The sequence below is a fragment of the Roseivirga spongicola genome, assembly GCF_001592965.1.
Taxonomy (GTDB): Bacteria; Bacteroidota; Bacteroidia; order Cytophagales; family Cyclobacteriaceae; genus Roseivirga; species Roseivirga spongicola.
This window is the reverse complement of the sequence record NZ_LRPC01000001.1, coordinates 922,743-980,413: the sequence shown is the minus strand read 5'-3', so window position 1 is coordinate 980,413 and position 57,671 is coordinate 922,743. Positions and strand designations below refer to the sequence as shown.

The following is a 57,671-nucleotide window of genomic DNA, read 5'->3' as shown; positions in this document are numbered from 1 at the left end:
GTATCAGACATCTCAGGTAAGTTTGTAAAGCAGCTAAAAACCCGCGCTGAAGAAAGAGTGGTTGAAGTAAAGTGGCTAAAGGATAACAAGACCTTACTTTATACTCAAACTGTAGGTGGCTACACTAACCTTTTTACCATAGATGCAGCTACAGGAACAGGAGAAAAGCAGCTGACTCAAGACAAAGGCTTCGACCGAAATATCGAGCTCAACCCAGAACTTACCCATGCCGCTTATTACAGTGGAAGAAGTGAAGTTCGCTTGCTAAACTTGGAAACTTTTAAGAGTGAAACGGTAACAAAAGAAGAACTTTGGGGACTTTACAATCCGCAGCCTCGTTTCTCGCCCGATGGCAAATACCTCACCTTCACCGTACGCAACGATTTTGAGGAAGACATTTACATTTATGACATTGAGGCCAAATCTGTTCACAATTATACCAAAACGGGTGTACCCGAAACCAGTCCATTTTGGGGGCCAGAAGGTAAGTATATGTACTTTGTGAGTAACAGAACTCAGCCAAGTTATCCGTTTGGCTTGCAGAATGCCAACATTTACAGAATACCTCTTACTCGACAAGAGGGTGAATTTAAATCCGATAAACTCGCCAAGGTTTTTGAAGCTGAGAAAAAAGACAATGAAGAAGAGGGAGATAAGACAGATGAAGGCCCTACAACTAAAATAGACTTTGAGGCAGATGTTTTGAGGGCTATGGAAAGCATCGGTCCAAGCTTCGGCAGCCAAAGCAATCCGTTTGTGATTAAATCGGGAGATAAAACCCAGATTATTTACTCTTCTAATCACGATGAGGCTCAGCGTTCTCTTTGGATTACTACACTAGAGCCTTTTGAAAGAACAAAGACCGAAAAAGTAGATGGTTCAGGAAGAGCTGGAGGTATTATTCAGGTGAAGAAAAACCTTTATGTGAACAACGGGGGGCAAATCAGCAAGCTGAATACAAGTAGCCGAAAACTTTCAAATATAGAAATCGACTACAAATTCAGAAGGTCTCTACAAAGCGAGTTTGAGCAGATTTACTATGAAACTTGGGCAGGTATTGAACAGAACTTCTACAATGAAACCTTCCATGGAGAAGATTGGCAAAAGCTAAAAACGCAATACGCAAAGTTTCTCCCGCAAATAAGTTCGAGAAGAGAATTGAGAACACTACTGAACGATTTACTTGGTGAACTCAACTCATCACACATGGGCTTCAATACTTATGGGCGTGATGAAAGAACCTATTTCGGCAGTACCAGCTTAAACCTGGGGCTTATGTTCTCGAATGATAATCCTTATGAAGTTACGAGCATAGTCAGTGAGGGTCCTGCAGACTTCCCAGATAAAAACATTCAGGTAGGCGATATAATCACGGCCATCAACGGAGAGCCAGTAGACCAATACGTTAATAGAGAATACTATTTGTCGAAGCCTTCAATCGATGAAGAAGTTAGCCTTACCCTTAAACGCGGTGATGCATCGGTTGAAGTAAAAATTCATCCGAAAAGCACCGGCAGTTTACGCACCAACCTTTATGACGAGTGGATTGCACACAATCAGAAAGTAGTTGATACGAAAACGGATAAGAAGGTAGCCTATGTTCATATGAAAAACATGGGTGGCGGATCACTTCAAGATTTCCTCATTGAAATGACTTCTGAAGCCTACAACCGAGACGCTCTAATCCTTGATTTGCGCTATAACACTGGAGGAAACGTTCACGATGAAGTACTCAAGTTCCTTTCACAAAAACCTTATTTACAATGGAAGTTTAGAGAAGGTAAATTAACTCCTCAAGGCAATTTTGGGGCTGGTGCCAAACCAACCGTTTTGCTTATCAACGAGCAGAGTTTAAGTGATGCAGAAATGACGGCTACTGGCTTTAAAGAGCTAGGCCTAGGAACCATTATTGGTACTGAAACTTACCGTTGGATTATCTTTACTAGCAGTGCTGGGTTGGTCGATGGATCGTCTTATAGATTACCAAGCTGGGGAACTTATACTTTGGATGGTCAGAATATAGAAAAAGTGGGTGTTAAGCCAGATATCTACATTAGAACTACTTTTGAAGACAGAGTGAAAGGCAGAGATCCTCAGTTGGACAAGGCTATTGAAGAGGTTTTGAAGCAACTGAAGAAATAAGTTTTATCTACTGCTAATCTTAAAAGAAGCTGTTTCAAAAGCCTAGGTTTTAGAATTTACCTGCTAGGAACCTCAATAGTTTGACGAGATTCCTCATCGGAGTCAGGAATAACACCGTGTTTTTGGTGCAGCTTCACTTTACCTTTAAGGTACTCAACAGATACGCTAACAGCAATTATTGAGGAGTTGGTCACTTTTGAGCTTTATTAAGTACTTTTTCATTTCAATACAATTATATATTTTTCCACTTCGTGGCGAACGCATCTTACATTCTGACACCAACTGAGCCTAAAGCTCGGCATGCTTCTATCGATATTCTACGTGGGGTTGCCGTATTAGGCATGGTCTTTATGACCATTCAAAGCTTTGCCATGCCCATGGCTGCCTACCTTAATCCTACAGTTTATGAAAGTTTGAGTGGCAACGACTTATATGTCTGGATCTTCAGCCATGTGTTTGTGGACAAGAAGTTCGAAGCCATTTTCGTAATGCTCTTTGGTGCCAGCATGGTAATGATTTCTCAAAAGGCCAGAAGAGAGCACCTTAGATCTAGCGACTTGCAGAACAGAAGGTTTGTTTATTTAGGAATTATCGGCATTCTGCACGCTTATCTGCTTTGGTATGGCGATGTTCTCCTAGCCCTAGCCATTACTGGTTTACTCATGTTCGTTTTCAGAAGAAAGAAATCGTCCACTCAAATAAGAGCTGGCATCATCTTCTTAATCATTGGTTCGGCCATTAGTCTTATAATTGGGTACACCGTACCGGTATGGGAACCTGGCGAATATGAAACCAATAGAACAGAAATTTGGCAGCCTACCAGTGCCGATGTAGCCGAAGAAATTGATTTTTATACCGGCCCCTACGAAAGGCAAATACTGTATAGGGCACCACAGGCTTTCAATAGACAAACCTCTCAGTTTGTTTTTCAAAGTTTCTGGAAATACGCAGGAATGATGCTTATCGGAATGGCCTTATACAGGCGCAAGGCATTTAAGGCTAAACAATCTTCGCGTTTTTACCTGAAAATGATTGGCTATGGAATAGGTCTCGGCCTTCCGTTAGTTGCAGTAGGAACAATGCTGCACTTCAACTACGAATGGGACTTTAGAATGAGCTATTTCTTCTTTTCCCAACTCAATTATTGGGGTAGCATTTTAATGGCCATTGGCTACATTGGAGTGGTTATGCTTTTCTGCAAATCTTCTACTCGAAGTTTTTTAGCCAGAAGACTTTCTGATGTTGGCAGAATGGCATTGAGCAACTACTTACTCATTTCACTCGTTTGCTCCTTCATTTTTTATGGTCAAGGACTAGCACTTTTCGGAGATGTAGACCGATCACTCCAAGCGGTTTTCGTATTAGGCATTTGTGTTTTGGTTATTGCACTCTCTGCCGTATGGCTTGCTTATTTTAAATTCGGCCCATTTGAGTGGCTATGGCGAACACTCACCTATGGCAAGTTGCAAAAGATGGGGAAAGACTGACCTCCCCGCTCTTAGAGTATTCACCATGAGCAGAGGTGTAAAATATATCCACAAGTAAGAGAATTTCAAATCCTCCGGCCTTCGGCCACCTCCTTTAAAAAAGGAGGATTAGTTCGCATAAGGTTTAAGGACAACGAGGTCCAATTCCCCTCCTGTTTTAGGAGGGGTTAGGGGTGGTCAACCACTATAATTTCCTGCATCAATCAGCTCATCCTGATCTTCAGAACGAACAGCAAAGTTGAAACCTTTGTGGATGGAATAGGCACCATACTCACCTTGCTTGTTCAGCGCAAGGAAGCCAACTTGAAGGTTTTTGTAATTGTCAGGGTACTTTTTTACTATTCTGTTTACAGCTTGTTCGCAAGCCTCTTGAGGAGAAAAGCCTTGACGCATCAGCTCGACAATCATGTGCGAGCCACAAATTTTGATCACAAACTCACCAAGCCCAGTCGCTGTTGCAGCACCAATTTCATTATCAACAAAAAGGCCAGCACCAATAATTGGTGAGTCCCCTACCCTTCCATGCATTTTCCATGCAGCTCCACTGGTAGTACAAGCTCCGGAAAGGTTACCATTTTCGTCTAAGGCCACCATACCAATAGTATCGTGGTTTTCAATATTGATTTCTGGCTCATAGTCCTGATTTTTCAACCAGTTTTTCCAAGCCTTTTCAGAGCTTTCAGTCAGTAAGTTTTCCTCTTTAAACCCTTTAGAAAGCGCAAACTTCTTAGCTCCCTCTCCTACCAACATCACATGCGGAGTATCGTCCATTACTTTTCTGGCCACAGAAATTGGGTTCTTGAAGTTTTGTAAAAACGCTACAGAACCAGCATTGTCATTTTCATCCATAATGCAGGCATCTAACGTAACGTTACCATCACGATCAGGGAAACCACCAATTCCGACAGTCGCATTATTAGGGTCGTTTTCAGTTACCATTACCCCTTTTTCTACAGCATCTACCGCTTTTCCGTTTTTACTCAAAACCTCCCAAGCGGCAGCGTTGGCTTCTTTTCCGTGGTTCCAAGTAGAAATGACTATCGGTTTTTTAGGCTCCTTTGGAGTTGAGCAAGAGAGGCTGCTTAAAGAAGCTGTGCTCACGGCTAAGCCACTGAAAATGGTCGATTTTAAAAATTTGCGTCTGTCTGCCATAATTCAAAATTTGTCCAAGATATCAAAATCGACTCTTTAGAACCTAGCAAATACCAAAGCATTTCATATTTGTCAACATGTGGTTAACTTCCGCCATGAAGAACCTTTTTGCCATAGTGTTGCTGCTCACTCTATTTTTTAGCTGCACCACAAAACCAGCCAAAGTAATTAAACCTCAAATTGTTCCTGAGCCCCAAAGCATGACCGTTGAAATGAATAAGCATTATGCTTTGAATGGTCAGCCTGCACTACATAGTAATGCTGAATCTGCTGAAAAATCGATGACTTTTCTGAACGATTACCTTAATGCCTCTGGCTGGAAATCTCACATAGCAGAAAAAGGAAGTGCTGAAATTAAGTTCGAAGTAAAAAAGGGTTTGGCCGAAGAGGCTTACGAATTGAGTATCAACTCAACTGGTATACATCTTCGCGCTAGCCATGAAAAAGGCTTTTTCTATGCGGTTCAATCGTTGATTCAGATGCTTCCTCCACAAAAGCACATGGCTAATTTGCCTTATATGGAGATTCAAGATGAACCTCGCTTTGCTTGGAGAGGGCTTCACCTAGATGTTGGTCGACACTTCTTCCCAAAAGAGTTCATCATGAAGTACATAGACCTGATGGCTTTCTATAAGTTCAACACCTTCCACTGGCACCTCACAGAAGACCAAGGGTGGAGAATTGAAATCAAGAAATACCCGAAGTTAACCGAGGTAGGAAGCCAAAGAAAGGAAACTATTCTGGAGAAAAACTTCAACCCTTACGTGGGTGATGGACAGCCTTATGGTGGTTTCTATACGCAAGAAGAAATTAAAGAGGTTGTAGCCTATGCGCAAGAAAGACAGGTAACCATTGTTCCTGAAATTGAAATGCCTGGCCATTCATTGGCTGCATTGGCTGCTTACCCAGAGTTGGGCTGTGCACCTGGCCCTTATGAAGTGGGCACACAGTGGGGCGTTTATGACGATATCTACTGTCCAAGTGAAAAGACTTTCGAGTTTTTGGAAGATGTGCTTACCGAGGTAATGGAATTATTTCCTAGCGAATACATTCATGTTGGAGGAGATGAAGCCCCAAAAACAGCTTGGAAAAAGAGTGCTCTCGCTCAACAGGTAATTAAAAGAGAGGGGTTGAAAGATGAGTTCGAATTACAGAGCTACTTCATTCAGAGAATGGAGAAATTTCTAAATGCCAATGGAAGACAACTCATTGGCTGGGATGAAATTCTAGAAGGCGGGCTTGCGCCTGGTGCAGCAGTAATGTCTTGGCGAGGAGAGTCTGGAGGCATTGAAGCAGCCGAGGCCAAACACAATGTAGTAATGACGCCTAACGGAAGTATGTACTTCGACCATTATCAGGCCGACCCAGATAATGAGCCTTTGGCCATTGGCGGATTCACCACCATAGAAAAAGTTTATCATTACGAACCTATTCCGGCAGCCTTAGAAGATGAGTTCCATCAGTATGTTTTAGGGGCACAAGCCAATGTGTGGACCGAATATATGAAGACCTCAGATCATGTGGAGTACATGGTTTATCCTCGTGCCATAGCGCTGGCCGAAACGGTTTGGACGCAGCCAGAGCATAAAAATTGGGATAGGTTTCAGGAAAAGTTGACGTATCAATACCAATTGCTAGACGCAAGAGATGTCAACTACCATGTGGCAGCACCAGCTGGTCTTAAACAAGGCTTAACGCTCTCCGATGAAGTTGAGATTGAACTTTCTACCCCGTATGAAGGCGCTAAGATATTTTACACAACCGATGGAACAGAACCTTCGACATCTTCTACTGAATATACTTCTCCAATAACACTGAACATTGCTAACGACCCAGTAGAAGTAAAAGCTGTAACTATCACCTCATCAGGGAAAGCTAGCCCTGTAGTGAGCGGTTCATATAAAAAATCATCGTTGACTACTTCCGTGAACCCACTTAAGATAGATGCTGGCCTTGCCGTCAGACTATTTGAAGGCAACTTCAATACTGTTCGGAAGCTTGGCGGAAGACCAAACTCAAATTACGTAACGACTAAAGTTGAACTGCCAGAAAATCAACCAGATCAATTTGGGCTGGTAATGCAAGGTTTTATCAACATTCCGGCAGATGGTATTTATACCTTTTACACTTCTTCAGACGATGGCAGTTCGCTTTCAATCGGTAATGAGTTGGTAGTGAATAATGATGGCCTACATGGTGCACAAGAAAGGTCTGGCGAAATAGCCCTAAAGGCTGGCTATCACCCTATTCTGATCAGGTATTTTGAAGCTGGTGGTGGAGAAAGTCTAAAGGCATTTATTTCAGGCACTAATATGGATAAGCAAGAAATCCCAGCTGAAATGTTTGGCCATTGATAGGTCAAAACATGTTAAAATTCCAGAGCGTAATTCGGAGTATACTATTTTAGGAGCCTCAACATTAAGATCATGAAAATACTAGCCAAAAACGGTTTCCTCTTGGGCGCTCTAGCTGCCTTTGTTTTTCTCTCTTGCGATAGAAGATCGGACGAAGAAAAGTGGGAAGGGCAGATTCGAGCTTTCTTTTATGAATATAAAGATGACAGCCAGTCTTACGTTCCGTTGAGATACCAGAAGATTGACTTGGCCTTTTTGGCAGACCAAGCCCCCATACAGAAGGCGCTGCTTGTGTTACAAGATACCACCAGACAAAGGGTAAAACAGCTACACCTAGCCAACCTTTCAGACAAAGTGGAAAGTATTTCAACCTTTGCTCAGCCTTTCCCAATAGATCAGGTTGATGACTATCTGAAATTGAGAGCTGCTGCCGAAGGAGAATTGAGTCGAAAAAATAACAGACCTTCTGAGGCGTATCAGCTAGCCTTGGCAGAAGAAGAATCAGCACTTAAAGATCTTGAGCACCTGCTCAGCCAGTTCAACCTTTCTATCTACAGTATAGACTTTAATAACCGACCAGTTATCTACTTCCATGAATATCGAATGAATGGAGATGACAAGTCTGCTGTTTTTGAACTGGATAGGGAGAATAACAGTGTCATCTCGTTTAGAGAGCTTATATAATCAGCAGAAATTAATACTCGCAGATTTCCGATTAACGGATAACCCTTAACTTACCAGTGTCAAAAACAACAGGTCAACATGAGGTTATTTGCTAATATTATCTGGATCGTCTTCGGTGGCTGGATGATCGCACTGGAATATATTTTAGGTGGAATCGCACTATGCGTTACCGTAGTCGGTATTCCATGGGGAATTCAATGTTTTAAACTGGCCATTCTGGGCTTTGCCCCTTTCGGTCAGGAAGTAAAGCCCGGCACAGTGACTGGTGGTTGTCTTTTTCTCCCGCTCAATATTATCTGGATTATCTTCGGTGGCTTCTGGATCTTCCTCACCCACCTCTTCTGGGGAGCAATTTTCTGTATCACCATTATCGGAATTCCCTTCGGCTTACAACACTTTAAGCTAGCCGGATTGGCTTTTGCACCGTTTGGGAGGGAAATTTAAGTAAGCAGATAAGGTGCCTCTTTAGCTGAATGCCCTGAGTACCTGATCCGAAAGAATCTACCAGATTACCACGTCATTCTGAGGTTTGAGGTACGAAAACCGAAAGAACCTGCTCGTTGAAAGCACTGCAACTCTTGAACAGATTCTTTCGGTCGATTACTTCTTTATCAAGAAGTCTTCTCCCTCAGAATGATGTACAAGACTTTACTTTAGCAATATTCTTATATTGAGTAATGACGCATGCAAAAGGAGGTTCAGTTTATATACTGACGAATAAGACTACGCTATACACTGGGGTCACTTCGGACTTGGCCTCCAGACTTAGGGAACATATTACAGGCCTCTACCCAAAGAGTTTTACAGCCAGATATAACTTGAAACTTCTGGTTTATATGGAACACTTTTCTTCTATAGAAGAGGCAATTAAAAGGGAAAAGGCTGTAAAGGGTAAAACCAGAATTAATAAAGAAAAGCTAATCAATTCCGTGAATCCCAATTGGGATGATCTTTCAGAAGAAGTTTTGAGCTGGTGAACATTCAGCTTTGCCGTCATTCTGAGGCTTGAGGTACGAAAACCGAAAGAATCTGCTTGTTAAAAGCATTGCAATTAATGAACAGATTCTTTCGGTCGACTATTTCTCTAAGGAGAAATGTTCTCCCTTAGAATGACGGAGACCATAAAAAAAGCCAACCCTCTCTTGCGAGAAAGTTAGCTTGAGTTTTAACTAAGTCCTCCCCCTTTCAAGGGGAGGTGGTCGAAGACCGGAGGGGTTATCCAAAGAAATAAGGAAACTTACCTTTTGAGATAATTGTATCAGCTACCTGTCTGCGAAGCTCTTTTACGTTCACCAGATCCATTTTAGTGAATCGCTTAAGACCCATCAGCATAACTTTTTGCTCATCGCCTTTAGTAAATGAACCGATAGCTTCTTTCGCAGCAGAAATAATTTTATCAATCGCACCAGCCATATAAATCTGCGTCATAGCAATTTGATCGGCACATGCCTCCTCGCCTCTTTGACTTACCAGCTTTTCTGTTCTTAGCATAGCAGATTCGCAAGCATAAACTTCGATTAAGATATCGGCAAGATTCATCATTACTTCCTGCTCATCTTCAATCTTGTCTTGCAGTGCCATAGCAGCTTTTCCGCCTACCATCAAGAACACCTTCTTCAAGTTCTTGATCACTTCTTTCTCACCTGCAAAAAGCACAGACTTATCGATGGTTGAGAAAGTAGGTACAGAAGTCAGCTCCTTAGACACGTCCATTGCTGGTCCGTAGATATCAATTTCGCCTTTCATGGCACGCTTCAAAAGCATACCTACCATCAACATACGGTTGATCTCGTTGGTACCTTCGTAAATTCTAGCAATACGAGCATCACGGTAAGCTCTTTCCATTGGCGCATCTGCTGAGAAGCCCATACCACCATATACCTGAACGCCTTCATCTACCACATAATCTAGCACTTCTGAACTATGAATTTTCGCGATAGCACATTCTATAGCGAATTGCTCAACTCCTTTTAGCTTGGCTTTGGTTTCGTCCATACCATCGGCAATCAGGTCATTGATTTTATCTTCAATGTTTTGGCCAGCACGGTAGTCAAGCGACTCGGTTACATAAGTTCTAGTTGCCATTTCAGCCAACTTGCCTTTTATAGCACCGAAGCTTGAAATAGACACACCAAACTGCTTACGCTCATTAGAGTAGTTAGCAGCCTGAGAGATTACAGTTCTACAACCGCCTAATACTCCAGCTCCCAATTTCACACGACCAATGTTCAGGATGTTCACCGCAATTTTGAATCCGTTGCCTCTTTCAGAAAGCATGTTTTCTGCAGGAACTTCACAGTCGTTGAAGAATACTTGACGAGTAGAAGAGCCTTTGATACCCATCTTCTTCTCTTCCTCATTCATAGTAATACCACCAAAACCTTTCTCTACGATAAAAGCAGTAAGGTTTTTGTCATCTTCGATCTTAGCAAACACAATGAAGATATCCGCAAAGCCTGCATTGGAGATCCACATTTTCTGTCCGGTGATCTTGTAATGACTTCCATCTTCTGAAAGCACCGCTTTGGTTTTACCAGAATTGGCATCAGAACCAGCATCTGGTTCAGTTAAGCAGTAGCAAGCCGCCCACTCACCAGTAGCTAGTTTTGGCAAATACTTTTGCTTCTGCTCATCGTTTCCGTAGTACAGAATTGGCAAAGTACCGATACCCGTGTGCGCTCCGTAAGTAGTAGAAAATGAACCTGCTGCACCAATGATATCAGCGATCAACATACTGGTGTTGAAGCTCATACCCATTCCACCATATTGCTCAGGAACTGAAATTCCTAAAAGACCTAATTCGCCAGCCTTCTTGAAAATATTAGGTACTAGATTCGGGTCTTTCATTGAATCTATTTCCTCTGCCCTTGGAGTAATCTCCGTGTCGATAAAGTCCTGGCACGCTTGCGCCATCATCTTCTGTTCCTCAGAAAACTCTTCTGGAATAAAGACTTCGTTTGCTTCTGTTTCTCTGACGATGAACTCACCGCCTTTGATTGATTTTTTGTCTGTCAAAACACTCATGTTTTTAAGTATTTAGTCTTGGGTATTGAGTATTGAGCTAGCCCAGTTTCTTAATTAAGTTGTAGAGCATCTTTTGAAGAGAGCCTACCTGAATACTCTGTTTTTCTAATTGTTCTTCACTAATCATATTAAAGCGATTCGCCAATATCAGTTGGGTCTCAACTTCACAAAGCGAACCATAGGCAATACCTAACATCTGGCGAAATTCTCCATTCGTATTTCTACCAGCACCTTCTGCAATATTAGAAGCCACCGAAACTGAGGCTCTTCTCAATTGACTTATTAAACCATACTTTTCTTCACTAGGAAAGCTGGAAGTCAGTTGATATACTGCTTCTGCTATATCTATGGCCATCTGCCATACCTTTAACTCTTTGTAATTATTCATTGTGTGTTTAATTGATGTTAAAGGGTCTCATATCTCAAGACCTACTACTCAATACTAATTGAGGAACTCATATATCCCCGCAACACCTTGGCCACCACCAACACAGGCGGTTACCATGCCGTATTTGGATTTACGTCTTCTCATTTCATTGAAGAGCTGAACGGAAAGCTTAGCACCTGAGCAACCTAGCGGGTGACCCAAAGCAATGGCTCCACCATTGACGTTTAGTTTGCTTCTGTCGAAGTCGAGTTCTTTGATAACAGCTAATGACTGCGCTGCGAAAGCCTCGTTTAGTTCGATCAAGTCTAAGTCTGACTGTTTCAAACCTGCTTGCTTTAATGCTTTTGGCACTGCCTCTACTGGACCAATACCCATAATTCTTGGGTGAACACCCATGGCAGTGTAAGTCACCATTCTGGCAATTGGCTCGAGGTTTAATTCCTTCACCATTCTTTCTGACATCACCATCACGAATGAGGCACCATCAGAAACTGGAGAAGAGTTACCAGCCGTTACTTGCCCGCCTTGAGCAAACACAGGTCGAAGTCCTGCCAACACATCTAAAGATGTATCTGCTCTTGGTCCTTCGTCTTTGTCTACCGTGTAAGATTTCTCAGCCATTTTGCCTGATGCATCTACAAACTTTTCAGTTACGTTGATTGGCACAATTTCATCATCAAAAAGGCCAGCTTCTTGTGCTTTAATCGCTTTTTGGTGCGACTCTAAAGCAAACTGATCGGCTTCGTCTCTGGTGATGTTGAATTCTTTAGCTACTTGTTCAGCCGTTAGGCCCATGCTCAAGTAATAATCGCTGTGCTCAGTGGCTAGTTTGTAGTTCAAAGCTGTTTTATAACCCATAACAGGCACCATGCTCATAGACTCTGTTCCACCTGCAATAATGCAGTCGGCAGTACCGGCATGAATTCGGGAAGAGGCCAAAGCAATGGCTTCCAAACCTGAGCCACAGTATCGGTTCACGATCATTCCCGGAACTCCGATTGGTAATGAAAGCAAAGAGATCATTCGACCCATTTGCATGCCTTGCTCCGCTTCCGGAACAGCATTTCCTACAATCAGGTCATCCACTCTTGTCGGATCGAATCCGTCAACTTTTGAGACCAAATGTTTTATTACGTCAGCAGCCATATCATCTGGGCGTACGCTTTTCAAAACGCTTCGCTTACCTCGACCTACTGCTGTTCTATATCCTGCAACTATATATGCGTCCATAATTAATGTTCAATTTTGAATGTTCAATGATTAATTGCGCAACGGTTTGCCTTTGAATAAAATACTATGGATTCTCTCCAGTGTCTTTGGCTCAGCCGTTAATTCGACAAACATTTGTCGCTCCAAATCGAGTAGGTATTGTTCCGATACTTCTTGCGGAGCAGTAAGGTCACCACCACACATGATCCACGCTAGCTTCTTAGCAATCTTCGCATCGTGCTCAGAAATGTAGTTTCCGAGTAGCATACCGTTAATTCCGGCATGGAAGTTTGCTAAACCAACCTGGCCATGAACCTTGATATCCGTTCTTTCCACAGGCTGCGTATAACCAGCCTCGTGCAGTTCTAGAACTTTAGCTTTTGCATCGGTAAGCAAACGACTTCTGTTTAAAGTCACGCCATCTTGCGGACGAAGAATGCTCATTGCTCTCGCCTCCTCTGCAGAAGTAGCCACTTTTGCAGTCGCTATGTTCATAAAGGCTTCCTGTAATCTGTTCAATTCGGGATCACCTGCAGTTAGAGAATCTGCTACACGAAGAGTAAGTTCTTTGGTTCCGCCTCCACCAGGAATCAGACCAACACCTACCTCAACCAATCCAATGTAGGTTTCGGCATGGGCTTGAATAGCATCACAATGCAGTGAAAGTTCGCAGCCACCGCCCAGTGTAAGGCCCGCAGGCGCAGCTACTACCGGAATAGATGAGAACTTCGCACGCTTCATGGTATTCTGGAATTGCGCAACCATCAGGTTTACTTCATCGAATTCCTGATCGCCTGCAAACATGAATAACATGGCTAAGTTGGCGCCAGCAGAGAAGTTGTCGCCTTCATTTCCAATCACCAGACCTTTATAGTCTTTCTCAGCCATGGCAATGGCCGTTTCAATTCCTTCGATAATTTCCTGCCCAATGGCATTCATTTTCGTGTGGAACTCAAGACAAAGCACACCATCACCAATATCGAAAAGTGAAGCCCCTGCATTGCCCCAAACTTTATGAGTTTCTCGAATATTTTCGAGAATCACCAAGTCTTCAGTACCTGGAATAGTTTTGTACGACTTAGAAGGAATGTCGTAATATTTCTTAATGCCGTTTTCAATTTTGTAGAACGAGTCGTTTCCGGCATCAAGCATTTCGTAAACCCAGTCGGCTGGCTTCATATCCATACCTTCCATTTGCTCTACTACCTTTTTGGTACCGAGCAAATCCCAAGTATCGAAAGGTCCCATTTTCCATGCGAAACCTGCACAGACTGCTTGATCTATTCGATAAAGCTCATCAGAGATTTCAGGAATTCGGTATGAAACATATTTGAAGGTATCGAAGAAGGTTCTGCGATAGAACTCTCCAGCTTTATCATCAAAGTTGACCAACTTAACTATTCGATTCTTGAGATCCTCTTCGTCCTTAACTGCTTCAAGCGCTTTGAAATTAGCTCTAGTTCTAGGGCCATACTCAAAGGTTTTCAGATCGAGCTCAAGAATCTCTTTCTTCCCGTCTTTGTCTTTTGTCTTTTTAAAGTAGCCTTGTCCAGACTTATCACCGAACCAGCCTTTTTCATGAACTTCCTTAACAATGTTAGGCAGTTTGAAAGTCTCCTTAGACTCATCGTTTGGAAGGCCAGCATATAGATTGTTCGCTACATTCACCGTAGTGTCCAAACCAACCACATCCATAGTACGGAAGGTGGCAGACTTGGCACGGCCAATCAGCGGTCCAGTCATTCTGTCTACCTCACCAACAGTTAAGCCCATGTCTTCAATAGTATGCATGGCCGACATGATGGCGTAAATGCCGATACGGTTAGCGATAAATGCCGGTGTGTCTTTACACAATACAGTCTCCTTACCCAAGTAAAGGTCTCCGTAGTGCATCAAGAAATCGATGATGTCCTGATCGGTTTTCGGGCCAGGAATGATTTCTAACAACCTCAAATATCTTGGTGGGTTAAAAAAGTGAGTTCCACAGAAATGCTTCTGGAAATCTTCACTTCTACCCTCGCACATCATGTGCATAGGAATACCTGAGGTATTTGATGTAATAAGTGTTCCAGGTTTTCTATATTTTTCAACCTGTTCAAAAACGATTTTCTTAATGTCTAATCGTTCTACAACCACCTCAATGATCCAGTCGACATCCTTAATTTTAGGCATGTCATCTTCAAAGTTGCCAGTGCTAATCAGCGAAGCAAACTTCTTGTCATAGATAGGAGATGGTTTGGATTTCAATGCAAAAGCTAGCGCATCGTTCACAATTTTGTTTCGAGCTGCCTTGTTAGACTTTTGGTCTTCTGGCAAACCTCTAGGAACGATATCGAGCAAGAGCACTTCCACACCAATGTTGGCAAAATGGCATGCAATTCTAGAGCCCATGACACCTGAACCTAGTACTGCAACTTTTTTAATAGCTCGTTTCATGCTTATTTGAATATATTTTTCGATTCAACGATTTGATTAATCTTGGAAGTAACTTCAAAGAATGCTTCCAGCTTTTCTGGTGCAATCGTTTGACGTACTGCATCATTAAATTGGATAACGGTTTCTTTAGATACTCTTCGCTTTTCCTTTCCTAGGTCGGTAAGGAAAATGCGTACAGACCTACCGTCTGTCGGGTCTTTTTCCTTGTAAATCACGCCCATCTCTTCCATACTCTTGAGCATTCTAGTTAAGCTTCTAGATTCTAATCCCATCAATGGTGCAATTTTAGTTGCTGGTGTACCATTAACCGGATCGATGTTCAATACCACAAAAGCTTGTGATGTTGTGCTATTATGCTTGGCTGCTTCTTGGTTATACATTCTGTATATAGCGTGCCAGCAAGTTTTTATATGGTGATCTACGGTTTCTTCTCTCTTCATATTCTCTTGTGAGGCTTACGAAGTTAGAAAAAATTTGTTATGCATGCATACTATTTTTTCAGAAGAATTATAGTTTAACTGAGAGTTAACAATGAAGCGTCTAACTAATCAAGTCTCTGAACTAAGAAAATGGTGGTTAACGTGGAACTAACAATTGCTGCTACAGTGCCAAAGTTTTCTAGGAACTTTCCTGGTTCTATTGGCTCCTTAGGTGGCTTAGCTGCAACGGTAATGACCGACCCATCCAAAACTTTAGGGTTTCTGAACCAACCAACCCTTTGGGTAAAACCATTGGCATTGGTGATAAAAATCTTTTGTCCATTTCTAGTTTTTCCACCTGCGTGTTTGATGTAACCACGCACGCTTTGATTAGGCTGATATTTCTGTAGAGATGGATTATGAACTTCACCTTCAACTCTTACTGTATAGAATGCTTCAGGTATATAAAGGCTATCGTTAGGTTGAAGCGTAATGTTGAAGCTTTCGTTTTGCTTGTTGAGTAAATCATCTAAAGATAAAGCTAGCTGTTGGCCATTTCTATAAAACTTTGCTCCAGGCAAATATGCATTGGGAGAAACTCCTCCAGCTCTGGTAAGCACTTCTTTGAGCGTTTCATTTTTACTTTCTAGAAAGTAACTTCCAGGAAATTTCACCTCACCCGTAAGCTTAATTTCTCTTGCTTCACTAGACCCTGGAATTAAGTCGACAGTAATGTTATCATTATGGCTTAAATAGTATTGATTTTGAGACTCACTGCTTTGGCCTAGGAGATAATTCATGTCGGTAGGCACGCGCTTTATGTTAGCGATAAGATTGCCGCTGAAGTCGAAATTTTCTCGTGTTACTGTTACGGAATCTCTAAATGCAGTTCGAACAAAGCCTCCTGCTTGGAGGATAAGATCTTCAACAGTCATGCTATCAGTCAAAGTGTACCTACCTCCATTTTTTACTGCACCCCGAATAGTTACATACTGGTCTAGTACTTCATTTATATCTCTGCTATAAAGGATTACCCTATCTTTTGGCCTAAGTACAGCATTGAACTTTTTGTCCAGCACATTATCCAAATTGAATGGTACAACTTGGTATTCTGTTTTCCCAGCTTGAAACCTCAGAAGATCTGCTCTGCTTGTTAAGATTCTATTTTGATATTCTAAATCTTCGACATTGGCAGACATGAAGATTAAATCGTAAAGCGTAAGGTTTTCTCTCCAAAGTACGGTTCTAGGTTCCGACAAAAAACCTTCAATCGAAACAGTTTCTAAATTCTTCAGTTCTTCGTCATTGTAAACCTTCAAAGAGTCATCGGCCTGTAAGAGAATATCTTGTCTATTCGATGGTTCTAAAACCTCTGTAAGATTATAAGACTGAAACTTGAGTTCACCTGTTCTATCTCTTCTGAATAAATCAACCTTTTCGAAGTAGGTATTAGGTCGAAGCCCACCTGCAAGCTGAAGTAAATCACCAACAGACATTCCTTCTTTGTACTCATATTCACCTGGCCTGAAAACTGATCCAGATACTGTTACGAGGTTATCAAACTTATCTAAGACTTTATTGAAGACGATTTCATCACCATCCTGAAGTGTAAAATTCACCCCTTGTACTAAGAGGTCATTATAATCTAGAGTGATTATCTCTCGATCGAAGCTTGTGTTTGGCCTTCCAATCACAGGCCTAATTCTTTTGATGGTAACCGACTGGGTATGGGCTGTAGGTTTAAGCCCACCAGCAAAACCGATGAGATCTATTAATCCTTCGTTCCCTTTAAGTTCATAAATACCTTCTCGGTTTACCTCCCCTTGAATAGAAATGCTGTTGAGTCTGCTCTGAATAAATATCACATCGTTACTCATTAGGCGAAGATCTTCAGATACTGCACCTTTAATCAGGTAATCGTAAAGGTCTATTGTTGAGACAAATTTGTTATTTCTGAATACTTTAATTTCCCTTAATGAGCCTGAGGTTTTAATTCCACCAGATGCATAAAGGGAATTCAAGGTGGTTGCAAAAGAATTGATGAGTAACGAACCTGGATTCTTCGACTCGCCCATAACCACTATTCGAATTGGTCTCAACTTAGTAAGAGAGACATCTAAAAATATAGCTGCCGGATTTTTAGTAAGACCAGAGTAGAATCTAGAAAGGTATTGCTTCATACGTTCGTGTAAATTGCTGTATGAAGTACCAGATACGAATACCTGCCCTACATTAGGAATGAATAGATTTCCGTTGATATCAACTTTCCCTTCGAATTGAAATTCGGCCTCTCCCCAAAGGTAAACTCTCAGTTCATCACCTGGGCCAATGATATAACCAGGGTCTATATTTCCCACAAGACCTTGCTGACTGGCGTATGGGTTAGTATTGAAAACATCGTAACCAAAATATGGTAGGCCATCACTCTTCTGTTCAGTTGGGTTCTGCTCAACTATTTGATCAGACCTGTCACTGATTTCGGTAGTATAATCGACCGTATCTAATTCAATTGTGGTGATAGCCTCAGGCTGACTATTTTCGGATTCTTTGCTTAAGATGTATTTGTTTAGGTACTCATCGTAATTGATGCCGTAGAGTCTGGCTTGTCTTCGAGCATCTGCTTCGGACATACCTCTTTTTCTTAATTCTGCCTGAACTTCTTCGTAGGTGTCAATCCCTCTTTTTTCTAGCTCTTGCTTTATTTGTTGCTCTGACTGAGCGTACAATAAACTAGGCGCAGCCAATAGGGTTAAACCATAAAAAATTATAATGCTGGTTCGGTTAAAACGCATCTTTCCGTTCTATTTGGTTGGGTCTTCCCTAGTTGAGGTTTGGCAAGGTATTAAAACCTTGATTGATAAGGAATAAATAGATTGGAATTAATGAAAGAATAACTTGAATTTAAAGAGATTCGATCTCAAAATCACCGCCTTTGCCGAAAGAGATCAAGTCGAAAAGCCTGTATTTTTCTAGAGTATTTATGTCTTTCAATTGGCAATCTCCATCTGCCATAATTTCTTCGATCACAAATTCATATTCTTCCCCGAAATTAGTCAATCTGAATTTTTTTCCGACCCTTAAGTTGTTGAAAGACTTAGCCATTCATTGATTATTAAAATCTCCACGTAGTTCCCGGAACCTATTACGCGCCTCAGCCACATAAATGCTTCCTTTAAATTTGGTGAGCAAATTTGAATAAATATTCATTGCTTCTTCCTCACGATCCAGATCTTCTTGCAGAATAATTCCTGATAAGTACAAAGCATCATCGGCCAGAATATCATAGTCATACAATTCACCGATTTGTTGGAGAGGTTCTAAAGCCAATTCAAACCTACCTAATTCCCTCAAGGTTTGAGCCTTTAGATATAATACCTCATCGCAAATAGAGTGGCCATTGTGTTTGGTAAGCATTGAGTCCATTGCCACCAAAGCTTCTTGCTTCTGATTTTGAAAAATCATGAGTTCAATATTGGCATATTCTTGCATTACTAAGTTGGTGGTATCAAAGACCGTATTGTTCTTTATGAGAATGCTAAGATCTAGGGCATCATTGGCTATTTCTCTAGAAGTGGCCAACTTAAGAATGTCTAAATGACTCTGAGCAAGGTCAAACTCCCCTTTGAAGTATGAAAGCTTAGCACTTTTAAGTTTAGCTGTATAACCTAAGGGTTCATCCTTAAACATTCTTTCTACCTGGCCATATAATAAAATGGATTCCCAAGGCTGTTCATCCAATAGGTATATGTCTGCCAGGTCCATCTTAGCCTCTGCAACCACTCTGTGCTTGCCTACAGGATTTTCTAACAGGTTCTGAAGGGTTGATATAGCTTGAACTATTTCGTTAAGCTGAAAGGCCTGTAAAAGGGCTATTCTTCTTTGAGCCTCCATGGCCGAATAGATATCTCGAGAGTTTTCTTGGTAGGTCTTATACTTTTCTATCAGTTTTCTCACCGCAGCTGTATCTACAGGGTATGTTGTTTTCACAACTTCTTCTTCGGCTAAAAGGGAGTAGCGCTCGGCTAATCGGATATTCGGACTTTCTCGAAAATCTGAGGTAATGAATCCGAAGGCTTGTGTGGCTGTTTTAAAATCTTTGTTCTCGAAAGATACCATGCCCACCTCCAAAATATTTTGAGCGTTATTAGCCAGTCTTCTGTCTAGGGCTCTAGCCTGCCGTAAGGCAGCAGAAAAATTCTTCTGTTGCAAATGAGTCCAAACTAATAGCTCATTGAAAACAGGATTTCCAGCCTCTTTCTGAATAAAGTCATACAACACAATTTCTAGGGTGTCCATATCTGTTGGTTCTATGAGATACCTCTGAAATGAGTTTTTAATGAAGCCTATATTTCTAGGGTTAGACTTAGAAAAATTAAGGTACTCTGTGACCATATTTTCCTTTTCATTCAGTACCCGATAAACCGAAGCTAAGTCTAGGGCAAAGAGATCATTACTCTTAACACTGCTTCTACCCTTCTTGTAAGCATCGATAGCTTTATCTCTAAAATTCTTTTCAAATAGTAATTGAGCTAAAATTCGGATATTGTTCATTTTGATACTCGGATCACTATCTTCCATGATCTCGTCTGTAAGCTCATCTATGTATTTATCAGCTTTATCATCTTCACCCATGGTTCGATATAAAACTCCCATATCTATGGCATACCTGAAATTGCCTTTCATTTGCCTTAAAACAGATTTGAGATATTTCTCTGCAGCACCGAACTCCTTTTCAGCAAGTAGGAGTTTAAAATAAGATTCGTGAATTCTGGGAATGTACTCTCGACTTTTGGCAAGCTTCTCAAATTCGCTTCGAGCTTTGTCAACATCTCCTTGGCTCAAATACTCTTCTGCAATTTTTACTGGATCACTCGATTGAGCCTTTACATTGGAAAATGTGGCAAACAAGATGAGAAGGATGACAAGAGGCTTTTTCAGACTTATTAACAGTTTCCACATACCCATTATATTAAATTAAATATTAAATAATTTTTTATCATTTCTATTAGGCCTGTGTAAAAGTGGATAACTCAAGTTATTCAACTTATCCATGTGGGTTGTTAGTGATGCGGTAATGAAATGATCGTTATTCACATTTTATCGTCTTGTATTTTATAGATTTTCAATGAGTTATAAAACTTTGTTGATAACGTGTGTTTTTTGTGAATATGTTAGCTTACTGAGACCGATGTGGATGAGTTAAGGATATTATGTGAATGGAATTCAAGTTTGGTGGTAAAACTCATGATGTGGATTGTGTTGGTGTATAGTTTTGGGGAAATCCACATCATGAAAAGGAGTTATTCACAAGTTAGAAACTGATGTTGGTATCTGTATTCTCCCAGTTTTTCCTTACTTCGATAACCTTGGTTTGATAGTATGAGTCGAAGTAGTAGTGAATATCTTCTGGTAATTCTTGTGTTAGCATGTTGCCAATATCTAACTTTCTGTTTCCATTTCTATCGTCAATAACTCTTACCATATACCTGCCCGCTGGTAGATATTGAAAGCTAAAATCTTTTGAGTATGATTCTCTTACTACAGCTTTATTAGATGCGCTCAACAGCTGAACAATAATGTTAGGTGCATCAGTAGTTACCTTTCCTGTGATGGATGCTGTTTCACTGGATTCCGTGAAGTTGTAGGCTTTTTCTATAACCTTTGAACTATCTCCATCTGCTGAGATAAATGCTCCCCTACCTGTATAGATATTCATCTGAGGATTCTGTCTGGTGAGGAGTTCAGTTAGTGTAATACCCGTATTTAGCTCGGTTCGATATTGATTGAACTTGAAGGCATCGCTGTTCAGGTCAATTGTTTGAGTACTGTCTATAGTAATGTTAATGCTATCCAGGTTGTAGTCTGTTAATGGCTTGCTAAACTCAAAAACTAAGGTATCGCCAGGTAAGGCTTGCGATCTGTTTGGTACTGTGGAGATGGTGAAATCGGCTTTTTCAACTTTAGAATCTGTAAAATAGAGCTTTACAGTGTCCTGTAAGACATATTCTAAAGAGTCAGTGGCCTGATAGATTAAGTTTAGGGTATCTCCATAATTTCTACCATTTCTATAGAATCGGATTTTGTCATCTCCTACGGGTTGAAAAGATAGATTTTCGTTATTAACTAATTGAAAGTCAGTAAGTTGTTTATTGAATGTTATGTCGTAATAGGCTCCGAAGTGCCTTGATGAAAGCTTTCTGAGTTCTGTGGTATTCAAATTTTGTATGGTGAGGTTTATACCTTCTAGGTTAGAATTCAGCTGTAATGTATCTGGGTAGAAACCGTACTTCTCATCTTTGGAGTCTGCTTTATTATTATTGTTTTTATCGTTGGTGGCATATAACCGGTAATCTCCTGCAGGTAGATTTACGAACTTATAATTGCCCAATGTATCTGTGATACTAAAGTATGAGGCTACACCATTAAGTATGTCGGTTGAATCATTGGCAAAGTATAGGGCGACTAGGGCATCTTCTGCCGGCTCTTGATCTAAGAGTGTTTTAACATTGCCAGAAATAGTCAATGAATCTATGTAAGCCCCTGTTGAGAAACTAAGGTTTAGATTCTGTGCGGGATTATTGTTTGTTATATCCTGAATGGTAGATCCAAAGCCTACTGAATAAGTGGTGTTTTCACGAAACGGTTCAAAGAATGAAAGCTCAACGGTGTTCTTCTTTACTCTTGTCTTAAATGATCCAGTAACACGGGGAGTAATAATAATATCGGTCTCAATGTTCTTGGTGTTTACCCATTCATCAAAGGTTAAGAATATACTCTGACCTTGATAATTAGTTTGACCTTGTTCTGGGACTGAGCTCAAAAGTACTGGTGGGGTTTCGTCTTCTGGTCCACCTTGTGGTGTACTGATATTTGCACAGCCCACTATGAAACTGATTAGGGCTAGAATTATGAATGGGATGCTTTTTCTCATTTGCTCAGTATGTAAATAAGGCTACTGTATTCCTTAGTGCGTTTTGCTTTGGAATTAGACTTATATCCAATTCGAAATGCATTGAACAGATTGCTCTTACCATTCTTATATTTTTCTGATAAGATGCTCACATAATAGCTATCGAACTTTAAAGGATGTGTTGAAACAATATTCAAACCAAATCTCTTTGCTAGGCTAAACATACTTTTCTGATTGAAGTGGTATAGATGCCTAGGAACATCATAGCCTGCCCAATGATTTAGATAGTGCTTGGCGTCATATGATTGGTAGTTGGGTAAGGCCAGCACCAGTACTCCGTTTTTGGATAAATGACTGATAAGTTTGTTCAGTGTCGTATCTAAGTCATGAACATGCTCGAGTACATGGAATAAACTTATGCAATCAAATTCTCTCTTTAGATTACTTAGTTCAATAACATCTATCCCTTTGCTTAGCGCCTGATTCTTTGCAGAATCATCTGGCTCTATACCCGTTACTTGCCAGCCTTTGGACTGCATGAAATGGGGAAACGATCCTGCTCCACAACCATAATCAAGAAGGTTTTTCCCTAGGGTATATTTTTCAATCAGCTTTTTCTTGTATTGTAGATTTTGCCGTTGAACGGTTTTATAAGCTAAGTCGAATACAGGATTTACAGAATCTCCGTGTGAGATGTAATTGTTAGACTTATAGTAAGGTATTATTTCGTCAACATTTGGTTGCGGGTTTGTACTTAATGTTTCGCAACTAGTACACTGCTTTAGTTGAAAGCTTTCTTTGGAGCCAAAGTGATCTTCTACCTCAAGGTAATCCTTGAACTTAGTTTGTTGACAAACCGGACATTCGTTTATTTCTTTCACTGTTTTACCTTCCCATGTAAACCATCAAAACAGAAATGTCGGCAGGAGAAACTCCACTGATTCTAGAAGCTTGTCCCAAGGTGGATGGCTTAATCTTGTTGAGTTTTTCTCTACCCTCGGCAGAAAGTGCTGTGATATCAGAGTAGTTGAGTTTGTCTGAAATCTTAACATTTTCAAGCTCATTCATCTTCTGAGCAAGCTTCATTTCCTTATCGATATAGTCTTCATATTTGATGTGAATGTCAGCTGACTCAATAATATGCTTGTCATACTTATTGAGGTAGGTGGCATAATCCTCTCCTATTTCTTTTAGGTTATTAATATCGAGCTGTGGTCTCTTAACAAGTTTATTCAGGGTTGTTCTGTGCTGAATAGCCGCGGTATTGTGAGACTCCAACATTGGATTTGCCATATCTGGATCTACTTTTTTCTGATGAAGATCATTGATAAGCAGGTTGAGTTGTCTCTGCTTTTCTTTGGTTTGCTTAAGGCGATCTTCGCTTGCTAATCCGATATTGAACCCTCTTTCGGTTAGCCTCAAATCAGCATTGTCTTGCCTAAGAAGTATACGATGCTCTGCCCTACTAGTGAACATTCTATAAGGCTCATTAGTACCCTTATTGATGAGATCATCGATAAGCACACCTATATATGCTTCGGACCTAGTGAGAGTGAATTCATCTTCTGAGTGAATTTTGCGGTGTGCATTTATGCCAGCAATAAGACCTTGGCAAGCTGCTTCTTCATAACCTGTGGTTCCGTTGATTTGCCCAGCGAAGTATAGATTTTCCACCAGCTTTGTTTCTAGGGTCAGGTTAAGCTGTGTTGGTGGAAAGTAATCATACTCTATGGCATAACCCGGTCTAAACATTTTGACGTTTTCGAAGCCGTCAATTTTCCTGATAGCCTCATATTGAATGTCTTCTGGTAGAGACGTTGAGAAACCATTGACATAGATTTCTACAGTGTTCCACCCTTCTGGCTCTACAAAGATCTGATGCCTATTACGTTCTGCAAACCTGTTGATCTTATCTTCTATAGATGGGCAATATCGTGGACCGATACCCTGAATTCTTCCATTGAACATTGGTGACCGATCGAATCCTTTCTCTAAGGTTTCGTGAACTTCTGGGTTGGTATAGGTGATAAAACAACTTCTTTGCTCTGTCAATGGCTTGGTTTCGGAGCTGAAGGAGAACTTTTCAGGTTGCTCATCTCCCCTTTGTTCCTCCATTTTGGAGTAATCAAGTGAGCGGCCGTCAACTCTTGGTGGAGTTCCAGTTTTCATTCTACCAGCTTCAAACCCTATTTGCACTAGTTGTTCGGTGATACCTTTAGCGGCATGCTCTCCAGTTCTACCTCCGCCAAACTGCTTTTCACCAATATGTATGATACCATTTAGGAATGTACCTGAGGTAAGTATCACTGCTTTAGCCTCAAAGTCTATTCCCATTCCTGTTTTTACTCCAGTAGCTTTTCCATCCCTGTAGGTAATGCCCGTAACCATTTCTTGCCAAAAGTCTACATTTGGATTCTGCTCTAGAGCGAGCCTCCACTCTTCAGCAAATCGCATTCGATCGTTTTGTGTTCGAGGGCTCCACATTGCAGGGCCTTTCGATTTATTAAGCATGCGGAATTGAATCATAGACTTGTCAGATATTATGCCTGACATTCCGCCTAATGCGTCAATTTCACGAACTATTTGTCCTTTGGCTACACCTCCCATTGCTGGGTTGCAAGACATTTGCGCAATGGTGTTCATGTTCATGGTTATTAATAAAACCTTTGAACCCATTTTGGCAGCTGCGTTTGCTGCTTCGCATCCTGCATGCCCAGCACCAACTACTATTACATCGTACTTTGGATACATACCTTGTTCTTTAACCAACTGTTCCACGTGGAACAATAAGTGAAAAAGTCATCTTAAAGTTTCACGTGGAACATTTACTTTTTTGGAATCTGAAGCAAAGATAAGGAAGCTTCTTCGCTTTTTCTCATGGCCACCTGTTGCTCCTCAGTTTTGTCAGCTTGGCCTAACAGATGGAGAACTCCGTGGATGAGTACTCTGTACAATTCGTTGTCGAAATGCGTGGCTTCGGTAATCGCATTCTCTTTAACTCTATCAATCGATATGAATATGTCAGAGAGAATGGGTTCATCTAATGCTTCTCTATTGTCGAAGGTGATGATGTCTGTGTAATAATCGTGATAGAGGTATTCACGGTTTACATTGAGCAAATACTCATCAGAACAAAAGATGTAGTTTATTTCCTCAATCGACTGTTGATGTGATTCAACAATCGATTTAATCCACTTTCTAATAATTGTTTTATGGTTGAGTTTGAACTCAACGTCTTCAACAAAGAAGTTGATTTGTGATGACATTAATCTATATAGAAGGTTAATTCAACGGTTCGGCCTTCATCCTTGAATTGAATTTCATCGGCTAAGTTCTTCATTAAGAATATTCCTCTTCCACCTATTTTCTGAACATTCTCTGGTGCTGTAGGGTCTGGTAGGTTTTTGTAATCGAAACCTACGCCTTGGTCTGTTATAGAGAAGACAATTTCTTCTTCCAAGAGGGCAGCGCTGAGCTTTACGCTCTTCTGCTTATCTGCCTGGTTACCATGAAGGATGGCGTTATTCACCGATTCTATAACGGCAATCATAATGTTGCCATATACATCGTCAGTGAGCTCGTACTTCTCCTTGGCGTTGTCTATAAAACTCTCAACTATTCTGATGTTTTCGGTGAGAGAAGGTATTTCAATACTAATGTTCTTCATTCAGTGAGCTCAGTTCTTTTCTTTGATCTTTTTGAAGTATTTGTTGGTTTCCTTCTTGTAGTATGGATTAAGCTTAGCAGGAATAGTTTTTAAAAGTTCAATTTCCTTTTCTTTAGCTTTCAAATAGTCGTTAAGCGATTGTGGAATGGAAAGCTCAAAATCTTCAGCCGTTCTGGCTTCTCTTTCGTCATCTTCCCCTCGTTCTCTCATAGAGTTTTCGGCATCCAACATTCTAGTTAATATCTCTTGCTGACGTTCTATTGTTTGGTCAGTGATGTTCTTATTGATCAGGTCCCATTCGTTTTGCTCCATCTGCTCAATAAGCTTATCAATTTTCTCGCCTAATTTATTTCCCTGCATGCCTGTTTCAAAGTTTTCTAGGGTATTTCTGAGCTTCTCTTGTTGAGCTGCCATTTTTGCTAATTCTTCCGAGAGTTCTCTTCCGCTTTTTCCGCTCTTTTTAAGCTGTTTTATTTGATCGCTAAGCTGTTGTTGGAGTTCTGACATGCCATTGATACCTGGATTGCTTTTTGAACCTTTCTTGGAGCCATTCATTGAGCCAGCCATCTGTTGTTGCATTTGTTGAAGCACATCATCTAGTAGAAGTGCCAGGTTATTGATGGAAGTCATGGTAAACTGTTGCTTTCCTATAACTTCATTGAGTCTTTTCTCCTTGAGCGATTCAATAGTACCATCCATTTGTCGGTTCATTTCATCCAATTCTTTCATAACGAAGGATGAAATTTCAAAAACGCGTTGCGAAAGTGCTACAAGACTGTCTTGTATAATCTGTGAATCATCTTTTAGCTTTAATTGCTCTTGACCAAGCTTCACAACCCTAGGGTCGCTTTGGCGAATTTCTTTGAATTGATCCATTAAACCTTCCTGATTGAAAGAGAGGGTAAGAAGATTATCGACAAGATCTCGAAGGTTGTCCATGTCTTCTGACCGTTGTTCCATCTGCATGCTGTTCTGCATATTTTGCATGCTTTGTTTAAGCTCTTGCATTTTCTGGGTTGCCCTCTGTTGAGATTGACTGGCTTTACTTTGAGGAGAATTACCTTCATATTGTTCCTCTTGCTGACCTTCCTCATTTTGCTCTCCTTCGCCTTCAACTGACTCTGATTGCTCTTGCTGCGCTTCTTCTTCTAAGGCTTCTTGAGCTTTTTGTTGTTCTTCTTGAATCTCTTCTATCTGTTCCTTAGCGTCTTGAGGTAGTTGATCAGGATTCTTTCTTTCCTGATTTAACTCATTCAGCTTTTCTAATTGCTCTTCTAGTTTCTTGGAGTCTTCCTTGAGTTCTTCTTGCTTGTTTGCTAGATCTTCGCTTGTCTTTTCTCCATTTTCTGTTTCTTCTTGCAGTTCTTGCTGTTGTTGAGTCTGATTTTCTAATTCCTCAATATTCTCTTGCAAAGCCATATCGAATTGGAGTTTTTTGAAGAGTTCTAAAGTTCTTTCTAGGTCCTCTTCTAGGTTTCCACTCTGATCACTCAACTCATTCATTTTCTCTCTAAACTCCTCAATATCAGATTGTTGTTTTAGTAATTCTCTTAGTTCATCGTAGAGTTTTTTGGTCTCGTCATCTAGCACGCTGTTCATTATCTCTTGCAGCTGCTCCATCTTGTTTTTCACCTCATCGTTCTGAGGCTTAAACTGATCTAGTTTTTTATTATTAAGCTGATTTTCCTTTTTCAGCTGATCTACCTTTTTCGCAAGTTCTTCTTTCTGGTTCAAGATTTCCTGCATTAGCTTTTCATCTTGCCAATCCATTTCTTTCTTAGTTTTCAGCTTTTCATCGGCCTCTCGAATTTTCTTGCTTAAATCTTCAGTTTGTTTCAGTGTTTCATCAATGTTTTCCTTTACGGCCTGGCTAGACTTTTCAATGTCTTTTTCTAACTCTTCTAAAGAAGGTATTTTGAAACTGTATGAGGAAGACTTAGCTGATTTATATCCATTAACGCCATCATTATCAGATACTTGTACGTAATATGTAAGCTCTGCTCCCGCTTTGATTTTTGCAGAGTCTAATTTGAATATGTAGTAATAAGATTGATCTAATGTGGCCGGGTTGAACGGTAAATTTAAGCTTTCGTATTTCTCTCCGTCATAAGAATAATGCATTGCCAATGAGCTGAAACCATAATCGTCTTCGATCTTTCCTCCTAATACTATGTTTTTATAAAGCACGGTATCTTGATATTGATCTAGCACAATACTCGGAGTCCTATCTTTAATTACTTCTATTTGAAATTTTAAAGAATCTCTGTTGGTACTGTTCTCATTTTTAAGTTGAACAGAATATGATCCGCCATTTTTAATGGTTTGCGACAGGTTGAACTTGTTTTTGCCAGTGCTCTCCCCTTTCAACTGTTCTTCAGCGTTATGGAAATAGAAACTTACACTTTCCGTATTTGAGGCGTCAATGTTCCACGTGGCCAGAGTGCCTTCAGGAATGGTTAGGTTGCCTGAGTTTTTGATAGATTCATCTGCAATTCTGGTATAATCAGGATAGTTAAGATCGATACTGAAAAGAGAAAGACTTGGTCTTAGATAGGTTTCAATTTCATAAGTACTCGATACTAATCCTTCGGCCTCTAACCTGAATGTGGTGTTTTCTTTTAGTCTTGAAATCTGATATTGGAATTGGCCTTGGCCTTGTTGAATAGCCTTAATTTTTCTTTCATTGATCCAGACAAATAGATTTTCTGGAACCGCCCTACCTTGTGTACTTACTGATATTGTAAAAGGCTCATCCTTAAATCCTGACAGTTTATCATTGTCTAAAACAAAGCTAAAGGGTGCCTCAGGCAGAAATTCATCGTTATAATTGATGATTCTAGTGGAGCTTTCTGTAAGAAATTGAGGTATAAAGATGAAGAGTAAGACAATTATGGATGCCGGAATGTAAGAGTACTTAAAGTATTTTTTGTTGGCCTTAATGTCTATTGCGCTTGCAAATGGAATCTGCTGTAGTTTAAGGCTCTTCTGTTGAATACTAGCAATTAACAACTCGCTTTGGCTGTCAGAAAGCCGTTCTAACTGAATAACATTAAGCAACTTGTCAGATACTTCAGGGAAATGCTTGCCTATTTGCCTTGCGGCTTCTTCATTGCTCATTTGGCTACCATGGTTGCTCATTACCATTAAATGCCGAATGACCAACCAATAAAGTGAAACGATTAGGGCAGTGAGAAATGTGTAGAAAACAATTGCTCTGCCCACTTTAGATAGATGAGCGGAGAATTCTATTGTATTGATTAACAGAAAGGCTATAAGAAGGCCGCTGAGCAAAATGATTGCTCCTTTAATGGCTTTATTCTTATAGTATTTTCTTTTGTAGTCCTTTAACTGCTTTATCAACGACTCATTAGAACCCATAGCCTGCTTTCTTTAGTCTACAGTAATTACGCAAATACTTTCTAAAGGATTGTAAAACAATTGATAAACAGGCTAATAAAGTTTCTGTTTAGTCAATTTCTAGTACTATCGGGCAGTGGTCTGAATGAAATGCATTAGGCAGAATTGTAGCAGATTTTAGCCTTGTCTTTAGAGGCTCGGTGGCCATGTGGTAGTCAATTCTCCATCCCTTATTATTGGCACGGGCATTTGCTCTGTAGCTCCACCAAGAGTATTGATGTGGCTCCGTATTAAATTCTCTGAACGTATCTACAAATCCAGATTCTACATATTGAGTGAGCCAAGCCCTTTCTTCAGGTAAAAAGCCTGAAGAATTCTTATTAGATACGGGGTTATGAATGTCTATTTCTTTGTGTGCTATGTTGTAATCTCCACTAATAATAAGGTTCGGTACTTCTTTCCTGAGCTCATCCACATAAGTTTGGAAGAAGTCTAACCACTCATATTTGAAATCTTGGCGTATGTCTCCGCTAGTACCACTAGGCATATAAACCGACATAACAGAAAAGTCTTTGTAATCGGCTCGTAATACTCTGCCTTCATTATCATACAAAGGGTTTCCACAGCCGTGTTCCACGTGAAGCGGAGTGTGTTTAGTGAGTATTCCTACTCCAGAATAGCCTTTTTTCTCAGCATTTTCCCAGTACATCTGGTAACCCAAGTCTTCATAAAAGTCCTCTACTTGTTCTGGATTCGCTTTAAGTTCTTGCAAACAAAGAATATCAGGGTTTTCCTCTTCCAACCATTCTCTAAAACCTTTTCTTAAGGCAGCTCTAATTCCATTTACGTTGTAGGAGATAATTTTCATGCTTCGATTTTTAATTCGTATTCCTTCTCAAAATATTCTAGCACATGCATTTTGAGAAGCTTTTCCTGATCCAATAGATCAAACTTGGGTAATTTCTTAACGGCACTCCAATGAGGCCAGCCTTCTTGATCTACACTTTGTAGCTCATAATAGCCAGAATAGCTCAAAACCTTGCATATTGCTATATGCATTAGGTCTTGCTTCTCTTCCTTGCTAAAAGTTTGAGGGCCCCTTCCTAGTTCCTGGACTCCAATAAGAAACAGAACTCCATTTAGGTCTTTCGGCCTTTTACCGATAGTGTCTTTGAGCGAAGTCATCAACTTAGCCCACCTCACATGAAGTTCTAGATCTTTTTTATACATTTTCTTCTTGTAGTGCCTCCCAATATTCTACGGCTCTTCTCAAATGAGGAATTACTATGGTGCCACCAATAAGGTTGGCAATAGAGAAAGCTTCATATACTTCTGCAGATGAGAGTTTGAGGTCGTGGCATTTGCCTAAGTGATATCTTACGCAGTCATCGCACCTTAAAACCATCGAACAGGCAAGCCCTACAATTTCCTTGGTTTTAACGTCTAGAGCACCTTCGGCAAAAGCATTGGTATCTAAATTAAAGATACGCTTGAGCACTTTATTATCAGCTGCCATGATCTTCTCGTTCATTTCAGCTCTGTATTCATTGAAATTTTGAATAATACTCATTTCTAATTTAATTATATTGTTGGAAATGAACCTACACAACTATTTTACAGATTTCTTATCTCTTATTTATCCGAATCTGTGTTTGGGCTGTGATGACCCTCTTCCAAAGGGCAGCAAATATATATGTCCTAAATGTCATTACAATTTACCGAAGACTAATACTTACAAACTGCAAGACCACATATTTAAGGACAAGTTTGATGGAGTAGTTCCCATAGCTCATGTTTTAGTTTATACTTACTTTATTAAGAATGGAATTATGCAGCATGTTCTGCATGATTTAAAGTATAACGACAATAGAGAAATTGGAGTGATGATGGGCAGATGGTTTGGTCATGACTTACTACTGGGCGGTTATTCCGATAGCTTCGACATGATAATACCTGTTCCGCTTCATACAGAAAGACTAAAGAAAAGAGGGTATAACCAAGCTGCAGCTTTTGGCTCTGGTTTATCTGAGGTGTTAAAGGTTGAACAGAGAGAAGATCTGCTTATTAGAAATAAATACATTGAATCTCAAACGAGGAAATCTAAGGTTCGAAGAATTCAGAATGTTGAGGGTATTTTTCAAGTTGAAAGAGGCAAAGACCTATCTGATAAAAGTGTGCTTCTTGTGGATGATGTACTGACTACTGGTTCTACCCTGATTGCCTGTGCAGAACCACTGCTTAGGGCTGGTATAAAAAACCTGAGTATAGCGGTAATGGCTGGTGTAAAATAAAAAAGGTGACCGAGGCCACCTTTAATATCTATTGAATAGAATTCCTTATTCTCTTCCACCAATGCCTAAGAAACCGTTGGACTGGTCCAACTGCTGAGTTCCGATTGAAATCATAGCACATCTGAAACCAATGGTGTTAGTAGATCTGTCAAGGTCCAAATATCTTCTAGTACCTGGAGCCATCCAGTAAGCAACATCTTTCCAAGAACCACCCTTGTAAACTCTTGCTCTGTCATTAACTAAAGATCTGTACTCAAGATTTTGATTAGCAGCAACACTATCTTTAGAGTCTAGTGTTTCCCAACCGTAATCGGTTTCTGGGTCATTAGTCCCGTCTTTTCTAACAGGGTTAAGGTCGTCAAAGTCTCCAAAAGAAAGTGGTCTGTAAGTATCAAATACCCACTCACTCACGTTTCCTGCCATATTAAACAGGTTGAAGTCGTTTGGCTCTCTGCTTCCTACAGGCTCAGGAATTACTGAAGCATCGTTATTAATGTTTCCGGCAATACCAGCATAGTCACCTCTACCTCTTTTGAAGTTAGCTAGTAATTCACCTCTCTTTTTACCGTAAGGGTTTCTTACACCTCTACCATCCCAAGGGTAAATTCTTCCGTATTCTTCATTTTCATCTAGGTAAACAGTTCCTACGGTTGCCTTAGCAGCGTATTCCCACTCTGCTTCATTAGGTAGTCGGAAATCAGGAAGATAAATTCCTCTTTCTATGAATCTTCTTCTGTTTTCAGGTAGGTTGATGTACTCTACAACTTCTTGCTGAAATTCATCGAAATCGGCAATTTCAATCTGCTGGCCTTGGCCACTATTAACATCTCCTATTGGTTGACCACCAATAGCTAATTGGTACTCACCAGAAGTCTCATCTTTAATAATGAATTCATCCGTGAACTCTACCGGAAGGTCTTCATAGTCCATATCGAAGATAAGGCTCAAGTTTACGAAGTCCGTTCTCCATTTACAGAAGTCTGCTACTTGTCTCCAAGAAACTCCTACTACTGGGTATTTATTGAAACCAGGGTTGCTGTAGTAGTTTTCAGCATAAACATCATTAAAAGAGAAGTCACTAGCCCAAACATCGTCTGAAGGAACAATGTCCTCATAGTTCTGTGGGTTGCTCTTGCTATGAGTTGGTCCTGTATAATCAGGAATCCACTGTGCTGGAGGCGTACTTAAGTTGGCATTATCTGGATCATCCGGATCGATGATATTTGTAGATTTTGGAACAGGGATGTCTTGAGGGTTGAATTGGAAGAACACATATTCTTTCCAGTTACTGTTGGTTACCTCAGTTTCATCCATAAAGAATGAATTCACCGTTACTGTTCTTTCAATATTGTCTCTAGAACCGTAAAGATCTTGTTCAAAGGAGCCCAAAATGGTTCTACCTCCTTGAATGAACACCATACCCGGAGGGCTTGGTAATTCCTGATCGTCATATGGTCTATAGCCTAAAAGGCTTTTTTCTGTGGCATATTCAGCACCAGTGGTGGCACTAACATTGTCTTTTTTTCCTAGCCCCAGCAGGGAGCAAGATGTTGCTGAGAATAGCACAGCCACTCCCAGTAAACCCGACTTTAATTGACCCACGCGTGTTTTCATCATCGTTTAATTTCCTATGTCCAGGTGAAACTTGAACATGCTAATATAAGCTTATGAACAAATCTATCACAATCTGGCACTCAGATTCACATCCTCAACGCCAGTTTGACTCTAATTATTTTCAAAATTACAGAGATTTGTTCCTTAAATCACTGGTGATGATATACTTCTAGCTTTGTTAATGATTATTTAATCTTTCTTTAAGTGCCTCAAGCCCATCTAAATCAGTTGATCAGTTCATTAAACCATTCAGTCAATAACTGACCCTTACTTGACTGGAATAAGCTTTCTTTGAATTATGAATAAGAATAAGCTGTATTGGTTGCTGCAGTTTGGCGGTTGGTCAGGTCTTATGCTTACCAATTTCTTGACGATGGTAATGATTATACCATTCCTTCAAGCTTTTGGAGCCAACTTCATTTCTCTTTTGCTTGGGGTTTCTATAAGTCACCTCTACAGAAAGTTTGTTAAGAAAAGAAATTGGAAAGACATTAAGGTTCCGAGACTTGTCCCTAAAGTGTTTTTAGCCAGTTTGTTGCAGGGCCTTATAATGACGGTACTTTCTCTAGCTGCGCTAATAGGTATCTTCGTTTTAATGGTACGCTCAGACCCTTCTGCCATGGATGCGCTTCTAGGAATTCCGCCAATAGAAGGTGTAGATGAAGAGGTAATGGAGCTTATTAGAGAAGCAACGGCTAAGAACTTTTCTCCGGGAAAAATCTTCGTTTTTCTGTTTAGCTATATGGTCAGCTTTGTTATTTACTTCATTAGCTGGTCGGCCTTATATTTTGCTTATCAATACATGCAGAAAACCAGAGAGTTTGAAATTGAAAAGTGGAAACTATCCGCTTCTGTTAAAGATGCTGAACTCAATGCGCTAAAAGCACAAATTAACCCTCACTTTATTTTCAACAGCCTGAATAATATCCGGTCTCTAGTGGCAGAAGATGGTGAAAGGGCAAGAGATTCTATTACTCATCTTTCTGACTTACTAAGATTTTCCATCCAGTTCGATCAGTATGAAAAGGTATCTCTCGAGAAGGAACTTCAGGTAGTAAAAGACTATCTTAACCTAGAAGCTATTCAGTTAGAAGAACGATTAACTTATAGGATTAACATAGATAAGGGATCTAAGGAAATTATGATTCCGCCTATGATTATTCAAACCTTGGTAGAAAATGCGATTAAACACTCAATTAATAATTTACCTAATGGTGGAGAGATAATAGTTGAGTCTAAACTAAGTGAAGAGTTTGTGAATATTTATGTTAAAAATACCGGTCAAATGAAGGTGAATGGCACTAAAGGAGAGCGCAGAAGGGGAATCGGTATAAATAATTCCAAAGAAAGGCTTAGACTTCTTTATGGAGAAAAAGCCAGTCTGACGGTTGAAAATATGAATGAAAAAATGGTTTGTGCCACCGTTAAAGTTCCAATCAAATAAATTATGAAGACACTAATTGTAGATGATTCGCGCCTAGCCAGAAATGAGCTGAAAAGACTGCTTAAAGAGTTCGATAATGTGAACATTATAGGTGAAGCGGCCAACGTAGATGAAGCACTAGATAAAATTGCAGAGCTAAAACCTGACTTAGTATTTCTAGACATTCAAATGCCGGGCAAAAGTGGCTTCGATTTGTTAGAAGAGCTGGAAAGTGTACCAGAAATTATATTCTCAACGGCTTATGATGAGCACGCCTTAAAGGCTTTTGAGTACAATGCCCTTGATTATTTAGTGAAGCCTGTAGAAAAGCAGCGCTTGGCTGGAGCCGTTTCTAAGGTGTTTGATAAAATTAAGAAGAAGGAAAAGGAAGAAGAAAACGGAGATGATAAGCTCACTATTCACGATCAGGTGTTTGTGAAAGATGGTGAGAAATGCTGGTTTGTTCAGCTTTCAGATATCAGGCTTTTTGAAGTAAGTGGAAACTACACCACGGTCTACTTTGGTGATTCCAAACCAATGATTACCAGAACTCTAAACTACCTAGAATCTCGATTAGACGATAAAACATTCTTTAGAGCCAATAGACAGCAGATCATCAACCTCAAGTGGATTGAAAGAATTGAGCCTTGGTTTAGTGGAAGCTTGCGTATTTACCTCAAGGGTGGCGAAGAAATAGATGTTTCAAGAAGACAAACTCTTAAATTCAAGGATTTAATGAGCTTCTGATGGCATCCAAGGTCGATTTTCGAAGAGCAAGTTTTGAATTTTTATCCATTGTCGTAGCGGTGGTTTTAGCCATGGCTTTGACAGAATGGCGTCAAGATGCTTTAAATAATAGACTTGCCGAGAAATCTTTAGAGAATATAATCGCAGAGATTAAGGACAACAGAGAAGATCTTTTGTTAGACTCTGCCAAAATCACTAAAGACTTAATATTTATGAGAGGCTGGATTTCCGCTTTTGAGGAAAAGGGGGAGAAAGGTGAGTTTAGTCTGAATTTCGACTATTCATTTCTCAATAGAGCAGCTCTGGATGTTGCTATCAATAACCAGTCAATGACTTTTATTGATTTCGATATTAATATGGAATTGGCTGAGATCTATAATACACAAGAGTTCTACTCTACAAAGGCACTAGATGTTTTTGATGCCATGAGTGACCTAACAACCAGTACTCACCACACAGAAAGTCCAGAATTTCTTGCCAACGTCAAGGGCTTCCAGTTCCAGCTGGGTTTGGTAATGGGAAGCATTAATGCCTATTTGAAGGAAACTCAAGACTTTCTTAAGGAGCATGATTTGGAGTCTAAATAGACTTCAAAAACTCAATTCCCTGTTTCACATCCGAAACATTGTTCACTGTAAGAATTAGTCTGGTTTTGTACTCCTTCATTTTACAACGCCTTGGCTGGCCTTGAACATAAGCGATGATTTTTCCGAATGTCTCTGATTGGAAGTAAGCTTCTTTTTCTGAAGGCACGAAGTAGCACTTCATGTTTTCATTTTTCAAGGTTAACTTTTCAAAACCGAGCCTTTCTCCTAACCAACGTAGTCTAACGGTTTCAATCAGTTCTTGAACCGACTCAGGAATTGGGCCAAACCTATCCTTTAGGTTTACAATAAACTTCTGAAGCTTTTCTTCATTCTTGATGTTATCTAGCTTGGCATAAAGGCCAATTCTTTCGGTAGTATTTGATACGTAACTGTCTGGGATTAGAATCTCCAGATCTGTTTCTATAGTACAGTCTTGAGCCACTATTTGTGCGGCTTCTTTCACCAAATCTTTGGTAAACAGGTCTTTGAACTCGGTTTCTTTCAGTTCTTGAACTGCTTCATCCAGAATTTTATGGTACATCTCAAAACCAAGGTCTGAGATAAACCCACTTTGTTCAGCACCAAGAAGGTTTCCTGCTCCACGAATATCAAGGTCTCGCATAGCTACCTTGAAACCATCACCTAAATCGGAGAATTCTTCCAAGGCACTTAACCTCTTTCTTGCATCGCTTGTCAGGCCAATAGTTGGAGGTGTAAGCAAATAGCAGAAAGCTTTTCTGTTTGATCGTCCAACTCTACCCCGCATCTGGTGCAGGTCTGAAAGTCCAAACATGTGTGCGTGATTGATGATGATGGTGTTGGCGTTAGGAATATCAAGTCCAGACTCAATAATGTTGGTAGAAACCAATACATCATATTCGCCCTCAATGAACTTTACCATTCGCTTTTCTAGCAAGGGGCCATCCATCTGGCCATGTGCTATGCCAATTCTTGCGTCAGGCACTAATCTTAGAATGATATTACCTACCTGCTCAATATCATTGATTCTATTGTGGACTAGGAATACCTGCCCTCCTCGCTTTAACTCAAAACTTACAGCATCACGAATCAATTCGTCATTGAAAGTGTGGATTTCAGTAGTTACTGGCTGTCTGTTTGGTGGAGGAGTGGCGATAACGCTCAGGTCTCTCGCACCCATAAGTGAGAAATGAAGTGTTCTTGGAATTGGGGTCGCTGTTAGGGTCAGAACGTCAACATCTACTCTAAATTCTTTGAGCTTGTCTTTTACTTTTACCCCGAATTTTTGCTCTTCGTCTATAATCAAAAGACCAAGGTCTTTAAACTCCACATCTTTGTTTACAATGCGATGAGTTCCGACCAAAATCTCTGTTTTTCCTTCTTTAACCCGCTTTAAGGTATCCTTAATCTGTTTAGTAGTTCGGAAGCGGTTAATGTATTCAACCTTAATTGGGAAGTCGGCCAAACGCTCAGAGAAAGTTCTGAAGTGTTGCATGGCCAAAATAGTTGTTGGCACAAGTACAGCGACCTGCTTTCCATTGACCGCTGCTTTAAATGCTGCTCTAATAGCCACCTCTGTTTTACCGAAACCTACATCGCCACATACTAGTCGATCCATCGGGTGCGGTAACTCCATATCAGCTTTTACGTCTTCGGTTGCCTTGGCTTGGTCTGGCGTATCTTCATAAATGAAGGAAGATTCTAGTTCTGCTTGCATGTACCCATCTTTCGAGAAAGCAAAACCTGGTGCATCTTTTCGCTTGGCATAAAGGTTAATCAGGTCTTTGGCAATGTCTTTGACCTTCCCTTTAACACGCTTTTTCTTGTTCTCCCACTCTGGTGAACCGAGTTTACTGATAGAAGGTGGAGCTCCTTCCTTGCCAGTATATTTAGAGATTTTGTGAATGGAGTGAACACTCACATAAAGCAAATCATCATCGCGATAGACCAAACGGATGGTTTCTTGCATTTTGCCATTCACATCTACCTTTTCCATACCAGCAAAACGTGCCACACCATGGTCTATATGCGTAACGTAATCTCCAGGCTGCAACGATCGCAACTCCTTCAGCGTAAGTGCTTTAGATTTAGAGTGCTTGGTTTTCGTTTTGTATTTATGGAACCTATCGAAAAGCTGATGATCGGTATAGCAGAGCACCTCTCGATTCTTGTCTATAAAACCGCTTCTCAAGCCAATATTAAGGGCTTGTACCTCAAGTGTTGGGTCTAGCTCTTTGAAAATAGTTTCTAATCTGTTGAATTGAGCCAATGATTCGGCAGCAATAATTAAATTGCTGTTTCTCATCTGCCATTGGCCAAGGTTTTCAACAATCAGGTCGAAGTTTTTATTGAAAGACGTTTGTGGCTCGGCTTCAAACTGAAGCTCAAAATCCGTTTTTAAGTAAAAGCGGTTGCCAAATTCAATCTGCTGAAAGCCATCTAGTTCTTTTTCAAAGGTCTCGGTTTCTTCAAATAATTCAGCAGGGCTGAGCACCACTTGAGTATCTGTTACAGAGAGAACTTCATCGAAATTGGCTGTCGCTTTCTGAAAGTATTTTTCAATGGTATCGAGCGTTTGCTGATAGTCTTTGAACCAGATTTTCGAGTTTTTAGGAATAAAGCTTAGGAAAGATTGGCGTGTTTCTTCCAGCAGGCGTGTTTGCACATTAGGAATCACATTGATTTCTTTAATGCTATCTTGGCTTAGCTGAGAAACAGGGTCGAAAGTTCTAATGCTTTCAATCTCATTTCCAAAGAGCTCAATACGGTAAGGCAGGTCATGAGCGTAAGAATAGACATCTACAATTCCCCCTCTCACTGAAAACTGGCCAGCTTCATAAACGAAATCGGCTGGCTCAAAATCGTAAGTCTGAAGTAGTTCGGTAAGAAAGGCTACGTCTAGATTCTCCCCTACTTTGGCCGAAAACGTATTCTTGTTGAGTGATTTCTTATTGATTACTTTTTCCGTTAGCGCTTCCGGATAAGTAACAATTAACTCACCTGTTGAGGCCTTGTGGTTAATTCGGTTGAGAATTTCAGCCCTTTGGAGAATATTGGCATTCTCTGTTTCATCGAACTGGTAAGGTCTTTTATAAGAAGTGGGGAAGAGAAGCACTTCTTTCTCTCCTAACAGGTTTTGGAGATCGTTTTGAAAGTAGGCAGCCTCTTCTTTATCGTGCATTACAAAGATGCAGGTTTGCTTATTGAGCTGATAAACCGATGCTGCAATTACTGCATCTAAACTACCCACTAAGCCCTTCAGCTTAATGTGAGAAGTTTCATTGGGTTTTATCTTTTCCGCAATGGTTTGAACCACTGGTTCTTCTCTGTAAATCTTTATGAAATCTTTGACCTTCAAGCGCTAATAAGTAAATGGGTTGCAAATGTATGAATAATCGGCTAGGTAAGTCGAAAGGCTAAAAACCACTGAAGTAAATTAATTGTTTCCATACATAACCCTTTCGTTTATTTAAGTGTTAAAGGCGCAATGAAAAGGCAAAAAGAAAGACCAGACCTGAGAAAAGAGGCTTTCAATAAAATGGAGCAGATGCACCCGCACGAAGTGCTGGTATATGTTGGCATGATAGGTAGCGCGGTTATTTTCCTGTTTACTATAGTTGCCTTTACTTTATCGCAGCCCCTACAAGCTGAGTTCTTAAAAATGGAATTCCCAAAGTCCTTTATCATCAGCACTTTTGTGTTGTTGCTTTCTAGTTACTCGGTTACTAGAGTAATGCCGGCCTATTTGGCCGATGATTTAGAAAGTATAAAGAAGTGGTTGGGAATAACCTTTTTACTTGGGTTGGTATTCGCCTGCTTTCAGATAACGGGCTGGAAGGAGCTGCAAGCCAGCAATATTTTATTTACAGGAGAACGCTCTGGAGCCTATTTATATGTGATTTCCGGATTGCATGTTATCCACATGGCTGGGATGATGATTTTTCTTCTGTATCTTCTCCTAGAGGCTCATAGCACGTCTAAAGACGTTGTGAAGCACTTGCTGTATTCCACAAATCCTTATCAAAAAGTAAAGTTTAAGCTACTTTCTAATTGTTGGCATTTTGTAGATGCTGCCTGGGTGGTTATCTTTTTTTATTTCCTTTTTAGTTTTTAGCGTAAAAAAGGCCGCGTGACCAAACGCAACCTCTAAGCAATAGACTTATGAAGAGTTCTTAACCTTCAGACCTTAATTGAAGGATATTACCTTAATGTCTTCCCACATAACGAATTTAGGATCTCCACTTCCGCTGAAAACTAGCACACCGTCATTGTCTTCATTAACATCTCTGGCGTCACCAAGAGTAAGTTCTGTTCCATCTTTTAATACAACGGTTGAGTAGTCCCAGTTTTTAGGAGTGATGCTTTTGATAGACTCGAATGGGATGATGTACTCCACATCGTCATCTTTTCCTTGAAGCATTTCGAAAGTAAGGGCTTCATCCAAATCGAAGATGATTTCACCTGATAACTTTTCGCCATTAGTAGTAGAAACCGAGCCAGAAAGCTTTTTCATTCCAGCAAAGTCTGAATACTTTTTAAGGCTATTTGGTGCGTCATTAAAAGTGACTTTTTTGAACTCTCTCCAAGGAATATCTACTCTGCCGAAGCTTGTAGTTACTATGATACCTCTGTTTCCTGAGTTTACATCATTGGAACCTCTTAGGTACATTTCTCTTCCCGATTTGGTAACTACATTACTACCCGAACCTTCTCTTTCTATAGAAGTAAGGTTTCCGAATTCAATCTGCACATCACCATCTCTTGTATCTCCATCCAAAATATCTGTAGAGAGTCTTTCATCGTGGTCCCACTGAATTACTCCTGTAAGCTCGCCACCGTAGAACTGAACAGTTCCGTATAAGGCTTCTCCCATTTTTGAACTTAAATTCGATGGAGTATTCATGAATTCTATAGATTCAATTCTGCTCCAACGGAAACTGGTTTCGCCTAATTCCTTATCCATTACTCTAACTTCTGCACCGAAATCGTTAGAGCCGTCTTCCACATATATTTCATCACCGTTTCTCAGGGTAATTCTTACTTCCGATCTTCTGGTGATTTCAATTTTAGAGATATCGCCAAACCTGGCTTGAAACTCATGAGTAGTTTCATATCTATTTCGATCGTTGCCCCAGCTGACCCAAACGTTTCCCCAACGGTTTCTGTCTCTAGACTTATCCCTGAGTGCTTCCTTATCTTCTCTAGTTAAATAGCGATAGTTTTCATTGTCTTCTTTAGTTCCGTTGAAGATATCTGTCCAATAAGCTTCTTCTTTTCCCCAGCGAATCTGACCTGTGTAAACATCGCCATCAATGGTAGTAAGCTTTCCGTAGATAAATCCTTCGTTTGCGCTCATGCTGGTTGAAATGATGAGCATGAGAAGTGTTAGTGTTGCTGTTTTAAATTTTGAGTTCATGACCTTTGTTTTAATTGACAGGTCAAAACTGTTTCAAAAACCAGCGTAAACCAATGAGCTTTAGTTATATCGGGGAATGCTTAAACTGAATCGGGAGGAAAGACTACCGAACCGGAATGGCAGATTCAGCCTACTGATCTAACCACTGCTTGAACAGCGGAGTTTTATCGGAGCTGATCACAATGTCTTCACCAGATTCAGGCTGAAGATCTAGCTTAACTCGGCCTTTGAAATATGGATGAATATCGCTTACCGAATCGAAATGAACGATGAATTTTCTGTTGACCCTGAAGTAGTTATCTGGGTTAAGCACAGTTTCCAGTTCTTCTAAAGTTTGGTCGAGCGGTAGCTTTTTGCCTTCAAAAGTCACCAAATAAGTAAGCTTATCTTGCGAGTAGAAATAGGCGATTTGTTCTACAGGAATGGCCTTTATTCGTTGGCCATACTTCACCAAAAAACGTGATTTGTACTGAACGTTGCTTCCCTGAATAGCTTCTCGAATTTTATCGATATCTAATGACTGGGAACTGCTACTGGAAGTTCGCTCATCATACTTCTGCAGTGCATTTTCCAGTTTCTGTTTTTGAATTGGCTTTAACAGATAGTCAACACTGTTTACCTGAAACGCCTTGATGGCATATTCGTCATAAGCAGTGGTGAAAATGACCGGGCATTTAATAGGGTGTTGGTTGAAGATTTCGAAACTAGAACCATCTAGCAACTGAATATCACTGACAATCAAATCTGGCTCCTCATTGTTCTGAAGCCACATTAGCCCAGCTTCAACCGACTTCAGCGAAGCAAGAATTTCAGCGTTAGGCCGCAAGTCTTGAATCAATTCAATCAATCGCTCAGACGCGAGCTTTTCATCTTCAAATACAACTACTTTCATGTTTAATCGTCCAGTTCTACCAGCGGAATCTTCACAATAAAGTTCTCAGGGTTCTGAAATACCTGAACCTTCTTATTGGTAAAGTAAGAATATCTCTTCTTAATGTTCTCTAGCCCGGAGTTATTGCTGTTTTTAATTTCTAGCTTTTTCGGCTGATAATTATTCTTGACTACAATGAATCCATTTTGGCTGGAGATGTGAATTTTCAACGGTCTTATTTCAGAAATGGCATTATGCTTAATGGCGTTCTCAATAAGCATTTGCAATGTAAGTGGAGGCAGATACTTTTTGTGGTCGGGCGTTTCAACATCAATAAATGTCTGAATAGTGTCTTCAAAACGAATCTCTAATAAGTAAAGGTATGAGGCAATGAAGCACAATTCATCGTGTAGGGTAACCAGCTCTTCTTTGCTGCTCTGAAGTATATTTCGGTACACATCTGCAAACTTCTCTAAATAACTTTGCGAAAGGTCTTTGTCTTTACTGATCAGGGAAGACAAAATATTGAGGTTGTTGAATAGAAAATGTGGGTCTAGATGGTTTTTAAGCGTGGTTAGCTCTGCTTTAACGGTTTCTTTTTGAAATTCTTCAGAGTTGAGTTGGGCAGTTTTCCAGTTACTCAAAAACTGAATTCCGAAGTTGATGGAGATGGTAGGTAGCAGCACCAAAATTCCCAACACATTCATGGTTAGCATCTGAGACTGATTTGGCGGGTCTACCGTAAGGCCAAACTTGAGTGCCAGATAACTGATGTTAATAATTAAAAGGGAAATCAGAATCCCTAGGCTCAATTGCCAGTAAAAGCGTTTGTTGCCAAACTTTAACCAAGGCATTTTTTTATCAAGCTGAACAGTCAGAAATCTATTGCTCAACCAGATGAGCGCTAAGGTCAGTGTTATCCAACCTGCGGTCAGGTATAATTCACGCTCAGCATTGGTGAGATAGAGCGTAAGGAACACTCCACCGGTTAACACCAATGCTAAAATGAGTTGAATAATGAACTTTCTGCTGAGTTTCACGGTGAGAATTTAATCAAAAATCACCTGATCGATCTTTGACCATCGCACATAAATAGGCTTGGTGTCTTTTGATGGGAAAACTAGAATGCCATCATTATTCTCGCTCACATCTCTTCCACCACCTAGTAGGAGGTTTGTCCCATTTCTTAGTATCACACTCGAGTAGTTGTAGTTTTTTGGGATGATGTTTTTTATATGTCTGAAAGGAATCTGATAGGTTACATCATCATCGTTTCCATCTAATATTTCGAACTCCCAAGCCTCGTCTAAGTCATAGGCCAGAAGCCCTGTGTGTTCTTCGCCATCAATGGTCACCACTGTACCAGAAATACCACTTGGTCTACTGAAATCATCATAAGCCAATGTCCATTCTTTCTTTGGTTGTGTTATTTCTAGGTCGAAGAAGTCTCTCCAAGGAACTACTACTCTGCCAATTTCTGGGTCGAAGATGACCACACCTCTATTTTCTCGGTTTACATCGTTAGAACCTGTGAGGTAAAATTCTCTACCAGAGTTCAGTACTACATCAACCCCATTTCCTTTTTTGGTGATGCTTTTAATACTTCTGAAAGGAATATCTTTTTTCCCGTCTCGGTCTTCACCATTCAGAATTTCGTCTAGAAACCTTTCATCGCTATCCCAGCGAATAATCCCTTTGAAAGTACCTTTTCTGCCTGCGTTTACAGTTCCGTAAATAGGTTCTCCGAAACCATTTTTAGAATTAGCAGGCGCTGAAGTAAAACGAACCTGTTTAATTCTGTCCCAGCGAACAGCGAATTCACCAAGTTCAAAATCGTAAATGACTACGCTACCACCAACATCTTCATAACCACTACCTCCTGCTTCTATTATCACTCCGTTTTTAAGGGTAAGCCTGGCTTTAGATCTGCCGGAAGGTTCAACAATTTTAATGTCTCCAAATTGAATGTCCAGTTGGTGAGATGTTCTTGAAAATCTATCTTCCCAAATGCTTAAAGCACCTAAATCGATTCCTAGCCAAGAGGAACCTTCACTTTCTTCTTGATTTAGCTGTTCTACTTGCCTCTTTGAAAGGAACTTCAAAAAGTCGTTTGAAGTCTTAGTGGCATTGAACAACTCTGCCCAATACACCTCATCAGAACCCCACCTGATAGGGCCTTTATATACGTCTCCACTAATGGTTTCTACTTCACCATACATAAATGGATTAGCAGTTTGTGCTTTTGCCTGACTAAGAATAATCAGCAAACCAATGCCTATTCCGAGAAAGAGTATTATGCTTCTCATGAGTTGTTGACCTTTATGTAGCTTCGTTTGCATACTACAAACGTAGGTGTTCTGCTGCCAAGCCAGAACCGAAAATGATTGGATTAGGGTTTTCAATTACCGAATCGGGATATTGAGCAGACCAATTAGTTTGGGAACTTACTTTTGTCTAGCCCAGGAATAATGCGTAATGCATTCTTGTAGTATAGCTTCTTCAATATTTCATCGGGTAAACCGAGGCCGTACATTCTCCAAAACGCATGATAGCGCTTGTAGTATGGGAAATATTCGTCTTCGGTTTCTAGCACTCTGAAGTAGGTAAAGTATTCTTCTGGGTTATAGGCATCTTTACCAAATACCACTCTGTCTTGATATTTCTCGAAGAACCAATTGGCCATTTTTGGTTGGCGACCGAGCTCGGCTATTACGGCTCCTATTTCTACTATCATATTCGGCATGGCGTCTAGCAGCTCTCCCAAATGAGCTAAGTCATTGGCAAACCAGCCCATATGTGCTGCAATGAATGTGGTGTTTTTATGCTTTTTGAAAACATTGTGCTGCTCTTGAATCAGGGTTTTGAAAGGAGCAGGATCATCATCTTCTCTTTTTCTTCTCGGGTGTGTTTTCAATTCTAACCACCTTTCATTGTTTGCATCGAAAGGTTCCCAGAACTGTTTAGGGTCTGCGGTGTGAATAAGCACGGGAATACCCAATTCTGCACATTTAGCCCAAACAGGATTCAGCCGAGGATCATCTACTGCGACTCGGTTGCCGTCAGTATCATTCACAGAAAGGCCTAGGTTCTTGAAAATTTTTAGTCCGCTTGCTCCTTGCTCAACGTCTCTTTCAAGTTGTGCTGCAGCCCTTTCTCCCCAGTTTTCATCGAAGTTGCTGAAATTGAGGTTGGCGAAAACCACGAAACGGTCTGGCTGGTTAGCTCGAATGTTTGTCATAGCATCGGCTATGGCTTTTCCACTTCCGCCAGAAAGATTCACCATCAACCCCATATTGAGTGCATCCATTTCTGCCGCTAAAGCATTTAAATCTCTTTCGCCCATTCTCCACTGGTGACTGTGCACATCTATAAAAGGAAACTTGGCTCTCTGAACAGGGTTTTCCGGCACTACTAAAGATGACGGAGGATCGTATTCCTCGAAAGTGACGGTTTGTGCAGAGAGTGATGTGGCTAGCAGAGAAATGGCCACGGCAGAAAGAAAGGTTTTCTTCATAGCGAGTCGTTTAAGGCTTATTCGTAATTGCTGTAAATATGTTTTTTTAAGCTCACGATAAGCATGTAATTTATTCACTTCAATCGGATAAGACATGGAAATTTCTTTAAGTGGAAAGGTAGTTTTGGTTACAGGGGCGTCTAGAGGTATTGGTGCAGCTATTGCAAAGGCATGTGCTGACTCAGAAGCCAAGGTGGCTCTGCACTATAATTCTAATCAAACTCAGGCCAATGAGGTGTTAGCAGAGTTGAATGCGGACTCAGAAGCTTTCCAGGCAGATCTTGGAAATACAGATTCACTCATTCGGTTGTTTGAGCAAGTAGTTGGGCATTTTGGTAAGGTTGATGTGCTGGTTAATAATGCTGGTATTGCCATTTCATCAGATATGGAGGGTTCTAATGAGTCTTGGGTAAAAGATTGGGATAACACTTTTGCCGTTAATACTCGCGCTCAAGGCCTTTTGTGTAAGCTGGCCATAGATCACTTTACCAAAAATGGTGGAGGCAGAATTATTAATATATCATCAAGGGCAGCATTTAGAGGAGATACCGGAGATTATCTGGCGTATGGTGCTTCTAAGGGTGCCATTGTAGCTTTGACCCGTTCGATAGCCAGATACTATGGCAAGCAGAACATTGCGGCCTTTAATATTGCTCCCGGTTTTGTGAGAACCGATATGGCTCAAGACTTTATGGATTTATACGGAGAGGACTATGCACTGAACGATATTGCGCTGAACAAACTCACAGAACCACAAGACCTTGCTCCAATGATTGTGCTTTTAGCCTCTGGCTTAGCTGACCATGCCACGGGTTGCACCATTGATATCAATGCTGGGAGTTATGTGCATTAGTGGGGATGGTTAATTCAACTGAAAAGCGATCGGAACTTTGCTTGGTAGATAAATGGAAGCCATGTATTTCACTTATTTTTTTGCAAAGCCATAGCCCTAAACCATTGCCTTTCATTTGTTGATTTTTGCGACTGATATTGTTAACTATTGATAAGGTCAAACTGCCTTCGCCACTGTGTAGATTCATACTTATACTTTCTGAGTTATCACCAAATTTGTAAGCGTTTATGAGCAAATTAGAAAATAAACTTTCCATTTTAGCTTTATCACCGAGAAATTTGAAGCTCTCTATTCTATGGTCAATCTTTAGTTTTAAAGTGGCGCCAGAATTATCTCTCATGTACTTTGTCTTGTCTATCATATCATAAATCAAGTCGTCAATTCGAAGCGTTTCCTTACTTGTAGAAATACTTTCTGCTTCTAGTTGTGCAAGCATCAAAAAATCTGAAACTATTAATTGCATTCGAGTAACCTCTTGCTGAATGCTTCTTAGAGTTGATTCTGCTTTCTTCTTTTTTAGGTTGTCTAGCTCTAATTCTAGTTCGGCCTGCATATTGGCTAGCGGTGTTCTTAATTCATGAGAGGCAGAATTGAAAAACCGACTTTGATTCTGTATACCTTCTTCTATTCTATCTATCATTTGATTGAAGGTTTGAGAGAGCTGACTAAGCTCATCACCTGTCTTGGACTCTGGGAGTCTATCCATATTAGTGGAGGGCTTAATAGACTTAGCTTTTTCAATTAGCAGGTTTATTGGTTTTAATGAGATTTGGGCAAAGAGTAGCGATAAAGCCAAGGAAATAAGGCAAGCGCTTGTAGTACTCAATATGATTCGGTTCTTTAATGCGGAAAGTTGCTCTTTATGTTCTCGGTTATTCTTAGATAAAACGACAATAATATCGCTGTCTGGTGCTGTTTCAGAAGGGTTTCTCACGAAACCGAATGTTAAGCTATCTGATTCAATTGTGAATCTGTTCTTGTTTTCTTGAGTATAAAACTGATCAATGACGAGAGGTAAAAGGTCATCATATCCATCTGGAAAATCGGTCCTTTCATAAAATTTTGTTGCACTTCCCGAACTACCAAGCCAGATTTGGATGGGCTGATCGGCATTAGTAACGGGTATTTGTAAATAGTCGTCTCTTAGTTGAACCAATACTCCATTGGCTTCTAGTAGAATATTGCTTTGAAAAGCAATCTCTAACGATTTGCTTAAGGTTGTGTACAGCAGCAAATTGAGCACAAAACTGATACACAAGAATATGGCTGCAAAGCCTGCAGCAATTTTGAATTTTAGACTTCTGAAATAACTTTTTGCCACCAATTTACAGTTTGGATAGCTCTCCTTTTATCCGGTAGCCATAGCCTATTTTCGTTTCTATAAGTTCCTTTGTGAATCCTCGGTCCACTTTTTTCCTAAGCTGATGCATGTGTACTTCAACTACATTGCTGCCCATATCGAAGTTTACATCCCATATCTTTTCTATAATCTCCGATTTGCTGATAGATCTGTTGGCATTGCGCATGAGTAGTTCCAAAAGGGAGAACTCTCTTTTACTTAGCTCAATTGGTTTCCCTTCTCTTGTTACTTCTCGTTGAATTAAGTCTATCTCCAATTGCTCTAGTCTAAGCACGCTGATTCTACTGTTCATGAACTTTCGCTGCACGTTTCTGACTCTGGCTTTCAGTTCTTCAAAATCGAATGGCTTTTTTATATAGTCTACAGCTCCTAAGTCCAATCCTTTAACAATATGTTCGCTTTCATTAAGTGCGCTGATAAAAATGATGGGAGTTTCTATAGAAAATTCCCTGAGGCTTTTTAGAACCTCAAAGCCATTCTGGCCTGGAATCATTATGTCTAGCAATATTAGATCAAACTTATGGCTGGCTGCCATTTCTAAAGCTGTGCTCCCACTGTGGCTAACAGAAACGTTGTAACCCTCCTGTTGTAGCCCTTTTTCTATGAAACTGGCTAGCTTCTTTTCATCTTCAACCAGTAGAATTCTCATAACTTATCAGTGTAAGGCTGGTTTTCGAATATTTTCCCATCAACGGTTATTGTCTTTGGAAGTATAATTGTGTGCTTTTTTAAATTCATTTCACCATCAGCCAATTTACGTTTCCAACCAGTAACCTCAATTTTTTTTCCTTCTTCAATATAATCTGCCAAAGACAAGGCAAGCACATTTCGAATCATTACAACTACAGAGTCATTTAATATGAAACTTCTGAAGCTATTTTCTACTGTTTTCTTGTAAAGATCTGTAGATGATTTGTTTACCTCTTTGGGATAATGAATTTCAGTGATTCTTCCTGAATAACTACTTAGCACTTCTTCATATGCTGTGTTGGTTCCGAGAAAATCTTCCTTTCCTGAAATTCGAAGAGTGTCTGTTCCATTTGCGATAGCATATAGGTAGTTTCTCTTTTCACTTTTGGCATGTGCATCGGGACTAGATGTATGGAAGTAGAGAGTATATAAGTATTCTCTGTTTTGCTGAATAAATTCAAATACCTTTTCCGCGCTCTTCGGGTCGAACTGAAAGTATAAGTTGCCTTCATCTGTTTCAACTTCTAGCTTACTTGCTAAACCAGTCAAGTCCGCAAGAATTTCTTTAATCGACCCTTTTTCCTTGTTTAAGAAAAGGCCAGTTAAGCCCATAGTAGATATTGGAGTGGTTTCGTTTCCTATTGTTCTGTACAAGCCAGGTGAGATTTTATAGGTGTTCTGGCTTTTGTAGATATACCCGCTAAGCTGATTACGCTTTGGCCTGATGTAAGAGATACTTTCGCTTTTCAGATTAGTCTTTAGATTTCCTGCTCTTGGCCCATATAAAGTGTCTTTATTTGACAGAAACCAATAATTGAGATTCTTTTCTCGGTTAGTAGACATAACCTTTTGATCGAGTATAATCTCATAACCATTGAATTGCTCTGTGGTATTTTCATGAGCCTCTTGTTTAACACTATATAGACCTTTGGAGGTCAGAATGGAATTCAAGTTTCCAATTCCGCTGATTTTAATTTTCAAACGGCTTTCAGTCTCTTGAATATTACGGTCTTTGAATTGAATCTTTCTTAATAAGAGTTCATCTCCCGTTACTTTTACTTCTGCGCTTTCACCGATTTTCAAATACGGAAGTATGTTAGCCCCTTGAGCTGCTGGAATCCATAACTTCATATATGAACCATCTTGTTTCTCAAAGATGATGGCGTTCAGAAACTCACCTCTGAGTTCGCTACTATATTCAATGCTTTTTATTTTCCCTATATGAAACTGTGTAATGTGATTCTGCTTTGCCCTAGTTCTTTTGATTTGTTCCTGAACATTTTTTGGTAGTTCATAGCCTTGTCCATGAGTGTAGAATACCATTAAAGTCAAGAACAGAGTGAGTGTTAATCGCTTCATTTCTTATCGTTTTTTGTAAACTTACTGACCCGACCTTAAGATGGGATAAAGCTGAAATTAATCTTTCTTAATCTCAACAAATGAAAAAACGCTGCACTTGGTGCGAAAACACCTTTGACGAATATATAAAGTATCATGATGAAGAATGGGGAGTTCCTGTTCATGATGATCGGGTTCACTTTGAGTTTCTTATTCTGGAAGGTGCTCAGGCAGGCTTAAGTTGGGCCACCATTCTTAAGAGAAGAGATGGATATCGTGCTGCATTTGCAGATTTCGACCCTGAAGAAGTAGCACAATTCAGTCAAGAGAAAGTGGAGGCCTTGTTGCTCGACCCCGGAATTATCCGAAATAGGCTGAAGGTTCAAGGTACAGTGATTAATGCTCAGAAATTTTTAGAGGTTCAAAAGGAGTTTGGCTCTTTCGACAAGTATATCTGGTCTTTTGTAGGAGGAAAACCAATTGTTAATGCTTGGAAGAGCATGAAAGAAGTACCAGCAACTACACCGGAATCTGATGCCATGAGCAAAGACTTGAAGAAACGAGGGTTCAAGTTTGTCGGAAGCACCATTATGTATGCCTATATGCAGGCTTGCGGGTTGGTGAATGACCACACTACTGACTGCTTTCGGTACAAGGAAGTTTAGTCGATGCTGAGAACAATCTGTTTTCGGCTAAACTTTATGGACCACATACCAATAGTTGAGTCCTTAAAACTCATGGGCTTCGTATAAAGTAATGTCTTCCCTTCTTCTAACTTTTGAACATTAGGCTCTGAAGCAATTCCATTTTTCCGATTGTAGTTGTAAGCCTGAAAAAGTTGGAGTTCTTTTCCGCTCAGCTCATTGGCTTCATCAAAAAGGTAGAATGAGCTTTGATAGGTCGAATCTGTTCCGAAAGCAACTTCGAAACCCTCCTCAGTTTCACTTACTTGAAATTTTTCAGCAACCTCACCACCTAACTTCATGGCCTGTTCAATGATTTGTGCATCGGAAACCACCTTAATTTCTCGAGACTCCATTTCTTCACGAGCTTTGGTGGTATCAATTTTTTGGTCGCCACAAGACCATAGTAAAGCAGTAGTAAAAGCGAAAAAAGAAAACTTTCTGAGCATGTTGCTTCAAGGATGTTTTTACAAAGGTAAACAGCTATTGTATTTGTTTGTTAATTTTGCAGGCTAATACTAATTCTATGATCGATAAGCTTCAGGCCATAAAAGACAGATTTGAAGAGGTGGGTCAGCTCATTGTACAACCCGATGCAATGTCTGACATGAAAGCCTATTCCAAGCTCAGCAAGGAATACAAAGACCTCGAAAAGATTGTCAAGCACTTTGATGAATATCAAAATGTAAGCGCAAACATCAATTCTACTAAGGAGATGCTTAAAACGGAAAAAGATGAAGACTTCCGTGAAATGGCTAAAGCTGAGCTAGATGAGCTTGAAACTCGAAAAGAAGAGTTAGAAGAGGAATTGAAGGTAATGCTGATTCCGAAAGACCCAGATGATCATAAGGATGTGATTATGGAAATTCGTGCTGGTGCTGGTGGAGACGAGGCCGCGATTTTTGCGGGTGACCTTTACCGTATGTATGAGCGCTTTATCGATACCAAAAACTGGACAAAAGAATTGATCAGTTTGAACGAAGCCTCATCTGGCGGATTCAAAGAGATTGTTTTCAGCGTTTCGGGCGAAGATGTTTATGGTACGCTCAAGTTTGAATCGGGCGTACACCGAGTGCAGAGAGTTCCGGTAACTGAGTCACAAGGAAGGGTTCATACTTCTGCAGCATCGGTTGCGGTGCTTCCAGAAGTGGAAGATGTTGATGTAGAACTCGACATGAAAGACGTGAAAAAAGATACCTACAGAGCATCGGGTGCGGGGGGTCAGCACGTAAACAAAACGGAATCTGCAGTTCGTTTAACTCACATTCCTACAGGTATAGTGGTGGAGTGTCAAGATGGGCGTTCCCAGCACAAAAACTACGACAAAGCTTTGACTGTACTTCGTTCTAGACTTTATGAGCAGGAGTTGAAAAAGCAGCAGGACGAAATAGCCGGAGCAAGAAAATCATTAGTTGGTTCTGCCGATAGGTCTGACAAAATCAGAACGTATAATTATCCCCAAGGAAGAGTTACAGACCACAGAATTGGCTACTCTGTTCACAATTTACCAACTGTAATGGATGGAGATTTAGACGATTTTGTGGAGAACTTGCGCATTGCAGAAAATGCCGAGAAGCTACAAGAAGGCTCTATGGATTAATGTATTTCCAGAAAGAAATATCAATTCCTTCAAAAGGAAGAGGATTTCACCTGATTACTCATGAAGTAGTTTCCAGTTTTGATGAAATCAGAAAACTGAAAGTTGGCCTGTTGCATGTGCATATCAAGCATACTTCGGCCAGCTTGACCATCAATGAAAATGCTGACCCAACAGTGCGCGAAGACTTCGAAACGCACTTCAATTATTTGGTGCCGGAAAGCTTAAACCATTATCAGCATACTTTTGAAGGGCCAGACGATATGACTTCGCACATTAAAGCTTCGCTCCTTGGCCCTTCGGTAACTATTCCCATTACCAACGGCCGTTTGAACCTAGGAACCTGGCAAGGAATTTACCTTTGTGAGCACCGAAATTACGGTGGTTCAAGGCGTTTAGTGCTTACTGCGCATGGAGATTAACTCTCCAAAATCTTGTCGATTATTTTACTGATCTTCTCTTCATTATTGCTGATGTAAACGAGCCCTGCTTCATGCAGAGCTTTTAAGTTTTGAGGAGAAACATCGTCCATCTGAGATTTGGCATTATGCAAGCTTGGTTGAATGCGATGATAGCAATCTTCATGCTTTACCGCCTTGAACATTTGCTTCAACTGATAATCTACCGTTTCTGAGTTTCCAGACATCATAATGTCAATAATTGGCTGAATCCATTTGAGCATTCCCCAATTTTTGGCGCTGTCATAATAATAAGGCTGTTGTTCAGTGCCTGTTCCTAGAGAAAGCAAGAACATATCTTCCGCGCTAGGAAAGGCAATTTCACTTGGTGTATCCTGTTTAGCAAAGTCTAATGTTCTTGCTTCCGCATAAGCACAAAGTGCAGGGTTATTGGCAAACACTCCGCCATCTACCAAAACCAAAGGCGAATCTATAGCAGATTTTATTTTCGCGGGTTTAAAGTAAGTTGGGGCAGCAGAAGTGGCTCTTGCTACATCGCGAACTTTGTAATTTCTAACTGGATTATTGATTCCATCTACTTTGTTAAAGAAGATTGCCTTTCTATCGCGAATATCATAAGAGGTGATAATACAAGGACGCTTCAAGTCTGCGGTCATTGATTCCCCGAAGTAGTCGTGAAGGGCACTTTCCAAAGAGTCGACCGAATATTTTGGTCTTCTAATTCCGAAGAGACTCCAAAGTTTTCGGCTAAATGGTAGGTTGAAAATATCTCCACCTCGCTCTAGGTAAATGTTAAGAGCGTCAGCTGCAGAATATTTTGTCTGCCCATTTTCATCAACAATAAGGTAAGTACATGTGAGAATACCTCCTGTGCTGGTGCCAGCTATTAAATCGAAATGATCTGCCAGCCGTGTATTCGGGTTATTAGTTCTTCGCTGAAGTTCAGTTTCTATGTAGTTGAGGATTGTGCCTGGCAAAATGCCGCGAATCCCTCCGCCATCAATGCTGAGGATTTTTACCTTTTTAGTACTCATGTGTGTTGTGTTTAATTTTTACCCTCGTTGGTTTTTAAACCAGCATATGTTGCAGAGCTAATGCCCATCAACCCTAAAATTCCAGGATCTAAATCTGGCATTTCGAACTTGGTGATGACTTCGAAAACAAAGAAAACCCCAATAAAGAAGGTGAAAACTACACTCTGGAATCGTTGAATATTGATTCCATCATGGTCTGATAGAATCTGGAATAAGAACGATTGACCTTTATGAGCAGCATTTGCTGGTTCAACAGGAGCGGCAGGGTTTTGAGATTTTAATGCCTGAACTCTGTTTATGTCGATGGTCTGTGCAGCTGCAGCTGTACCAGCACTAATTCCGAGAAGAATTAAGGTGTCAGTAGTGAGCGGAACCAACACGCCACTATCCGACCAAAGGGCAATGTAACAGCAAATAACAATCATGGTCCACCAACCAAGTTGAACTCTGGAAAGGCTATATTTTGAACTGCCTACTGCCTTGAGAAAATAATTCCTCTTCACTAGAACGAAGAACATAAAGATGATGAGCAAGATAATGCCTCTTCCAATCCAGCTTCTTACTGTAAAGTTGGGATCAAAATCTATAGTAACATTAGGTTTCTCGATTTGAACATGCTCACCCGTTGCATTTCCGAAGCTCATTCTCACCTTGGCTTCATGTTCTCCCCAACTATTGATCTCTTTTTTCATGAGTCCACGGAGGGTATCGGATGGAAAAAGTTGAAAACAACACTGTTTTTGGTGATGTAATTGGCTTGATAAGGGCTTAATCGGTGTCCGTTAATATAAAGAAAGAGGCTTTGTGGCTCTTTAAGCTCAACGGAGTCAGGGTTATCAATAGAAAACTTGATGAAGTCGTCTAAATAGACTTCGGTATTACCAAGCCTGCTTGGTTCCAGGTTTTCTACTGAAGTAATTTTGATTTGGCTAAAGCTGTCTTGTGCGAAACATTGGCCAGACAGAACCATAACAGCCAATAAGGCAATTGTGAGTGTCTTTTTCATTGTGTGTTATTTACGAATTGAATTTAGTAAAAACACACTGAAAAAATTCAGCTTACAGAAAATTAATGCTGATAATCAACAGGTTCTAGCTCAAAAAGCTTGTTTACGGTAGTATTAAAGATTTCTGAAATCTTAAGAGCTAGGGCAGTAGAAGGAGTATATTTACCGCGTTCTATGGCATTAATACTTTGCCTAGATACGCCAACTAGATCAGCAAGTTGCTCTTGGGTAATCTTCTTTTTCTTACGTTCTACCTTCAGGGAATTTTTCACTCGATGAAGTCGTTTTTGATGCTGTGAAATTAGAGTCTTGCACTCCGTTTTCGCGCCTCAAAAACGTTAACTTTATATTACATTTTGGTGAGCAAAATTGGCTATTTGTTACACCGCTGTTAAAAAATAGTGAACCGCTTCTTAACATTAGCCTTTTGCTTTATCTTTGCAGCCTAAACGAAAAGAACTATGTTATTTGACCCACCAATTGCTAGCGGAGCTAATACTTTCATCTGGATTGTTGTTATCCTAATTGGCTTTGTAGGTGCACTTTCTCAGCATGATGCCCTTTTCAAAGGCAAGAAAAAGAAAGAAGACGAGAGTCACTAAAGACTCTTCAATAGTCCATAATAGTCTAGCATAGTAATATGAAAGGCCTTACGACTAGTAGTATCTGCTAGTACGGGTATGTATTCTGAATCTTGCTTGAGGTAAAATTCACACCCTCTTTCTAGCTGATCTAAAACTTGAGCGGCAAACTCAAGGTGTTTCTTCCTGTCTCCTTGTTCAAAGAAGATGAGTCCGCGCACTCCATCCAGGTCGCGCCACAGAAGTTCGAACTCATCAGGATGCTTGATGTAGTCATTGGGCTCAACAATTATTTCGCTTTGGCCGTGCTTCCAGTCAATAAAAATGCAAAGATTTATTATAGGTCTGGACTGATCGAGCACCCGCTTTTTCAACCTTAAACCAAGCTTCATTCGGTTTTCGAAGGTCTCTAGGTCATAAGAGGGAATTCTATTGAACTTAAAATAATTGAGGTTATAATTCAACAGCTTCAAATCAATGATCTCCTGATCGAATTCTGGAGTCTTTTCTTTTTGGCAACCAACAGTGATGATTAAGATAAAAATGGCGAGAGCTCGGAAATGCATTAGAGTGAGTGTGTCAATACTCTAAAGTTAGCCGAAAATAGTCGAACATGGTAACTCTGAAGGCTTCTCTGCTTTTCGAATCAATTAAGAATGCCTTTTTTTCTCCATCCTTCATTATATAGAACTGACTTCCATTTTGTATCTGATCATATACTTTGGCTGCAAAGTCTAACTGATTCTTCTTATTTCCACCTTCTAGGCTGATTTCTCCACTTTTTCCATCTTCGTTTTCCCAAATAACCTTTATATCGGACAATGAGCCTGCGGCTGAATTAGGTTCAAGCAGAACATAAGCCTCGTCATATCTCCAGTTATTGACTATGTTGATATTAAGAATAGGTTCATCAGACTCTTTCACTCGCTTTTTCAGCCGATAGATTTCCAGTTTGGCTTCTTCCATTACCTCTACATCGTAGTAAGAACGCCTTACGTTTTTGAAGAATAGCTTAGAAGATTCATCGGTTTTAAAGCCAATAGTTGTCTGGTCAACTTTCTTGTCTTTTACAGGATTACAAGCTGAAATAATAAACAGGCTCAGCAAGAGTATGGACAACCTTTTCATGCCAAATGAAACCAGATGATCGACTTAAGGTTTGATTTCACTGGCTGTTTCCTGAATCAACTGCCACGCGTTTTCCACATGAAAGGCCTCTAAATTGGTGTTTCCAAAGGCTAAACGTAAAACAAACTTTCCTTTTAGCTTAGTTTGTGTGAAAAACAACTTGCCTGAATTGTTGATCTTATTCATGATCGCTTCGTTCAGTACATCGAGCTGAGATTCTTCTCCTTTGGTATACCTGAAACATACGGTGTTCATCGGAACGGGAGCCATCAACTCGAAGTCGGAATGTGCATCGATTTCTTGAGCCAACCATTTTCCGAGCATAATATGCTTTCGGATTTTCGCCCGAATTCCTTCCACACCAAACTCACGAATGACAAACCAAAGCTTAAGTGCTCGGAACCTGCGGCCTAGAGGAATTCCCCAATCACGATAGTTCTTTACATCTCCGTCTACTGAGGTTTTCAGGTAGTCTGGAGTAATGGTGAAGGTATTGACTAGACTTACCGGGTCTTTCACAAAGTATGCTGTGCAGTCAAAATTGGTGAACATCCATTTGTGTGGGTTGAAAACGAATGAGTCGGCTTTCTCAACTCCTTCAGACATCCAGCGCATTTCAGGAAGTACCAAAGCCGTTCCGGCATAAGCTGCATCTACATGATGCCAGATGTTGTGTTTTAGGCAAATGTCTCCTATCTCATTAATCGGATCTACTGCGGTTGTGCTCGTGGTACCTATGGCTGAAACCACACATAACGGAATATATCCAGCAGCTTTGTCGGCTTCAATAAGTTCTTCCAACTTTTCAGGGATCATGGCGTAGCCATCGTCCACTTCCACTTTACGCAAAGCCTCAATCCCAAAACCAGCAATTTTTACTGCCTTGTCTATTGAGGAATGAATTTGCTCGGAAGAGTAAATGGTAAACTTTCTTTCATCGAAACCCTTTTCGTTGATGCTGTAATTGGTCGCTTTTTCTCTGGCGGTGAGCAATGCGCAAAGCGTAGCAGTGGAGGCAGTGTCTTGAATTACTCCTGTAAATGACTCTGGCAAACCCAGCATTTCGCGAAGCCAATTCATCATTTGTTCTTCCAGTTCTGCAGCGGCAGGCGAAGTAAGCCACTGCATACATTGTGCACCCAAAGTGCTCATCAGCATTTCGGCCAAAACAGAGCCTTTACTCTTATTAGCTGGGAAATAGGCCATAAAGTTCGGGCTTTCCCAATGCGTAACACCAGGCATGATAATATCATTGAAGTCCTTCAGCATTTGGTCGAAAGACTCTGGCTGATTGGGTGCTTTGGTGGGAAT

The 57,671-nt window shown here is 40.3% G+C and carries 52 protein-coding genes (2 of these 52 cut by a window edge); 16 read left to right on the top strand and 36 right to left on the bottom strand.

What is annotated here, in order from left to right; all coding sequences use genetic code 11:
* Positions 1-2,142, top strand: partial view of a S41 family peptidase gene (locus AWW68_RS04415; protein WP_068217009.1) — the 3' portion only. The gene continues 987 nt to the left of window position 1, outside the view; 2,142 of the gene's 3,129 nt are visible here — the last part of the coding sequence; its start codon lies off the left edge, out of view; the stop codon is at positions 2,140-2,142.
* Between the two features lie 251 nt (positions 2,143-2,393).
* The gene (locus AWW68_RS04410) at positions 2,394-3,629 is read left to right on the top strand and encodes a DUF418 domain-containing protein (RefSeq protein ID WP_084375569.1); all 1,236 of its coding nucleotides are present in this window, start codon (positions 2,394-2,396) and stop codon (positions 3,627-3,629) included.
* A 177-nt stretch (positions 3,630-3,806) separates the two neighbouring features.
* Here the strand turns inward: AWW68_RS04410 and AWW68_RS04405 are convergent, their stop codons facing one another.
* Positions 3,807-4,781, bottom strand: coding sequence for an isoaspartyl peptidase/L-asparaginase family protein (locus tag AWW68_RS04405; protein ID WP_185101198.1), 975 nt, complete (start codon positions 4,779-4,781; stop codon positions 3,807-3,809).
* A 95-nt stretch (positions 4,782-4,876) separates the two neighbouring features.
* Between AWW68_RS04405 and AWW68_RS04400 the strand changes: the two genes are divergently transcribed.
* The 4 genes from AWW68_RS04400 to AWW68_RS04385 all read left to right on the top strand — a co-directional run bounded on the left by AWW68_RS04400 (position 4,877) and on the right by AWW68_RS04385 (position 8,796).
* Positions 4,877-7,135, top strand: coding sequence for a family 20 glycosylhydrolase (locus AWW68_RS04400; RefSeq protein ID WP_185101196.1), 2,259 nt, complete (start codon positions 4,877-4,879; stop codon positions 7,133-7,135).
* 72 nt (positions 7,136-7,207) lie between these two features.
* Entirely contained in the window at positions 7,208-7,819 is a 612-nt protein-coding gene (locus AWW68_RS04395; protein ID WP_068217001.1) for a hypothetical protein, read from the top strand.
* Positions 7,820-7,897: 78 nt separating this feature from the next.
* A complete protein-coding gene (locus AWW68_RS04390) occupies positions 7,898-8,263 on the top strand; it encodes a YccF domain-containing protein (protein WP_068216999.1) in 366 nt (121 codons plus the stop codon).
* Positions 8,264-8,496: 233 nt separating this feature from the next.
* Entirely contained in the window at positions 8,497-8,796 is a 300-nt protein-coding gene (locus AWW68_RS04385) for a GIY-YIG nuclease family protein (protein ID WP_068216997.1), read from the top strand.
* Positions 8,797-9,034: 238 nt separating this feature from the next.
* Here AWW68_RS04385 and AWW68_RS04380 read toward each other — a convergent pair whose 3' ends face one another.
* The 17 genes from AWW68_RS04380 to AWW68_RS04300 all read right to left on the bottom strand — a co-directional run bounded on the left by AWW68_RS04380 (position 9,035) and on the right by AWW68_RS04300 (position 30,799).
* Positions 9,035-10,843, bottom strand: coding sequence for an acyl-CoA dehydrogenase family protein (locus AWW68_RS04380; protein ID WP_068216994.1), 1,809 nt, complete (start codon positions 10,841-10,843; stop codon positions 9,035-9,037).
* A 37-nt stretch (positions 10,844-10,880) separates the two neighbouring features.
* Positions 10,881-11,231 (bottom strand): four helix bundle protein, encoded by a 351-nt coding sequence (locus tag AWW68_RS04375; RefSeq protein WP_068216992.1) that lies wholly within the window; start codon positions 11,229-11,231, stop codon positions 10,881-10,883.
* A gap of 54 nt (positions 11,232-11,285) precedes the next feature.
* Positions 11,286-12,461 carry an acetyl-CoA C-acyltransferase gene (locus tag AWW68_RS04370; protein WP_068216989.1) on the bottom strand — a complete coding sequence of 392 codons (1,176 nt, stop codon included), beginning with the start codon at positions 12,459-12,461 and terminating at the stop codon, positions 11,286-11,288.
* A 30-nt stretch (positions 12,462-12,491) separates the two neighbouring features.
* Positions 12,492-14,876 carry a 3-hydroxyacyl-CoA dehydrogenase/enoyl-CoA hydratase family protein gene (locus AWW68_RS04365; RefSeq protein WP_068216987.1) on the bottom strand — a complete coding sequence of 795 codons (2,385 nt, stop codon included), beginning with the start codon at positions 14,874-14,876 and terminating at the stop codon, positions 12,492-12,494.
* 2 nt (positions 14,877-14,878) lie between these two features.
* A complete protein-coding gene (locus tag AWW68_RS04360; RefSeq protein ID WP_068216984.1) occupies positions 14,879-15,316 on the bottom strand; it encodes a MarR family winged helix-turn-helix transcriptional regulator in 438 nt (145 codons plus the stop codon).
* 104 nt (positions 15,317-15,420) lie between these two features.
* Complete coding sequence (locus AWW68_RS04355; RefSeq protein ID WP_068216983.1) at positions 15,421-18,087, bottom strand: SLBB domain-containing protein; 2,667 nt, start codon at positions 18,085-18,087, stop codon at positions 15,421-15,423.
* Between the two features lie 109 nt (positions 18,088-18,196).
* Complete coding sequence (locus tag AWW68_RS04350; protein ID WP_068216980.1) at positions 18,197-18,397, bottom strand: hypothetical protein; 201 nt, start codon at positions 18,395-18,397, stop codon at positions 18,197-18,199.
* Entirely contained in the window at positions 18,398-20,254 is a 1,857-nt protein-coding gene (locus AWW68_RS04345; protein WP_068218468.1) for a tetratricopeptide repeat protein, read from the bottom strand.
* 352 nt (positions 20,255-20,606) lie between these two features.
* Complete coding sequence (locus AWW68_RS04340; protein ID WP_068216978.1) at positions 20,607-22,226, bottom strand: Ig-like domain-containing protein; 1,620 nt, start codon at positions 22,224-22,226, stop codon at positions 20,607-20,609.
* Positions 22,223-23,086, bottom strand: coding sequence for a class I SAM-dependent methyltransferase (locus AWW68_RS04335; protein ID WP_245660206.1), 864 nt, complete (start codon positions 23,084-23,086; stop codon positions 22,223-22,225). Before AWW68_RS04335 ends, AWW68_RS04340 begins: the two co-directional genes overlap by 4 nt.
* A gap of 4 nt (positions 23,087-23,090) precedes the next feature.
* Positions 23,091-24,956, bottom strand: coding sequence for a tRNA uridine-5-carboxymethylaminomethyl(34) synthesis enzyme MnmG (gene mnmG, locus AWW68_RS04330; protein ID WP_068218463.1), 1,866 nt, complete (start codon positions 24,954-24,956; stop codon positions 23,091-23,093).
* Between the two features lie 74 nt (positions 24,957-25,030).
* Positions 25,031-25,471, bottom strand: coding sequence for an rRNA maturation RNase YbeY (gene ybeY, locus AWW68_RS04325; RefSeq protein ID WP_068216976.1), 441 nt, complete (start codon positions 25,469-25,471; stop codon positions 25,031-25,033).
* A complete protein-coding gene (locus tag AWW68_RS04320; RefSeq protein ID WP_068216975.1) occupies positions 25,471-25,872 on the bottom strand; it encodes an ATP-binding protein in 402 nt (133 codons plus the stop codon). Before AWW68_RS04320 ends, ybeY begins: the two co-directional genes overlap by 1 nt.
* A 9-nt stretch (positions 25,873-25,881) precedes the next feature.
* Positions 25,882-29,250: a DUF4175 family protein gene (locus tag AWW68_RS04315; RefSeq protein WP_068216973.1), complete on the bottom strand. Its 3,369-nt coding sequence runs from the start codon at positions 29,248-29,250 to the stop codon at positions 25,882-25,884.
* An 88-nt stretch (positions 29,251-29,338) separates the two neighbouring features.
* A complete protein-coding gene (locus AWW68_RS04310; protein WP_068216970.1) occupies positions 29,339-30,097 on the bottom strand; it encodes an exodeoxyribonuclease III in 759 nt (252 codons plus the stop codon).
* Positions 30,094-30,459, bottom strand: coding sequence for a hypothetical protein (locus AWW68_RS04305; protein WP_068216968.1), 366 nt, complete (start codon positions 30,457-30,459; stop codon positions 30,094-30,096). The genes AWW68_RS04310 and AWW68_RS04305 overlap by 4 nt, the downstream gene beginning before the upstream one ends.
* On the bottom strand, positions 30,452-30,799 hold the full coding sequence (locus tag AWW68_RS04300) for a carboxymuconolactone decarboxylase family protein (RefSeq protein ID WP_068216966.1): 348 nt from the start codon (positions 30,797-30,799) through the stop codon (positions 30,452-30,454). Before AWW68_RS04300 ends, AWW68_RS04305 begins: the two co-directional genes overlap by 8 nt.
* Positions 30,800-30,824: 25 nt before the next feature.
* Between AWW68_RS04300 and AWW68_RS04295 the strand changes: the two genes are divergently transcribed.
* Positions 30,825-31,520, top strand: a complete 696-nt coding sequence (locus AWW68_RS04295; protein WP_084375567.1) for a ComF family protein — start codon at positions 30,825-30,827, stop codon at positions 31,518-31,520.
* 45 nt (positions 31,521-31,565) lie between these two features.
* Here the strand turns inward: AWW68_RS04295 and AWW68_RS04290 are convergent, their stop codons facing one another.
* Complete coding sequence (locus AWW68_RS04290; RefSeq protein ID WP_068216962.1) at positions 31,566-33,137, bottom strand: SUMF1/EgtB/PvdO family nonheme iron enzyme; 1,572 nt, start codon at positions 33,135-33,137, stop codon at positions 31,566-31,568.
* A 295-nt stretch (positions 33,138-33,432) separates the two neighbouring features.
* On the opposite strand from AWW68_RS04290, the gene AWW68_RS04285 reads away from it, so the two are divergent.
* The 3 genes from AWW68_RS04285 to AWW68_RS04275 are packed head-to-tail and all read left to right on the top strand — an operon-like array spanning position 33,433 to position 35,891.
* Positions 33,433-34,578, top strand: coding sequence for a sensor histidine kinase (locus tag AWW68_RS04285; RefSeq protein WP_068216954.1), 1,146 nt, complete (start codon positions 33,433-33,435; stop codon positions 34,576-34,578).
* Between the two features lie 3 nt (positions 34,579-34,581).
* On the top strand, positions 34,582-35,304 hold the full coding sequence (locus tag AWW68_RS04280; protein WP_068216952.1) for a LytR/AlgR family response regulator transcription factor: 723 nt from the start codon (positions 34,582-34,584) through the stop codon (positions 35,302-35,304).
* Positions 35,304-35,891 carry a hypothetical protein gene (locus AWW68_RS04275; RefSeq protein WP_068216949.1) on the top strand — a complete coding sequence of 196 codons (588 nt, stop codon included), beginning with the start codon at positions 35,304-35,306 and terminating at the stop codon, positions 35,889-35,891. The genes AWW68_RS04280 and AWW68_RS04275 overlap by 1 nt, the downstream gene beginning before the upstream one ends.
* On the opposite strand, the gene mfd is transcribed toward AWW68_RS04275, so the two are convergent.
* Positions 35,884-39,228, bottom strand: a complete 3,345-nt coding sequence (gene mfd, locus AWW68_RS04270; protein ID WP_068216947.1) for a transcription-repair coupling factor — start codon at positions 39,226-39,228, stop codon at positions 35,884-35,886. The two genes, AWW68_RS04275 and mfd, sit on opposite strands and share 8 nt — an antisense overlap.
* A gap of 129 nt (positions 39,229-39,357) precedes the next feature.
* On the opposite strand from mfd, the gene AWW68_RS04265 reads away from it, so the two are divergent.
* Positions 39,358-39,984 (top strand): cytochrome c oxidase subunit 3, encoded by a 627-nt coding sequence (locus tag AWW68_RS04265; RefSeq protein WP_068216945.1) that lies wholly within the window; start codon positions 39,358-39,360, stop codon positions 39,982-39,984.
* A gap of 72 nt (positions 39,985-40,056) precedes the next feature.
* On the opposite strand, the gene AWW68_RS04260 is transcribed toward AWW68_RS04265, so the two are convergent.
* The 5 genes from AWW68_RS04260 to AWW68_RS04240 all read right to left on the bottom strand — a co-directional run bounded on the left by AWW68_RS04260 (position 40,057) and on the right by AWW68_RS04240 (position 45,671).
* Complete coding sequence (locus AWW68_RS04260; protein WP_068216938.1) at positions 40,057-41,286, bottom strand: hypothetical protein; 1,230 nt, start codon at positions 41,284-41,286, stop codon at positions 40,057-40,059.
* A gap of 130 nt (positions 41,287-41,416) precedes the next feature.
* Positions 41,417-42,178 (bottom strand): LytR/AlgR family response regulator transcription factor, encoded by a 762-nt coding sequence (locus AWW68_RS04255; protein WP_068216928.1) that lies wholly within the window; start codon positions 42,176-42,178, stop codon positions 41,417-41,419.
* Positions 42,179-42,180: 2 nt separating this feature from the next.
* Complete coding sequence (locus tag AWW68_RS04250; RefSeq protein ID WP_068216926.1) at positions 42,181-43,197, bottom strand: sensor histidine kinase; 1,017 nt, start codon at positions 43,195-43,197, stop codon at positions 42,181-42,183.
* A 9-nt stretch (positions 43,198-43,206) separates the two neighbouring features.
* Positions 43,207-44,463, bottom strand: coding sequence for a hypothetical protein (locus AWW68_RS04245; protein ID WP_157717525.1), 1,257 nt, complete (start codon positions 44,461-44,463; stop codon positions 43,207-43,209).
* A 125-nt stretch (positions 44,464-44,588) separates the two neighbouring features.
* Complete coding sequence (locus tag AWW68_RS04240) at positions 44,589-45,671, bottom strand: amidohydrolase family protein (RefSeq protein WP_068216923.1); 1,083 nt, start codon at positions 45,669-45,671, stop codon at positions 44,589-44,591.
* A 94-nt stretch (positions 45,672-45,765) separates the two neighbouring features.
* Between AWW68_RS04240 and AWW68_RS04235 the strand changes: the two genes are divergently transcribed.
* On the top strand, positions 45,766-46,524 hold the full coding sequence (locus AWW68_RS04235; protein ID WP_068216922.1) for an SDR family NAD(P)-dependent oxidoreductase: 759 nt from the start codon (positions 45,766-45,768) through the stop codon (positions 46,522-46,524).
* Here AWW68_RS04235 and AWW68_RS04230 read toward each other — a convergent pair.
* From AWW68_RS04230 to AWW68_RS04220, 3 genes are read right to left on the bottom strand one after another with little or no spacing between them, the layout of a single operon-like run.
* Positions 46,499-47,845 (bottom strand): sensor histidine kinase, encoded by a 1,347-nt coding sequence (locus AWW68_RS04230; RefSeq protein WP_185101194.1) that lies wholly within the window; start codon positions 47,843-47,845, stop codon positions 46,499-46,501. The genes AWW68_RS04235 and AWW68_RS04230 overlap by 26 nt on opposite strands.
* Before the next feature lie 4 nt (positions 47,846-47,849).
* Positions 47,850-48,533, bottom strand: coding sequence for a response regulator transcription factor (locus tag AWW68_RS04225; protein ID WP_068216919.1), 684 nt, complete (start codon positions 48,531-48,533; stop codon positions 47,850-47,852).
* Entirely contained in the window at positions 48,530-49,933 is a 1,404-nt protein-coding gene (locus AWW68_RS04220) for a hypothetical protein (protein WP_157717524.1), read from the bottom strand. Before AWW68_RS04220 ends, AWW68_RS04225 begins: the two co-directional genes overlap by 4 nt.
* Positions 49,934-50,013: 80 nt before the next feature.
* Between AWW68_RS04220 and AWW68_RS04215 the strand changes: the two genes are divergently transcribed.
* Positions 50,014-50,577 (top strand): DNA-3-methyladenine glycosylase I, encoded by a 564-nt coding sequence (locus tag AWW68_RS04215; RefSeq protein ID WP_068216915.1) that lies wholly within the window; start codon positions 50,014-50,016, stop codon positions 50,575-50,577.
* On the opposite strand, the gene AWW68_RS04210 is transcribed toward AWW68_RS04215, so the two are convergent.
* Entirely contained in the window at positions 50,574-51,044 is a 471-nt protein-coding gene (locus AWW68_RS04210; RefSeq protein WP_068216914.1) for a hypothetical protein, read from the bottom strand. The genes AWW68_RS04215 and AWW68_RS04210 overlap by 4 nt on opposite strands.
* Positions 51,045-51,121: 77 nt before the next feature.
* On the opposite strand from AWW68_RS04210, the gene prfA reads away from it, so the two are divergent.
* Positions 51,122-52,195: a peptide chain release factor 1 gene (gene prfA, locus AWW68_RS04205; protein ID WP_068216908.1), complete on the top strand. Its 1,074-nt coding sequence runs from the start codon at positions 51,122-51,124 to the stop codon at positions 52,193-52,195.
* A complete protein-coding gene (locus tag AWW68_RS04200; protein ID WP_068216906.1) occupies positions 52,195-52,614 on the top strand; it encodes a secondary thiamine-phosphate synthase enzyme YjbQ in 420 nt (139 codons plus the stop codon). The genes prfA and AWW68_RS04200 overlap by 1 nt, the downstream gene beginning before the upstream one ends.
* Here AWW68_RS04200 and AWW68_RS04195 read toward each other — a convergent pair.
* The 4 genes from AWW68_RS04195 to AWW68_RS04180 form a co-directional block, all read right to left on the bottom strand.
* Complete coding sequence (locus AWW68_RS04195; protein WP_068216904.1) at positions 52,611-53,645, bottom strand: patatin-like phospholipase family protein; 1,035 nt, start codon at positions 53,643-53,645, stop codon at positions 52,611-52,613. The two genes, AWW68_RS04200 and AWW68_RS04195, sit on opposite strands and share 4 nt — an antisense overlap.
* 11 nt (positions 53,646-53,656) lie before the next feature.
* The gene (locus AWW68_RS04190) at positions 53,657-54,337 is read right to left on the bottom strand and encodes a hypothetical protein (RefSeq protein ID WP_068216902.1); all 681 of its coding nucleotides are present in this window, start codon (positions 54,335-54,337) and stop codon (positions 53,657-53,659) included.
* Positions 54,334-54,651 carry a hypothetical protein gene (locus AWW68_RS04185; protein ID WP_068216900.1) on the bottom strand — a complete coding sequence of 106 codons (318 nt, stop codon included), beginning with the start codon at positions 54,649-54,651 and terminating at the stop codon, positions 54,334-54,336. The genes AWW68_RS04190 and AWW68_RS04185 overlap by 4 nt, the downstream gene beginning before the upstream one ends.
* Positions 54,652-54,713: 62 nt before the next feature.
* Entirely contained in the window at positions 54,714-54,923 is a 210-nt protein-coding gene (locus AWW68_RS04180) for a helix-turn-helix transcriptional regulator (protein WP_068216895.1), read from the bottom strand.
* 189 nt (positions 54,924-55,112) lie between these two features.
* Between AWW68_RS04180 and AWW68_RS20045 the strand changes: the two genes are divergently transcribed.
* The gene (locus AWW68_RS20045) at positions 55,113-55,253 is read left to right on the top strand and encodes a hypothetical protein (protein ID WP_157717523.1); all 141 of its coding nucleotides are present in this window, start codon (positions 55,113-55,115) and stop codon (positions 55,251-55,253) included.
* Here the strand turns inward: AWW68_RS20045 and AWW68_RS04175 are convergent.
* The 3 genes in view from AWW68_RS04175 to AWW68_RS04165 are tightly spaced (at most 24 nt apart) and all read right to left on the bottom strand, a layout consistent with a single transcriptional unit that may run on beyond the window.
* Entirely contained in the window at positions 55,250-55,798 is a 549-nt protein-coding gene (locus AWW68_RS04175) for a hypothetical protein (protein ID WP_068216893.1), read from the bottom strand. The two genes, AWW68_RS20045 and AWW68_RS04175, sit on opposite strands and share 4 nt — an antisense overlap.
* A gap of 13 nt (positions 55,799-55,811) precedes the next feature.
* Positions 55,812-56,360: a hypothetical protein gene (locus AWW68_RS04170; protein ID WP_068216891.1), complete on the bottom strand. Its 549-nt coding sequence runs from the start codon at positions 56,358-56,360 to the stop codon at positions 55,812-55,814.
* Positions 56,361-56,384: 24 nt separating this feature from the next.
* Positions 56,385-57,671 carry the 3' portion of a pyridoxal phosphate-dependent decarboxylase family protein gene (locus AWW68_RS04165; protein WP_317038744.1) on the bottom strand. It continues 246 nt past the right edge of the window, so only the last 1,287 of its 1,533 coding nucleotides appear in the window; the start codon falls outside the window, past its right edge — the gene reads right to left on this strand; the stop codon is at positions 56,385-56,387.

What these genes read in the sequence shown, in the direction of transcription:
- AWW68_RS04405 (WP_185101198.1), bottom strand. Translation starts at nt 4,781, where the DNA reads ATGGCAGACAGACGCAAATTTTTAAAATCGACCATTTTCAGTGGCTTA.
- AWW68_RS04390 (WP_068216999.1), top strand. Translation starts at nt 7,898, where the DNA reads ATGAGGTTATTTGCTAATATTATCTGGATCGTCTTCGGTGGCTGGATG.
- AWW68_RS04210 (WP_068216914.1), bottom strand. Translation starts at nt 51,044, where the DNA reads ATGCTCAGAAAGTTTTCTTTTTTCGCTTTTACTACTGCTTTACTATGG.
- AWW68_RS04240 (WP_068216923.1), bottom strand. Translation starts at nt 45,671, where the DNA reads ATGAAGAAAACCTTTCTTTCTGCCGTGGCCATTTCTCTGCTAGCCACA.
- AWW68_RS04260 (WP_068216938.1), bottom strand. Translation starts at nt 41,286, where the DNA reads ATGAACTCAAAATTTAAAACAGCAACACTAACACTTCTCATGCTCATC.
- AWW68_RS04375 (WP_068216992.1), bottom strand. Translation starts at nt 11,231, where the DNA reads ATGAATAATTACAAAGAGTTAAAGGTATGGCAGATGGCCATAGATATA.
- AWW68_RS04220 (WP_157717524.1), bottom strand. Translation starts at nt 49,933, where the DNA reads ATGAAGCGATTAACACTCACTCTGTTCTTGACTTTAATGGTATTCTAC.
- AWW68_RS04200 (WP_068216906.1), top strand. Translation starts at nt 52,195, where the DNA reads ATGTATTTCCAGAAAGAAATATCAATTCCTTCAAAAGGAAGAGGATTT.
- AWW68_RS04355 (WP_068216983.1), bottom strand. Translation starts at nt 18,087, where the DNA reads ATGCGTTTTAACCGAACCAGCATTATAATTTTTTATGGTTTAACCCTA.
- AWW68_RS04280 (WP_068216952.1), top strand. Translation starts at nt 34,582, where the DNA reads ATGAAGACACTAATTGTAGATGATTCGCGCCTAGCCAGAAATGAGCTG.
- AWW68_RS04385 (WP_068216997.1), top strand. Translation starts at nt 8,497, where the DNA reads ATGACGCATGCAAAAGGAGGTTCAGTTTATATACTGACGAATAAGACT.
- AWW68_RS04300 (WP_068216966.1), bottom strand. Translation starts at nt 30,799, where the DNA reads ATGAGTATTATTCAAAATTTCAATGAATACAGAGCTGAAATGAACGAG.
- AWW68_RS04400 (WP_185101196.1), top strand. Translation starts at nt 4,877, where the DNA reads ATGAAGAACCTTTTTGCCATAGTGTTGCTGCTCACTCTATTTTTTAGC.
- AWW68_RS04170 (WP_068216891.1), bottom strand. Translation starts at nt 56,360, where the DNA reads ATGAAAAGGTTGTCCATACTCTTGCTGAGCCTGTTTATTATTTCAGCT.
- AWW68_RS04285 (WP_068216954.1), top strand. Translation starts at nt 33,433, where the DNA reads ATGAATAAGAATAAGCTGTATTGGTTGCTGCAGTTTGGCGGTTGGTCA.
- AWW68_RS04185 (WP_068216900.1), bottom strand. Translation starts at nt 54,651, where the DNA reads ATGAAAAAGACACTCACAATTGCCTTATTGGCTGTTATGGTTCTGTCT.
- AWW68_RS04235 (WP_068216922.1), top strand. Translation starts at nt 45,766, where the DNA reads ATGGAAATTTCTTTAAGTGGAAAGGTAGTTTTGGTTACAGGGGCGTCT.
- AWW68_RS04255 (WP_068216928.1), bottom strand. Translation starts at nt 42,178, where the DNA reads ATGAAAGTAGTTGTATTTGAAGATGAAAAGCTCGCGTCTGAGCGATTG.
- AWW68_RS04175 (WP_068216893.1), bottom strand. Translation starts at nt 55,798, where the DNA reads ATGCATTTCCGAGCTCTCGCCATTTTTATCTTAATCATCACTGTTGGT.
- AWW68_RS04380 (WP_068216994.1), bottom strand. Translation starts at nt 10,843, where the DNA reads ATGAGTGTTTTGACAGACAAAAAATCAATCAAAGGCGGTGAGTTCATC.
- AWW68_RS04190 (WP_068216902.1), bottom strand. Translation starts at nt 54,337, where the DNA reads ATGAAAAAAGAGATCAATAGTTGGGGAGAACATGAAGCCAAGGTGAGA.
- AWW68_RS04370 (WP_068216989.1), bottom strand. Translation starts at nt 12,461, where the DNA reads ATGGACGCATATATAGTTGCAGGATATAGAACAGCAGTAGGTCGAGGT.
- AWW68_RS04290 (WP_068216962.1), bottom strand. Translation starts at nt 33,137, where the DNA reads ATGATGAAAACACGCGTGGGTCAATTAAAGTCGGGTTTACTGGGAGTG.
- AWW68_RS04315 (WP_068216973.1), bottom strand. Translation starts at nt 29,250, where the DNA reads ATGGGTTCTAATGAGTCGTTGATAAAGCAGTTAAAGGACTACAAAAGA.
- AWW68_RS20045 (WP_157717523.1), top strand. Translation starts at nt 55,113, where the DNA reads ATGTTATTTGACCCACCAATTGCTAGCGGAGCTAATACTTTCATCTGG.
- AWW68_RS04305 (WP_068216968.1), bottom strand. Translation starts at nt 30,459, where the DNA reads ATGTATAAAAAAGATCTAGAACTTCATGTGAGGTGGGCTAAGTTGATG.
- mnmG (WP_068218463.1), bottom strand. Translation starts at nt 24,956, where the DNA reads ATGTATCCAAAGTACGATGTAATAGTAGTTGGTGCTGGGCATGCAGGA.
- AWW68_RS04310 (WP_068216970.1), bottom strand. Translation starts at nt 30,097, where the DNA reads ATGAAAATTATCTCCTACAACGTAAATGGAATTAGAGCTGCCTTAAGA.
- AWW68_RS04350 (WP_068216980.1), bottom strand. Translation starts at nt 18,397, where the DNA reads ATGGCTAAGTCTTTCAACAACTTAAGGGTCGGAAAAAAATTCAGATTG.
- AWW68_RS04340 (WP_068216978.1), bottom strand. Translation starts at nt 22,226, where the DNA reads ATGAGAAAAAGCATCCCATTCATAATTCTAGCCCTAATCAGTTTCATA.
- AWW68_RS04320 (WP_068216975.1), bottom strand. Translation starts at nt 25,872, where the DNA reads ATGAAGAACATTAGTATTGAAATACCTTCTCTCACCGAAAACATCAGA.
- prfA (WP_068216908.1), top strand. Translation starts at nt 51,122, where the DNA reads ATGATCGATAAGCTTCAGGCCATAAAAGACAGATTTGAAGAGGTGGGT.
- AWW68_RS04395 (WP_068217001.1), top strand. Translation starts at nt 7,208, where the DNA reads ATGAAAATACTAGCCAAAAACGGTTTCCTCTTGGGCGCTCTAGCTGCC.
- AWW68_RS04365 (WP_068216987.1), bottom strand. Translation starts at nt 14,876, where the DNA reads ATGAAACGAGCTATTAAAAAAGTTGCAGTACTAGGTTCAGGTGTCATG.
- AWW68_RS04275 (WP_068216949.1), top strand. Translation starts at nt 35,304, where the DNA reads ATGGCATCCAAGGTCGATTTTCGAAGAGCAAGTTTTGAATTTTTATCC.
- AWW68_RS04345 (WP_068218468.1), bottom strand. Translation starts at nt 20,254, where the DNA reads ATGTGGAAACTGTTAATAAGTCTGAAAAAGCCTCTTGTCATCCTTCTC.
- AWW68_RS04245 (WP_157717525.1), bottom strand. Translation starts at nt 44,463, where the DNA reads ATGAGAAGCATAATACTCTTTCTCGGAATAGGCATTGGTTTGCTGATT.
- AWW68_RS04295 (WP_084375567.1), top strand. Translation starts at nt 30,825, where the DNA reads ATGAACCTACACAACTATTTTACAGATTTCTTATCTCTTATTTATCCG.
- AWW68_RS04195 (WP_068216904.1), bottom strand. Translation starts at nt 53,645, where the DNA reads ATGAGTACTAAAAAGGTAAAAATCCTCAGCATTGATGGCGGAGGGATT.
- AWW68_RS04360 (WP_068216984.1), bottom strand. Translation starts at nt 15,316, where the DNA reads ATGAAGAGAGAAGAAACCGTAGATCACCATATAAAAACTTGCTGGCAC.
- AWW68_RS04225 (WP_068216919.1), bottom strand. Translation starts at nt 48,533, where the DNA reads ATGAGAATTCTACTGGTTGAAGATGAAAAGAAGCTAGCCAGTTTCATA.
- ybeY (WP_068216976.1), bottom strand. Translation starts at nt 25,471, where the DNA reads ATGTCATCACAAATCAACTTCTTTGTTGAAGACGTTGAGTTCAAACTC.
- AWW68_RS04265 (WP_068216945.1), top strand. Translation starts at nt 39,358, where the DNA reads ATGAAAAGGCAAAAAGAAAGACCAGACCTGAGAAAAGAGGCTTTCAAT.
- AWW68_RS04215 (WP_068216915.1), top strand. Translation starts at nt 50,014, where the DNA reads ATGAAAAAACGCTGCACTTGGTGCGAAAACACCTTTGACGAATATATA.